Source organism: Peribacillus simplex (assembly GCF_001542915.1).
Classification (GTDB): domain Bacteria; phylum Bacillota; class Bacilli; order Bacillales; family DSM-1321; genus Peribacillus; species Peribacillus simplex_B.
In genome coordinates this window covers 348,633-406,303 of sequence record NZ_LNNH01000010.1, presented here as the reverse complement: position 1 = coordinate 406,303, position 57,671 = coordinate 348,633, and the positions used below count along the sequence as shown (strand labels likewise).

64 protein-coding genes, 2 pseudogenes and 1 riboswitch (1 of these 67 only partly in view) are annotated in these 57,671 nt (G+C 35.0%); of the genes and pseudogenes, 54 read left to right on the top strand and 12 right to left on the bottom strand.

Going from position 1 to position 57,671, the window contains the following annotated elements; all coding sequences use genetic code 11:
• A protein-coding gene (locus tag AS888_RS04620) for a DUF2254 domain-containing protein (protein WP_260320114.1) crosses the window boundary here: on the bottom strand, window positions 1-1,225 show its 5' portion. It extends 179 nt beyond the left edge of the window; the window shows 1,225 of its 1,404 coding nt (coding positions 1-1,225); its start codon is at window positions 1,223-1,225; the stop codon falls past the left edge of the window.
• A 347-nt stretch (window positions 1,226-1,572) separates the two neighbouring features.
• On the opposite strand from AS888_RS04620, the gene AS888_RS04615 reads away from it, so the two are divergent.
• A complete protein-coding gene (locus tag AS888_RS04615) occupies window positions 1,573-2,385 on the top strand; it encodes an alpha/beta fold hydrolase (protein ID WP_061140990.1) in 813 nt (270 codons plus the stop codon).
• 487 nt (window positions 2,386-2,872) lie between these two features.
• Here the strand turns inward: AS888_RS04615 and AS888_RS04605 are convergent, their stop codons facing one another.
• Window positions 2,873-3,820, bottom strand: a complete 948-nt coding sequence (locus tag AS888_RS04605) for an amidohydrolase family protein (RefSeq protein WP_061140988.1) — start codon at window positions 3,818-3,820, stop codon at window positions 2,873-2,875.
• A 20-nt stretch (window positions 3,821-3,840) separates the two neighbouring features.
• Window positions 3,841-4,674 (bottom strand): alpha/beta hydrolase, encoded by an 834-nt coding sequence (locus tag AS888_RS04600; protein ID WP_061140987.1) that lies wholly within the window; start codon window positions 4,672-4,674, stop codon window positions 3,841-3,843.
• 111 nt (window positions 4,675-4,785) lie between these two features.
• On the opposite strand from AS888_RS04600, the gene AS888_RS04595 reads away from it, so the two are divergent.
• From AS888_RS04595 to AS888_RS04525, 17 genes are all read left to right on the top strand, one after another.
• Entirely contained in the window at window positions 4,786-5,343 is a 558-nt protein-coding gene (locus AS888_RS04595) for a TetR/AcrR family transcriptional regulator (RefSeq protein WP_061140986.1), read from the top strand.
• 726 nt (window positions 5,344-6,069) lie between these two features.
• Window positions 6,070-6,663 carry a hypothetical protein gene (locus AS888_RS04590; RefSeq protein ID WP_061140985.1) on the top strand — a complete coding sequence of 198 codons (594 nt, stop codon included), beginning with the start codon at window positions 6,070-6,072 and terminating at the stop codon, window positions 6,661-6,663.
• Between the two features lie 37 nt (window positions 6,664-6,700).
• On the top strand, window positions 6,701-6,907 hold the full coding sequence (locus AS888_RS04585) for a hypothetical protein (protein WP_061140984.1): 207 nt from the start codon (window positions 6,701-6,703) through the stop codon (window positions 6,905-6,907).
• 384 nt (window positions 6,908-7,291) lie between these two features.
• Window positions 7,292-7,705, top strand: coding sequence for a DUF4362 domain-containing protein (locus AS888_RS04580; protein WP_061140983.1), 414 nt, complete (start codon window positions 7,292-7,294; stop codon window positions 7,703-7,705).
• A 221-nt stretch (window positions 7,706-7,926) separates the two neighbouring features.
• Window positions 7,927-8,922, top strand: coding sequence for a phosphotransferase family protein (locus AS888_RS04575; protein ID WP_061140982.1), 996 nt, complete (start codon window positions 7,927-7,929; stop codon window positions 8,920-8,922).
• A 120-nt stretch (window positions 8,923-9,042) separates the two neighbouring features.
• A complete protein-coding gene (locus AS888_RS04570) occupies window positions 9,043-10,056 on the top strand; it encodes a serine hydrolase domain-containing protein (RefSeq protein ID WP_260320113.1) in 1,014 nt (337 codons plus the stop codon).
• A 182-nt stretch (window positions 10,057-10,238) separates the two neighbouring features.
• The gene (locus tag AS888_RS04565; RefSeq protein WP_061140980.1) at window positions 10,239-10,724 is read left to right on the top strand and encodes a DinB family protein; all 486 of its coding nucleotides are present in this window, start codon (window positions 10,239-10,241) and stop codon (window positions 10,722-10,724) included.
• 659 nt (window positions 10,725-11,383) lie between these two features.
• Window positions 11,384-11,659 (top strand): hypothetical protein, encoded by a 276-nt coding sequence (locus tag AS888_RS04560; RefSeq protein WP_061140979.1) that lies wholly within the window; start codon window positions 11,384-11,386, stop codon window positions 11,657-11,659.
• Between the two features lie 123 nt (window positions 11,660-11,782).
• Window positions 11,783-11,965 carry a hypothetical protein gene (locus AS888_RS04555; protein WP_061140978.1) on the top strand — a complete coding sequence of 61 codons (183 nt, stop codon included), beginning with the start codon at window positions 11,783-11,785 and terminating at the stop codon, window positions 11,963-11,965.
• 429 nt (window positions 11,966-12,394) lie between these two features.
• Entirely contained in the window at window positions 12,395-12,568 is a 174-nt protein-coding gene (gene sda, locus AS888_RS24890; protein WP_081092312.1) for a sporulation histidine kinase inhibitor Sda, read from the top strand.
• A gap of 254 nt (window positions 12,569-12,822) precedes the next feature.
• The gene (locus tag AS888_RS04550) at window positions 12,823-13,740 is read left to right on the top strand and encodes a DoxX-like family protein (protein WP_061140977.1); all 918 of its coding nucleotides are present in this window, start codon (window positions 12,823-12,825) and stop codon (window positions 13,738-13,740) included.
• Window positions 13,737-14,348: a DUF4166 domain-containing protein gene (locus AS888_RS04545; RefSeq protein ID WP_061140976.1), complete on the top strand. Its 612-nt coding sequence runs from the start codon at window positions 13,737-13,739 to the stop codon at window positions 14,346-14,348. Before AS888_RS04550 ends, AS888_RS04545 begins: the two co-directional genes overlap by 4 nt.
• Entirely contained in the window at window positions 14,317-15,870 is a 1,554-nt protein-coding gene (locus tag AS888_RS04540) for a YndJ family protein (RefSeq protein ID WP_061140975.1), read from the top strand. The genes AS888_RS04545 and AS888_RS04540 overlap by 32 nt, the downstream gene beginning before the upstream one ends.
• A gap of 80 nt (window positions 15,871-15,950) precedes the next feature.
• Window positions 15,951-16,118 carry a hypothetical protein gene (locus AS888_RS26075; protein WP_185113025.1) on the top strand — a complete coding sequence of 56 codons (168 nt, stop codon included), beginning with the start codon at window positions 15,951-15,953 and terminating at the stop codon, window positions 16,116-16,118.
• 148 nt (window positions 16,119-16,266) lie between these two features.
• Window positions 16,267-17,022, top strand: a complete 756-nt coding sequence (locus AS888_RS04535; protein ID WP_061141072.1) for a class I SAM-dependent methyltransferase — start codon at window positions 16,267-16,269, stop codon at window positions 17,020-17,022.
• A 198-nt stretch (window positions 17,023-17,220) separates the two neighbouring features.
• On the top strand, window positions 17,221-17,586 hold the full coding sequence (locus AS888_RS04530; RefSeq protein ID WP_034304537.1) for a cupin domain-containing protein: 366 nt from the start codon (window positions 17,221-17,223) through the stop codon (window positions 17,584-17,586).
• 280 nt (window positions 17,587-17,866) lie between these two features.
• Window positions 17,867-18,361, top strand: a complete 495-nt coding sequence (locus AS888_RS04525) for a DinB family protein (protein WP_061140974.1) — start codon at window positions 17,867-17,869, stop codon at window positions 18,359-18,361.
• A gap of 353 nt (window positions 18,362-18,714) precedes the next feature.
• On the opposite strand, the gene AS888_RS04520 is transcribed toward AS888_RS04525, so the two are convergent.
• A complete protein-coding gene (locus tag AS888_RS04520; protein ID WP_061140973.1) occupies window positions 18,715-18,897 on the bottom strand; it encodes a hypothetical protein in 183 nt (60 codons plus the stop codon).
• Between the two features lie 865 nt (window positions 18,898-19,762).
• On the opposite strand from AS888_RS04520, the gene AS888_RS04510 reads away from it, so the two are divergent.
• A complete protein-coding gene (locus tag AS888_RS04510; protein WP_081092311.1) occupies window positions 19,763-20,707 on the top strand; it encodes a DUF1835 domain-containing protein in 945 nt (314 codons plus the stop codon).
• A 122-nt stretch (window positions 20,708-20,829) separates the two neighbouring features.
• Window positions 20,830-21,204, top strand: coding sequence for a hypothetical protein (locus tag AS888_RS04505; protein WP_061140970.1), 375 nt, complete (start codon window positions 20,830-20,832; stop codon window positions 21,202-21,204).
• Between the two features lie 242 nt (window positions 21,205-21,446).
• Here the strand turns inward: AS888_RS04505 and AS888_RS04500 are convergent, their stop codons facing one another.
• Window positions 21,447-22,844 (bottom strand): glycerophosphodiester phosphodiesterase family protein, encoded by a 1,398-nt coding sequence (locus AS888_RS04500; protein ID WP_061140969.1) that lies wholly within the window; start codon window positions 22,842-22,844, stop codon window positions 21,447-21,449.
• Between the two features lie 342 nt (window positions 22,845-23,186).
• Here AS888_RS04500 and AS888_RS04495 point away from each other — a divergent pair, with 342 nt between their 5' ends.
• Window positions 23,187-23,579, top strand: coding sequence for a hypothetical protein (locus AS888_RS04495; protein WP_061140968.1), 393 nt, complete (start codon window positions 23,187-23,189; stop codon window positions 23,577-23,579).
• Between the two features lie 112 nt (window positions 23,580-23,691).
• Entirely contained in the window at window positions 23,692-23,982 is a 291-nt protein-coding gene (locus AS888_RS04490; RefSeq protein WP_061141071.1) for an RNA polymerase alpha subunit C-terminal domain-containing protein, read from the top strand.
• A gap of 168 nt (window positions 23,983-24,150) precedes the next feature.
• Here AS888_RS04490 and AS888_RS04485 read toward each other — a convergent pair whose 3' ends face one another.
• A complete protein-coding gene (locus tag AS888_RS04485) occupies window positions 24,151-24,702 on the bottom strand; it encodes a helix-turn-helix domain-containing protein (RefSeq protein WP_061140967.1) in 552 nt (183 codons plus the stop codon).
• A 99-nt stretch (window positions 24,703-24,801) separates the two neighbouring features.
• Between AS888_RS04485 and AS888_RS04480 the strand changes: the two genes are divergently transcribed.
• The 7 genes from AS888_RS04480 (at window position 24,802) to AS888_RS04445 (ending at window position 29,270) form a co-directional block, all read left to right on the top strand.
• Window positions 24,802-25,527 carry an AzlC family ABC transporter permease gene (locus tag AS888_RS04480; protein ID WP_061140966.1) on the top strand — a complete coding sequence of 242 codons (726 nt, stop codon included), beginning with the start codon at window positions 24,802-24,804 and terminating at the stop codon, window positions 25,525-25,527.
• Window positions 25,524-25,847, top strand: coding sequence for an AzlD domain-containing protein (locus AS888_RS04475; RefSeq protein WP_061140965.1), 324 nt, complete (start codon window positions 25,524-25,526; stop codon window positions 25,845-25,847). Before AS888_RS04480 ends, AS888_RS04475 begins: the two co-directional genes overlap by 4 nt.
• A gap of 540 nt (window positions 25,848-26,387) precedes the next feature.
• On the top strand, window positions 26,388-26,732 hold the full coding sequence (locus AS888_RS04470) for a hypothetical protein (protein ID WP_061140964.1): 345 nt from the start codon (window positions 26,388-26,390) through the stop codon (window positions 26,730-26,732).
• A 277-nt stretch (window positions 26,733-27,009) separates the two neighbouring features.
• Window positions 27,010-27,297, top strand: coding sequence for a YesK family protein (locus AS888_RS04465; RefSeq protein ID WP_061140963.1), 288 nt, complete (start codon window positions 27,010-27,012; stop codon window positions 27,295-27,297).
• A 198-nt stretch (window positions 27,298-27,495) separates the two neighbouring features.
• The gene (locus AS888_RS04460; RefSeq protein WP_061140962.1) at window positions 27,496-27,960 is read left to right on the top strand and encodes a hypothetical protein; all 465 of its coding nucleotides are present in this window, start codon (window positions 27,496-27,498) and stop codon (window positions 27,958-27,960) included.
• Window positions 27,961-28,543: 583 nt separating this feature from the next.
• The gene (locus AS888_RS27110; protein WP_061140960.1) at window positions 28,544-28,843 is read left to right on the top strand and encodes a TIGR04104 family putative zinc finger protein; all 300 of its coding nucleotides are present in this window, start codon (window positions 28,544-28,546) and stop codon (window positions 28,841-28,843) included.
• 211 nt (window positions 28,844-29,054) lie between these two features.
• The gene (locus tag AS888_RS04445; RefSeq protein ID WP_061140959.1) at window positions 29,055-29,270 is read left to right on the top strand and encodes a hypothetical protein; all 216 of its coding nucleotides are present in this window, start codon (window positions 29,055-29,057) and stop codon (window positions 29,268-29,270) included.
• 272 nt (window positions 29,271-29,542) lie between these two features.
• Here the strand turns inward: AS888_RS04445 and AS888_RS04440 are convergent, their stop codons facing one another.
• A complete protein-coding gene (locus tag AS888_RS04440; protein ID WP_061140958.1) occupies window positions 29,543-30,811 on the bottom strand; it encodes a PucR family transcriptional regulator in 1,269 nt (422 codons plus the stop codon).
• A 195-nt stretch (window positions 30,812-31,006) separates the two neighbouring features.
• On the opposite strand from AS888_RS04440, the gene AS888_RS04435 reads away from it, so the two are divergent.
• From AS888_RS04435 to AS888_RS04425, 3 genes are all read left to right on the top strand, one after another.
• On the top strand, window positions 31,007-31,618 hold the full coding sequence (locus AS888_RS04435; RefSeq protein ID WP_061141070.1) for a nuclear transport factor 2 family protein: 612 nt from the start codon (window positions 31,007-31,009) through the stop codon (window positions 31,616-31,618).
• Between the two features lie 356 nt (window positions 31,619-31,974).
• A riboswitch (SAM riboswitch) is annotated at window positions 31,975-32,084 on the top strand.
• An 86-nt stretch (window positions 32,085-32,170) separates the two neighbouring features.
• Window positions 32,171-32,575: a hypothetical protein gene (locus AS888_RS04430; protein WP_061140957.1), complete on the top strand. Its 405-nt coding sequence runs from the start codon at window positions 32,171-32,173 to the stop codon at window positions 32,573-32,575.
• A gap of 953 nt (window positions 32,576-33,528) precedes the next feature.
• Complete coding sequence (locus AS888_RS04425; protein ID WP_061140956.1) at window positions 33,529-34,560, top strand: alpha/beta hydrolase; 1,032 nt, start codon at window positions 33,529-33,531, stop codon at window positions 34,558-34,560.
• 356 nt (window positions 34,561-34,916) lie between these two features.
• Here the strand turns inward: AS888_RS04425 and AS888_RS04420 are convergent, their stop codons facing one another.
• Complete coding sequence (locus AS888_RS04420) at window positions 34,917-36,089, bottom strand: MFS transporter (protein ID WP_260320119.1); 1,173 nt, start codon at window positions 36,087-36,089, stop codon at window positions 34,917-34,919.
• Between the two features lie 300 nt (window positions 36,090-36,389).
• Here AS888_RS04420 and AS888_RS04415 point away from each other — a divergent pair, with 300 nt between their 5' ends.
• The 5 genes from AS888_RS04415 (at window position 36,390) to AS888_RS04395 (ending at window position 40,591) form a co-directional block, all read left to right on the top strand.
• Entirely contained in the window at window positions 36,390-36,887 is a 498-nt protein-coding gene (locus AS888_RS04415) for an ester cyclase (RefSeq protein ID WP_081092310.1), read from the top strand.
• Between the two features lie 44 nt (window positions 36,888-36,931).
• Window positions 36,932-37,513, top strand: a complete 582-nt coding sequence (locus tag AS888_RS04410) for a TetR/AcrR family transcriptional regulator (RefSeq protein ID WP_061140954.1) — start codon at window positions 36,932-36,934, stop codon at window positions 37,511-37,513.
• A gap of 362 nt (window positions 37,514-37,875) precedes the next feature.
• Window positions 37,876-39,093 (top strand): MFS transporter, encoded by a 1,218-nt coding sequence (locus AS888_RS04405; RefSeq protein WP_061140953.1) that lies wholly within the window; start codon window positions 37,876-37,878, stop codon window positions 39,091-39,093.
• A 71-nt stretch (window positions 39,094-39,164) separates the two neighbouring features.
• The gene (locus AS888_RS04400) at window positions 39,165-39,626 is read left to right on the top strand and encodes a GNAT family N-acetyltransferase (protein WP_061140952.1); all 462 of its coding nucleotides are present in this window, start codon (window positions 39,165-39,167) and stop codon (window positions 39,624-39,626) included.
• Window positions 39,627-40,021: 395 nt separating this feature from the next.
• Entirely contained in the window at window positions 40,022-40,591 is a 570-nt protein-coding gene (locus AS888_RS04395) for a hypothetical protein (RefSeq protein WP_061140951.1), read from the top strand.
• A gap of 97 nt (window positions 40,592-40,688) precedes the next feature.
• Here AS888_RS04395 and AS888_RS04390 read toward each other — a convergent pair whose 3' ends face one another.
• The gene (locus AS888_RS04390) at window positions 40,689-41,189 is read right to left on the bottom strand and encodes a hypothetical protein (protein WP_260320112.1); all 501 of its coding nucleotides are present in this window, start codon (window positions 41,187-41,189) and stop codon (window positions 40,689-40,691) included.
• Window positions 41,190-41,487: 298 nt separating this feature from the next.
• On the opposite strand from AS888_RS04390, the gene AS888_RS04385 reads away from it, so the two are divergent.
• Together AS888_RS04385 and AS888_RS04380 are read left to right on the top strand one after the other, a co-directional pair.
• Window positions 41,488-42,846, top strand: coding sequence for a M1 family metallopeptidase (locus tag AS888_RS04385; protein WP_221408563.1), 1,359 nt, complete (start codon window positions 41,488-41,490; stop codon window positions 42,844-42,846).
• Between the two features lie 339 nt (window positions 42,847-43,185).
• Window positions 43,186-43,833 (top strand): YesK family protein, encoded by a 648-nt coding sequence (locus AS888_RS04380; RefSeq protein WP_081092309.1) that lies wholly within the window; start codon window positions 43,186-43,188, stop codon window positions 43,831-43,833.
• A gap of 324 nt (window positions 43,834-44,157) precedes the next feature.
• On the opposite strand, the gene AS888_RS04375 is transcribed toward AS888_RS04380, so the two are convergent.
• Complete coding sequence (locus AS888_RS04375; RefSeq protein ID WP_061140948.1) at window positions 44,158-45,477, bottom strand: SH3 domain-containing protein; 1,320 nt, start codon at window positions 45,475-45,477, stop codon at window positions 44,158-44,160.
• A gap of 317 nt (window positions 45,478-45,794) precedes the next feature.
• Here AS888_RS04375 and AS888_RS04370 point away from each other — a divergent pair, with 317 nt between their 5' ends.
• Window positions 45,795-46,379, top strand: a complete 585-nt coding sequence (locus tag AS888_RS04370; protein WP_061140947.1) for a hypothetical protein — start codon at window positions 45,795-45,797, stop codon at window positions 46,377-46,379.
• A 434-nt stretch (window positions 46,380-46,813) separates the two neighbouring features.
• On the opposite strand, the gene AS888_RS04360 is transcribed toward AS888_RS04370, so the two are convergent.
• On the bottom strand, window positions 46,814-47,188 hold the full coding sequence (locus tag AS888_RS04360; protein ID WP_061140945.1) for a hypothetical protein: 375 nt from the start codon (window positions 47,186-47,188) through the stop codon (window positions 46,814-46,816).
• 603 nt (window positions 47,189-47,791) lie between these two features.
• On the opposite strand from AS888_RS04360, the gene AS888_RS04355 reads away from it, so the two are divergent.
• From AS888_RS04355 to AS888_RS04325, 6 genes and pseudogenes are all read left to right on the top strand, one after another.
• Window positions 47,792-48,211, top strand: a complete 420-nt coding sequence (locus AS888_RS04355; protein ID WP_061140944.1) for a GNAT family N-acetyltransferase — start codon at window positions 47,792-47,794, stop codon at window positions 48,209-48,211.
• Between the two features lie 628 nt (window positions 48,212-48,839).
• Window positions 48,840-49,520 (top strand): annotated as a pseudogene (locus AS888_RS04345) (HAD family hydrolase).
• A gap of 297 nt (window positions 49,521-49,817) precedes the next feature.
• The gene (locus tag AS888_RS04340; RefSeq protein WP_061141067.1) at window positions 49,818-50,582 is read left to right on the top strand and encodes a PP2C family serine/threonine-protein phosphatase; all 765 of its coding nucleotides are present in this window, start codon (window positions 49,818-49,820) and stop codon (window positions 50,580-50,582) included.
• A gap of 15 nt (window positions 50,583-50,597) precedes the next feature.
• Window positions 50,598-51,161, top strand: a complete 564-nt coding sequence (locus AS888_RS04335; protein ID WP_061140942.1) for a histidine phosphatase family protein — start codon at window positions 50,598-50,600, stop codon at window positions 51,159-51,161.
• Between the two features lie 195 nt (window positions 51,162-51,356).
• Window positions 51,357-51,674, top strand: a complete 318-nt coding sequence (locus AS888_RS04330) for a hypothetical protein (RefSeq protein ID WP_061140941.1) — start codon at window positions 51,357-51,359, stop codon at window positions 51,672-51,674.
• Between the two features lie 38 nt (window positions 51,675-51,712).
• Window positions 51,713-51,979, top strand: a complete 267-nt coding sequence (locus AS888_RS04325; RefSeq protein ID WP_061140940.1) for a hypothetical protein — start codon at window positions 51,713-51,715, stop codon at window positions 51,977-51,979.
• A 140-nt stretch (window positions 51,980-52,119) separates the two neighbouring features.
• Here the strand turns inward: AS888_RS04325 and AS888_RS24880 are convergent.
• Window positions 52,120-52,470: pseudogene (locus AS888_RS24880) on the bottom strand (winged helix-turn-helix transcriptional regulator).
• Between the two features lie 109 nt (window positions 52,471-52,579).
• Here AS888_RS24880 and AS888_RS04320 point away from each other — a divergent pair.
• The 8 genes from AS888_RS04320 (at window position 52,580) to AS888_RS04290 (ending at window position 57,544) form a co-directional block, all read left to right on the top strand.
• On the top strand, window positions 52,580-53,134 hold the full coding sequence (locus tag AS888_RS04320) for an NADPH-dependent FMN reductase (protein ID WP_061140939.1): 555 nt from the start codon (window positions 52,580-52,582) through the stop codon (window positions 53,132-53,134).
• Between the two features lie 575 nt (window positions 53,135-53,709).
• A complete protein-coding gene (locus tag AS888_RS04315) occupies window positions 53,710-54,177 on the top strand; it encodes a hypothetical protein (protein WP_061140938.1) in 468 nt (155 codons plus the stop codon).
• Between the two features lie 99 nt (window positions 54,178-54,276).
• Window positions 54,277-54,453, top strand: a complete 177-nt coding sequence (locus AS888_RS24875; protein WP_081092306.1) for a DUF4083 domain-containing protein — start codon at window positions 54,277-54,279, stop codon at window positions 54,451-54,453.
• Window positions 54,454-54,595: 142 nt separating this feature from the next.
• Window positions 54,596-54,943, top strand: coding sequence for a DUF6176 family protein (locus AS888_RS04310; protein WP_061140937.1), 348 nt, complete (start codon window positions 54,596-54,598; stop codon window positions 54,941-54,943).
• Between the two features lie 193 nt (window positions 54,944-55,136).
• Window positions 55,137-55,556, top strand: a complete 420-nt coding sequence (locus AS888_RS04305) for a UPF0715 family protein (protein ID WP_061140936.1) — start codon at window positions 55,137-55,139, stop codon at window positions 55,554-55,556.
• A gap of 167 nt (window positions 55,557-55,723) precedes the next feature.
• On the top strand, window positions 55,724-55,945 hold the full coding sequence (locus tag AS888_RS26315; protein ID WP_155645379.1) for a hypothetical protein: 222 nt from the start codon (window positions 55,724-55,726) through the stop codon (window positions 55,943-55,945).
• A gap of 180 nt (window positions 55,946-56,125) precedes the next feature.
• On the top strand, window positions 56,126-56,338 hold the full coding sequence (locus tag AS888_RS27045; RefSeq protein WP_061141066.1) for a DUF3953 domain-containing protein: 213 nt from the start codon (window positions 56,126-56,128) through the stop codon (window positions 56,336-56,338).
• A 759-nt stretch (window positions 56,339-57,097) separates the two neighbouring features.
• The gene (locus tag AS888_RS04290) at window positions 57,098-57,544 is read left to right on the top strand and encodes a hypothetical protein (protein ID WP_061140934.1); all 447 of its coding nucleotides are present in this window, start codon (window positions 57,098-57,100) and stop codon (window positions 57,542-57,544) included.
• Window positions 57,545-57,671 lie beyond the last annotated feature (127 nt).

Here is a 57,671-nt window from a genome sequence, read left to right as displayed (position 1 = left end):
ACTCCCAAATGGCTTTATAGTCACGTGGATTAAGGGATTTAGCCATTAAAGCTAACACTTTTAAAATTTCAGTTGCCACAATTACATTTTCTTTAGCATAATGTCTGATATAACCAAAACCATGATAAAGATAATGGTTAAAATCCCTTTCCTGTAAAATCACGCGCAGATTATTATTTTCATCTATTAAGTAATTAGAAAAATTGGATTTGCGTGAAATGGAAGCAAGTACCTCACCAATTTGATAGATTGCATTTGTAGCTGTTTTGGGATCATAATTACCTATGGACCTAATCGCAACTTCTACTAGTTTGTTGATACTGAATTCAATATCTTGAACTTCAGATTGCCTCCTTTTGATACTAAAAAGCGAAAGATACTTTAGTTCATCTATTTCCTTCGCGTTTTTTTTCCAATAGGATAAGATAGGCGTTGATTCGAAAACATAACTTCCAATTGTATATTCCAACCGAATAACGATGCCATCTTTTTGAGCTTCATTAACCATGGTAATATAATCCACGAGTTGAATATAACCAGATTTCCTTGCAGTAATAGTAAATTCCTTACTCTCGGATATTGGGCCTTTAATGGTACTTATATCTTTTACTTTATATGGATCCATTTCATCTTCTAACGTACTTTTTACAATGCTTAACGCTTCTTTTTTCATGTCATAAGTCATTTGGTTAACCTGCAGCCAATTGACCGCATGATGAATGAAAAAGACAAACGTTCCTATAGATAATGCAGCTATTATCGTGGCTAAAACAGGTACTGCAAAATAATATTGTGCAAGATCCTTATTTAGGAATAGATAACATAATAGCATGTAGAAAAAACTTGCTGTAAAAATCCCAAGCACACGTTGGGTGGCTTTACTTGCAATGAAATTTTTCAACATGCGTGGCGAAAACTGTCCGGAAAATGTCGTGAAAACGACCAGAACCAAGTTAAATGTAAACGTAGTTAATGTCAAAGTGGCTGCTGTAAGCGTACCGACAATGGCTTGAGTTAGACTATAATCCACCGCATAAATAGTGATCATATTTTTTCCTAACTCATATTGATAGTCTGCCGTTAATGCAGCACCTACCAATAGAAAGGAGATAAATACATATATAACAGGCGTATACCATAAATTAGATTGAATAATATGAGATAATTCCCTATTTGACATCGTTCTAAATTTCTTTATCTTATCAAAAGAATTAATTTTACCCACATTCATATATCTCCTTTCAGTAAAAAATTCAAGGCATAAAGCTAATTTTCCAACAAGTTCTAAGGAACACTATCTATGTATTACCTAATCCTCCCCATCTTTAAACAGTTTATTCCAAAATGACATGGAAACGTAATCAACCTGAAAATCCGGATTCAATACATCGCTTATTTATTGAATAAAATGGATCATCGAGACGGATATTTTTGATTCCTTCTTCATGAACTATCGGGGAGGTTAGTTGAAGAAGGAATTTCAAATGTTATTCAAGAATATATAGAATTATGCCATCGAGATATAGGTAATGTTAAAGGGGAAAATAGAAAAATAGGAGAGGGGAGTTATAAATGATTGGGACTAGGAACGGGACTTTGGCAGTGTCTGGGGCGACCCTCCATTATGAAGTACGTGGCTCTGGTCCTCTACTTTTGATGATACATGGTGGAGGTGGAGACGCGGATAAATTCCAATATGTCGCAGACAATCTTGCTGACCGGTATACAGTTGTTACCTATGACCGCCGTGGACATTCCCGCAGCAGTCTCTTCAATCAAACTGAGAATTTCCGCGTGAAGACGCATAGCGACGACGCTCACCGTCTGCTAGCTACATTGACTGATGAACCGGCGTACGTATTTGGAAGCAGCTCTGGTGCAGTCATCGGACTCGAGTTATCCAAGCGCCACCCGGAGCAAATACGAATATTGATACCACACGAACCAGTCTTATTGCAATTATTAACCGGCAATGAGCTCGTACAGGCAAAGCAATTCTTGGAATCCCTTAAGAAGAATCATCAAAGTGAGGTCTTGAAGTTATTGTCCAATTCGGAAAGGGATACAAGTAATTCCGACCAATCGAAGGATGCGATACCAAAGCGTCTGTTAAGTAATTCAACGTATTTTGTTGAACATGAAATCCCGGGGATTATAAACTATTCATTAGATATCGATACATTGAAAACTGCAATAAAATCTTCGGCGATGCAGGTACTTCCAGCCGGTGGGATAGCTTCACGAGAATTTTTCACTTATGGATGCTCGGTAGCCTTAGCGGAACAACTAGGAACAAATTTTGTGGAGTTCCCCGGGCACCATGGAGGTTACAATTCAGAGCTTCATAAGGAGTTTGCTGAGAGGCTACACGAGGTACTGCGTTAATGTTCGTGAAGGATTGTAACCTGAAGGAAATAAGGCAATTGTATTTTTAGCTTAAGATCGCTGGGTAAAACCAAACGTGCAAGAATTTCTAAAATGGAACTGATATTAGCCAGTTCTTTTTTTGTGGAATGATAAACCGGTTCATAAAAAAAAGACCGTAATAGTTCGGACTTTGCCCAAAATGGCATGAATGCTTTGAACTACCAGGTGCTTACTAAGGAAGGTTGCTGCGGCAACGTTTTTTCTTACGGAACCAAAGGCGCAGGATTGTTCCATACGGACGGCTTTTCTTAATGAACATATGGGTACGTTAGCCTTCTTAAACGTATGATTCTCTTACATCTGATCGTCTTCCTTTTGTTCACAGGTGTTTAAGGGATGATGCTGGAAGTCAAAACGCATCACCTTTTTTTATTAAAAATCCTAATTCAAGGGAGAGGTAAATAGAAAAACCGTCACAAGCAAAGGTATATTCAATAGGTATAACCTACTCCAAATTCAGCAATCTATATGCATTGGTTTTGAACATTTTTTGCTTCACTGCATCTGATAATATACCCGTTTGTTCAAGTTGTTCAGCCAAACTAATCACAAATTTGGTTGGTGTGTACGGTGTGTCGGAAGCGTACAGCAGCTTATCCTGATCGACTAAGTCAAGCAAGACTGGCAGTTGTTGGGGAAGAACGATACCCGCGACGTCGAAATATTGCGAGCGCATGACAGCCATAATATCCACTTGTTCATCGGTCAAATCTGGATTCAACACTTGCGCCAGTTTCACACGACTTGCAATAATGGGGAGGACTGCGCCAGCATGTGGGATAATGAAGTTAATATGGGGATAGCGGACGAAAATCCCATTTTGCAACATGTTTAATACAGTGCGTGTCGTATCAAAGAAAAATTCCATAATTGGAGTTGGAATTTGACCCGCAATTTTTGTGTCATACTTACCAGGCTCATTGGGATGCAATGCGACAATGGCATGATGTTCATTCAATGATTCCATAATGGGGTCAAGAAGCGGGTCACCCAGGTATACCCCACGGGAGTTGGTGGGTAATGTAAAACCGGTCGCATGTTGTTCGGTTAGAGCTAGCTCGATCGTCGCTAAACTAGCTTCAATATGCGGAAGCGGTAGAGAAGCCAAAAAGCCGATCTGTTTGGGGTATTTTCGCTGCTGTTCAGCCGCATAGTTATTGACCTCTGCGGCTAACTCGATCGTACTGTTCATTTCTCCCGTATTAATGTGTGGTGACGAAATTGAAATCACCGAATAATCTATGTTTGTTTTATCCATAGTTTCCAGCGTCAAATCAATTGAATATTCTGGAGTTTTCACTCCATCCCCCATATCATTGAATTGCGTTTTTAAAAAATGCTTATACCCGGGAGAAAGATAATGAGCATGGAAGTCAATTTTTGAATAGTTCATCTATTTCATCCCTTTCTACGTTAAAAAAATACTTCTTTTACAGTTTGAGCAAATTCCTGGGGCTTTTGTGCATAGCCTAAATGGGCGCCAGCAATGGAGTGAATAGGTAAATCAAGCTTCTCGGACAAGTCTCTGACAACATCTTGAGGGAATGAACCCACTGAATCCGTACCATTAAATAAGATGATTTTTTCTTTTTGCTCTGCCATTTTGTTTAAATCAATTTTACGACTGGTGTATTGGAGAATTTCATATTTGAACCAATCGGCCATTCCTTTAACAACGGGGTTATCTATATTTTCGAGCGAAACAGCTGGTTTAGCCATCATTTTGGCATCCATAGGAGCGATATGCAGCGCTTCGCCGAATAGTTTCATGGCTGCCGCCATTCCCTCTGTCTGGAAAGTTTCAACTATTTTTTCATTCATGGCTGCCCAATCCGATGAATCAGGCAAAAATGAGTTGATTGGCGGTTCGTGGAAAGCGACTTTTTTTACAATCTCAGGATAGTCTTGCAAGGTTTCCATAGCGACAATTGCACCGGAACTGCTGCCCAAAATATATATCGGTTCATCAGTAAGGTGTTTTGCTAATGCTGCTACATCATTAGCGTCGGTTTCAAGACGGTAAGTGCTGTGTGGATTCTGGGCATCTTTCGGCAATGGGGTTGTTAATTCACTCTGTCCATAGCCGCGGCGGTCATAAGTTACAACCGTATACTGTTCTTGTAAAAGACCAGCTGTTTTGACATAAATATCTCCAGTGCCATTAGCTCCTGGAATCAAGATGATAACAGGACCTTGACCAATTTTTTCATAATATAAATTGGCACCATTAACCTGTAGAATACTCATTGCAAATCGCTCCTTTAAAAATATATTTAAAACTCCTTGCTAACTCATGTCACCAACTATATACTCATGGTATGAGTTAGTCAAGCGACAAAATTAAAGAAGGATGGAATTATGACAAAGCGAATTAGTTTATCAAGAGAAATTGTGCTAGAAGAAGGTTTGAAAATCAGTAGTGAAATGGGATTTATTAAACTGACCTACAATGGGTTAGCCCGTTCATTATCCATTCAGCCGCAGTCGATGTATCGATATGTAAGTAATCTGGAGGATTTAAAAAGTGGAGTTGTAGCCATCTACCTAAAAGGCTTGGTCGAATTGATTTACCATGAATTATTAGCGTACTCAGGTAAAGACGCGTTACGTAAATTCGCGTTCTGCGTGATTTCATATTCACAATCCAGACTCACATTTCCAGATATGGTTGGTGGACTTGCTGAATTCAGTGATACCGATGCAGTTTCACAGCAAATGGAAAAGCTGCATAACATATTAGTTGAAGTTATTAAACCCATTACAAAAGATGAATCAATGATTGAGCAAAATGTACAAATTTTTCTGAGTTACGTACTTGGACATTTGCAACTCATGAATAATGGAATTGCACCGAAAAAAGTAAATATTCAACAAAACTTTGAAGAGAACATCGAACGATTATTTTCATTATTTTAAAAGGACAAAAAGACAGGTAAATCGGCACACCCTCCCAAATCCGAGGGATGTCTACGGCTATCAGGAAATATTGATAATTCAGCCGTAAAGATGATTAATTTAGGAATCTCCCTAGAGGTTCCTTTTTTTTAGTGTGCCAGGCATGGCATCTATCTAGGTACACTGTGGGGGGACACATCGACCAACCACTAAGGAAGCGCAAGGTACTTATCGTGAGGTAAGGGCTGGAGGAAGCGTGGAATAAAATCTTGGCTCGACGAACAGGAATCTGATACTAAGGCTTTATAAAGGGATGAAACTCCTAAATAAGTTAAAGTCCAAAAGATGTGCGTAACTTTGTAGAATAAATCAGGCGAGTAAAAGAGGAAAGATAGGTGTCTTACCCTGGGAGGTCTTGCGGATGTACGGATGTACAGTCGAAAAAGGTTTATCGCAAGAAGTCAGCAGACATAGGATTATCTAAAGTTGTACAAAGAGCAATTTCAAACAAAAGACTAAAGCAGAGGGGAGTCCCCTCTGCTTTAGAACATTATCTAAAAGTACACACTGTGATATAAATTGAAACGCCGTATACGCGAACCGTATGTACGGTGTTGTGAGAGGGGCGAAAATAATACATTTATTTTCCCTCTACTCGATTGGAACTAAAGGGGGAGTTGTGATGAAGAAGGATTTTTTTTTTTTATATCGTATTTACTTAGTAATTATAAAAGGAGTGTGTAGAATATGAATCAATACCTGATAGGAATCCATGCAGGTGAGTTATCGAATCCTCAGCTAAGTGAATTAATGGAATATAACTCCAAAATATCAAAAAACTCAATAACCACGATATCAATTTCTTCCCCAGAAATTCTGACGTTAATGGTAGGGGTAGAAGAATCTCAATTATCAACTGGACTTACTGACCAATATTACTTACTAACTAATGAATTAAAAAAACGGAATCAATATCAGGATAAGTTTTATTTCGTTTATGATTATAGGAATAGAAAGATAGTAAAAAACCCTACGGTAAGATGTTTTCCTTTAATAAAATTAACGATTAGTGTTACTAAGTTACAAAGTCTAATTCAAACTGTTAAAGACATAAAACAAGAAGATGTATTTGCAGGCTTCAAAATGAACTTAGCAGAACCGGATTTACTTATCGTTGAAGTTCTTCTTTCCTCTCCAATGTTAGAAATGATGAATAAGGGTGAAAGAATACCTAATTCCTCACAATGCGATAAACATTATTTATATTTAAGCGAATTAACACAGTTACTTTCTGATCCTAGGTTATGTAACTCTGTTCAAACTAAGGCTATAACAGATTAGAGTCATTTAAAATTCAAAGTTTGTGGAGAGTGTTCATATGATTTGGTCATTATTATCTTTAGTGGGTTTACTTCTTATTGTTTTGGCTATCTTTTATTTTGTTAATGTAGCAAAAACATATAAAAATAAAACATTTAGTACCATTTCATTTGTATTTGATTTCATTTTTTCATTAGGCAGTGGCGTGATTTTGTTAGGTTTCCTTCTAATAATCATCGGAATGGCTATGGCAGCAGGCTCCTAATAATTTTTGTTTTTCGCGTCATATTTTATCATACAGTTTCTGCTGCAAGCATTATAGATCTAACGTATAACGAAAGGAATGTATCTATTGTTTTTCTTATATGCAATTTTATTTTTCATTATTGGATATAGCTTTATATTAACATTTATAAAAGCAATAAAAGACGAAGCATCCCAGCATCTTGCTGCAATCCTTTTTCTTGTATGGGCTTCACTAGCAATAATCGTTACTGTGAATGTAATGACATTGTAAAAACTGTTCTTATTCATCAATCAGGGAATTGCTTCGGCAGTTCTTTTCTTATGGAACAACAGGGGCAGGACCGTTGAAAAAGTGAAACTGAAAACGATTTTTAACGTCATATAACTAAAGGGGGAGTTTTTGGTGAGATATGTAAGTTTTTTAACTGTCAGCATAATGTTTTTGCTTATAGTTGGTTGTGCCGATATAGAGACTGATTCAAAAAAATTTGTTCCTTCTGATACGGATATCGTGAATAGGAATAATGGCGATATTGAAAATGAATCTAGGTTAAAAGAATTTATCAAAAATACAGAAACAGGAGATAAGGATAGTATTCGTGTGGTGGCTTACACGAAGGAAGGCGATCCAATCCTAACTGAATTAACATATAACGGAGAGCAGCTTGAAGTTACTGAGGATACCACTAGAGATGAATACGGCAGTGGAGAAATTAACACATTTGAATGCGAGAAAATTGTAGTTGAAGAAAATAAATACTCAATCATTGGTTGCCAAGGTGACAAAACACCTTATTACTTAGCAGAAGGAAATTAATGTGATATTCAATTGTGTAATTCTCAACGACCCTTTATCATGCCATGATTCTAAATCATCCTTAATCAACTAACCGGGCAGATTAGTTCAAGAGCGCTGTTTGATCTTTATTCGACAATTGGGCCATATTGTGGAATAAGCAGGAAATTTTAAATGGTTAAAGAAGTGATTATTATATTGAAGTTAATTTAAAAATATAGAGAGGACTTGGGGAATCTAATATGACTGCAGATATAATCTTTTCATCTAATAAATTAGGAATAATTTATAATAGTCAATTACAGTCAATGCTTGATAAATTTAATTTAGGTAAACTCATTTCATCCCAAATAACAGAAATTGGAGCTATGGGTCAAACAATGTTCGTTTCATCAACGAAAGGAGATTTTGTTTTTAAGGGAAACCCCCTTTATCCTGGTCAATTGGTAGAGGAAAAGTTCTTTGTAGAGAATCTCCATAAAAGAACAAATGTAGCTGTACCAATACCATATATCATTGATGATTCGGAACAAATTTTTGGTTGGAGTTATTCGCTGATGCCTCGCCTTCAAGGCGAACATCTAAAAGCTAATCTGAATTTAGATGAAAGTTATAAAATAGCTGAATTAATTGCTAAAACTCTATATACATTCCATACTTGGAAAGTGAACGAATTTGGTGAACTTAATACCAAAAAATTCGATATTATTCCCTTTAAGGATAACTATACTCAATGGCTTTTCAATAGAATAAAGTTTTGGTTGGAAGATGCAAAAAAATATTCAGAAATAACGGAAAAGGATTTTGAATGGGTAGAAACTTTATTGGTTGAATCCAAAGAGGCATTTGATAATTTTTCCTCTCCAACTTTTGTAATGGGTGATTTTAAGCCTGGGAACTTCTTGATATATATGGGGGACAGTGGATGGGAAATAAGTGGCGTATTTGATTTTACAAATTCTTATTTTGCAGATCCTATTTCAGATCTAATTAAGATGATTACATATTATTTAGATAACAATGACCGTAAAATTGCAAAGCATTTAGTCAATGTGTATTGTCGTGAATTAGAAGAAAAAGATGATCTGAAAAAACGTATTAAAGTACATATGCTTCATCAACGGGTTTTAGATTGGGGTTGTGCAAAAGCAATGAATAAGGTCACTTGGGATAACGAACTTCCATTTTCTAAATGGGTAGAAGTGTACACAGATTCAGTGTCAAGTCTTTTAGAATAAATAAAAAATCTTATTCAGCCACCGGTTAGTTCATTAATAAGAACCGATTTTCTTAATGAACTAACCGGTGCTTTCCTTCAGATTATAGATAGGATAAAAGAAAGTAGTGAAAGAATGATAATGAATAAAAAGATAAACACACAGTTTGATTCAGTTGTATCAAATGTTAGAAAGACATCTGAATTAGTTGATTGTTCAGGTGCATCTGTTTTTATAATTCATAACGATAATATTGTTATAGAGGAATATTGGGGTAAACATTCTAAGGGTCCTAATTCGAGGCAGATCCAAGAAGATACACAATTTCATGTTGCATCAGTTAGAAAAAGTTATATAGGCTTTGCAGTAGCCTATGCGGTTTATAAAGGATACGTAGACTCGATAGATGATTTAATAGAAAAATATCTTCCACCAAATAGTATGCCAATACCTAATTCGACTACTATAAGACACTTACTAACACATACGCATGGTATAACGAGTACTAACGGAGAGATATATCGAGAATTTCCTTCTGGTGAGAATTGGGCATATCGAGGTATTGGAATCGACATTCTGACGCAAATAGTTAAAAATACTACTGGGAAATCGGTAGCTGAGATTTTAACTAACAACGTACTTAAACCACTAAATTTAACGGAGACAGGATGGTACGGGGAAATTAATGAAAAACTTGTTGATGTAATACGAAAACCTAATGATACAAGTTGGACTACAAGTAGAAGTGTCGACGGCGATAAGGGGAATATGTATGTATCACCAAGGGATTTGGCTAAATGGGGATACTTTCATCTTAAACAGGGATATGTAAATAGGGAACAAATTGTACCAAGTAAAATTATAGATATGGCTACAACCGTTCAAAGTCCCAATTCATTAGATGTGGAACTCCCACAAAACGGTTACTTATGGTTCGTAAAAGATTTACCTGCAAGAAAATCAGAAATTGGGGAGCTTGTATCTAGAGGTTCCTATCAAATATTGGGCTATACTGGAGTAACTCTTTTGGTTATACCTCAACATAATCTTGTTGCAGTGCGTGCGTTTAATAGTTTTGGTTCTCCTAATGGATTTGATTACCTAGCTGATGTCCGAGAATTTGGTGATACTATAATGACCTGCTTAATGAACTAACGGGTGCGTTAGCTGAAGATCAGAGCTGTCTTTAAGATAGCTTTTTCTTATGCACTTATGGGGCAGGTTAGTTGAACAAGGAATTCAATCTATGTTTGTAGAAATAGTACAATTAACAATGTTTGGTATTGATCTTATATTATTTTAACAGCTATTTATTTTCTAAATGGGGAGGGGCATTTTTGCAAACTTTTTTTAGGTATATCTGGATGGTAAGAGAAGATTGGTATCGTTGGTGTGAAGAGTTAAGTGAAGAAGAACTTCTGTGGAACCGAACGGGTGGAATGCGCAGTATATTGCATACACTTTTCCATATTGTTGAAGTCGAATGGAGCTGGATACGTCTCTTACAAGGTAAAACTGAATTTCAGGAGAGTTTCGATAGTTATAAAAGCTTGAACAAAGTTCGAAAATTGGATGCCGAATTTCATTTAGAAGTGGAAAACTTTGTGAACAATTGGGATGCTAGTATGGAAAATCAATTATTTTACGATACCTTGCCAAATGGAAGAATCGTTACGGATACTTGGGGTGAAATCATTCGACATGCCATTGCTCACGAAATTCATCATATAGGGCAATTATCAATTTGGGCAAGGGAAATAGGGAAAAAAACTGTTTCTGCAAACCTTATAGGGCGGGGTCTTTCCTCACATTCAAGTAAATAATCCAAATAGAAATTAATTGAGAAATCGCCTTTTCCATGTTAAGCTGCAGGTCAGATTTGTGGAAGAATATGAGTTTGTGAAGAATTGTACTTAAACTAACGGGTGCGTTAGCTGAAGATTAGAGCTGTCTTTAAGGCAGTTTTTTGTTATTCAACTAAAGGGGCGGGTAAGTTCTAGAAGCGTAGCTTATTCGAATCTTAATTATTGACTACTTTTGTAATAACACCTAAAATTTAGTTAATTATATAATTTGGTGGTGTGAATTTGTTAACTACTATAAATATTCCAGGATTAATTCTATCTTCTCTTTTCGCAATATTAGTTTTGTTTTTACTAAGAAAACTAGTGCAATCTATTAGACGGTAAAACCGTCTTTTTTTTATCACAAAACTCAACAAGTAGGTGATTATATGAAAACTTGGATGAAAATACTTATTGGTTTAGTATCAATTCTTATAATCGCTATGATAATTGGAATTTTAAGCTTTTATTCAATTTAACGTTAGCTGAAACGGAGCAGACTTAGGGCAGCTTTTTCTTAATGAACTAAAGGGGCAGTATAGTTTAAATAAAGAAATGTAATTTTATGTTAAAATAAGCAAGGAGATTTTGAAGGAGACATATAATAAGATAAAAATCAAAATGTTGGGAGGATTAGCTTGTTTACTTCAGTTCTATTTATCTATTTTCCTATAGCTATTTTACTAATAAGTATCTGTTTGTTTTGGGTAATTAAGAACAAAAGACAGATATATATTTCTCCCTTGGTTCTAGTAAATTTAGGTATCATAACGCATCTTATTGGTTTGATGTTAATTGGGGGATTTGCAGGAATGGGAGTGAGTATGGTAGGTGCAATTATACTTGGAATAAGCCTGATAATCTTAGTTTTAATATTAATGACAGATTTAAATAAGAAAAGAAAATTGAAATGACCACTTAATTGATTAAAGTAAGGTTGCTGAGGCAGCCTTTTTCTAATGGAACTAACGGGTGAGATTTGTGAAAGAATGATTGTTAAACATTGATTCCGGAAAATTGTTATAAGAGGTGATTTTATGGATATTTATATATTTTTAGCAATTTATTGGGTTGGAATTATTATATGGTGGCTTAAAAATAAGGAAAAGGCTAAGAAGGAATTACTTCAATTAAAAAATAATTGGAAGACAGGAGTATCAATATTGCTACTTGTTTTATTTCCATTTTTAGTTATGGCTTCTATGATATTTGTATTGTAGTTAGTTTTCATTGTTAAGCTAACGTGGCAGGTTAGCATGTTTGTTAAGGTTTGTACTTAAACTAACAGGTGCGTTACTGATTAACGATTAATCAACTTTAAAGAGCCTTACTACAAAAAATGTAGCAAGGCTTTTACGTATTTGGATTAAAAATAAATAACGTTATGATCACTTTACAGGTTCTTTAGGTAAAACAAGATTTTCTACTTCCATTATGGCTCAAATAGGAATAATATATAGGTATTAATACTTGAATAATCTTAAAATTATGAAAATGATACTAATTTTAGGTCCAAAGGTTTAATTCGATACAAGAACGTGGTAAATATATTCAAGAAAAGTATCGAATAATAGTATATGAAATAACAATTTTATTGTTATCTAGTCTTTTCTAATTGAGTCTGTTCAATTTTAGGTGAGAAGGAGTGGATGATAATAAATTGCTTAAATAGGTTAGATGATGAACTATTGATTGAAACTTACCTCGCGGCTACCAAACTTAAAGATAGTAAAGACTTTGTGGAATTACTTAAAAACGAGATATGTAGGCGTGGTTTGAATGATAATAAATTATTTCAAAAAAAATTTAAACTAAAGCTGTGATGCGTTGAAGCCATTCTGTACAGGAATGGCTTTTTACGTTCTGTTAAAGGAGGTATCACCAACCTGGTGATACAGGTTGGGACAATTCAGGTAGGGACCAAGCTGTGCAGCTAGGAAAAAGTTGTTTACTTCTTAATAACTAACTGGGCAGGTTAGCTGAACTGCAATTATGGGCGATAATTCTTACAGACACTTCATAAATTTTACCATGTTGTATGGAAACTTATGTTACTTTATTAATGGAGGTGACATTTATGAAAAATAAACCAATCTATGTGGAAATTCCAATTCAGGCAACAGTAGACGAGGTATGGCGGATGACTCAAAAGCCTGAACTACATGAACAATGGGATTTGCGTTTTTCTTCTATTACCTATTTACCGAAAAAATCAGAAGATGATCCGCAATCCTTTTTATATGAAACGAAATTGGGTCGTTATGTTAAAGTCGCTGGCTGGGGTAAAAGTGTCGGTACGCATAATAAGAAGGATGGTTCAAAAACTTCTTCTCTTCACTTTGGTACCGATCAAAAAATTTCGCCAATTCGTGAAGGGAAAGGATATTGGCAATATATACCGAAAGATAACGGAATCACATTTCTGACCCAATATGATTATGATGTACGCTATGGTTTGCTTGGACGGCTTGTAGACTTCTTTTTTCGGCCAATCATGGGGTGGGCAACTGCTCTAAGCTTTGATGTGCTAAGACGCTGGATTGAAAAGGGGGAATCACCACGATCTCAATATGTCCGTTTCATTATTAACGCTATAGTTACCATGCTTTTTGCCTTTATTTGGCTTTATCATGGGCTCATCCCGAAGATGATTGCCAAGCATCCTGAGGAAGTATCGATGCTATCCAGTTTAACATCCTTGGATGGGACTGCTGCTGTGAAGGGTGTAGAAATAATAGGCGTTCTCGAGATTTTATTTGCAGTGGTTTGGCTGCTTTATCGTAAGAAAAGACACTTACTTATTGTGCAGATCATTATTTTTCCGTTACTAACCATTAGTGCCTTGATTGCTAATCCTTCATTAGCATCGCATCCGTTTACCCCTCTTACATTTAATGCTAGTCTGTGGGTCCTTTCCATCATTAGCTTCTTACTAGCAACTGATTTGCCATCGGCAGCAAGTTGCAGGCGGACGCGAAAGGGTGAATCATCATGACAATCTACCAAGACCTCTTAGGTGAGGATTTTCAAAGACTTCATCCTAAGCTTCAAGAGCGTTATGCCCTGCCAATTGGTAAACCGTTCAATGGGGTCGGAACGATGTCAAAGATTGAAACGGGGGCAGGCTGGCTAAAACCTTTTTTGAAATTAGCAGCACGCTGGAAATTTCTTTTTCCCGAAAATGGGAAGGATGTGCCGTTTTCCATCAAAAATACCTGTAGATCATTGCCGACAGGTGAGGCACAAATACATTGGGAGCGTACTTTTTATTTTGAAGAGATCACTCGGCATTTTAATGCGTTTATGACGGTCGATACGAAACGTGGAGTTGTAAAGGATTATTTAGGGGAGCCAAGCTTATTTTATTCGGATTTAACATTTGCGGTTACACCTGAAGGGCGCATTCACATTCACTCTGGTCCTCAACGTATCGTTATAGGTAACCTGGAGCTTCCAATTCCTCGGTTATTGGAAGGAGTTGTGACCGTTGAGGAAGGGTACGATGATGTCCGAGAAGTATTTACGATTCAAGTCGATATAAGAAACCGAATCGTAGGAAGGTTGATGGCTTATGCAGGCGAATTTAAGATGCAGGCTCTTTAGTCCAATCACCATTGCAGGTGTTTTCTTTTTCATAGCAAGCAGCATGTTGGCATCTGAATCGTATTTGTTAATGCTGACAGCTGCCCAGTTAATTTTCGTGCCACTTATGCTCCAGCTGCTATTAGAAACAAAGAGGAAATATATTATGTTCAATTGGATGGCCATGCTCTCCATTTTTTTACTGCAAGTCGTCCCATCAAGCACAGGACAGATGGTACTCGCCTTCATTTATATGACGTTTACCTTTTTTGTGGCGTGTAATGGCCTAAAGCGTTTTTTTCAGCGTGGTTTTACAAATTGGGCAGAAATATCCATTGATATTGGGATGATGTATTTATTTGTAGGCGGACTATGGTTCTTTGCTTATATGACGGGAATGGATACAGGTTTCAGTCCACTGATCACGTGGTTAACAGCTATTCATTTTCATTACTCTGCCTTTTTATTGCCCATATCTCTTGGGTTTTTTGGACGCTTACACGAGTCAACCTGGTATCGTGTAATTGTGCCGATTATTTTAGCAGGTCCCATACTGGTCGCCATTGGCATTTCATTATCGCCGTTACTGGAAATCATCTCTGTGTTGCTATACATATTTGCCATTTACACATTAATCGTCCTGGCATACGAAACACGTTTCCTTTCACACTTGCAGGCGATATTGATACGGCTATCGTTCAGTGCACTAGGCATCACAATCTTATTTTCATTGCTTTATGCGACATATAATTCATTTGGAATTTGGCTGGTTAGTATTGATTTCATGCTAAAATTCCATGGCTTGTTTAACTGTTTAATTTTTGGCATGTTAGGCGTACTCGGCTGGGTGCTTGTGCCTCCTAAAACGAAACAGGATGTCTGGAATTTCCCAGTGAGCCAAATTCGAGGTGCGTTAAAAGGAGCAGGCAAGCCACACCCGGGTCTAGTGGATGATCTAAGTGAGTTTGTTGATATAAAAACTTTACCAAAAACAATCGTCCATTTTTATGAGAACACAGATAAGTATCGGTTATTTGCGTCTGTAAAATGGGCAACTTGGTTTAAACCGTTTGCGGTGTGCTATAAATTGATAAGTACAAAACTACAGCAATTGAACTTGCCCATATCAAGTAACCGAACTGAAATGACCTATCAAATAAGCACTGTTGATCAAACGCTCGATGGGAGGGAAAACCCACGCGCATGGATTCGCCAGGTGAAGGGGAATACCGTATTTGTGGCCATTTATTCTCAGCACGAAACGAAGGGCAGGACGTATATGAATATTGCACTTCCGCTTCCCTATTCGTCGATGATTGGCATTTTACAGCTTGAAGCTATCGAAGGCTCTCTCATTCTTTCGAGCGAGGGAGAAAGTGACGCCGGTATTTATTTAGCAGCGGGCAAAGCGCTTCTCAAGCTTCCATTATCCGAACACTTTGTAATTAATGAAACAATGGCAGGCGTGCTCACAGCACAACATAAAATGCGAATCTTTGGCATTCCCTTCTTACATATTGATTACACCATTGATCAAAAATGATGGTGCAGGTTAGTTGAAAATCGAATAGGGTTTTTATGGTAAAATAAACTTAAATTATTTTCATAAGGGGTTTACCTGCTATGAAATTAGATGATAAAAAGAAAAAGGTACAAATGAAATACAGAGAGGAAATAAGGGAAAAGAAAGAAGTTGGAAATCACAGTAAAAAAATGCTTGTTATTGTTACTACAATTATTATTATTCTAGTAGCATATTGGGCAAATTCCGTTCTTTTTAGAACCTTTTAACTGTGTTAGTTCATTTGTATGGCCGCCAAATGGTGGCCTTTTGATTGTAAAAAAAGAACCCTTAATTAACGATAGGTGCAGGTTAGTGGAACAAGATTATAGAAGTAAAGGAAATGAATTTAAAGCAAAAGAACAGGGAGGCTTTAAAATGAAACAAAATGTTGGTACAGAAGAAGCAATTAAAAGGTGGGATAGTTTCGCGGATACATATTCAGCAAATCATACCGAACAAGGAGACCATCATAAAGAAGTTTTTTTAAATCCAACTTTATTATCACTTATGGAAACGGTTAATAATAAAAAAGTTTTAGATGCTGGGTGTGGCGAAGGGTATTTAAGTCGAATTTTAGCCAAGTCCGAAGCGAATGTAACTGCTGTGGATTATTCACCAAGGATGATAGAAATTGCCAAAGGAAGAACTCCAGATGATTTGATAATCGATTATAGGCAGGGTAATTGTGAGGACTTGAATTCTCTAGAAGATCAAAGTTTCGATTTAATTGTATCCAATATGGTTATTCAAGACCTTGCAAATTACGAGAAAGCATTTCAAGAAATGTATCGGTTATTAGTGGATGGAGGCTGTTTTATATTTTCGATTTTACATCCTTGTTTTGTTACTCCAGAAAGTGGTTGGGAGAAAACAAAAGACGGTAAAAAGTTGCATTGGAACGTAGATAAATATTTTTATGAAGGTGCGTATGAACAAGGTTTAGGAGATAAAGAAAAAATGTTATTCTTCCATAGAACATTAACAAGTTATATAAACACTTTAATCAAAACAGGTTTTATTTTAGAAAGCATCGTAGAACCGAAGCCATCAAAAGAGATGTTAAAAAAATATCCTTCATTTGAAGAAGATTTTAGATGTGCTGATTTTATAGTTTTTAAACTAAAAAAGTAAAGTTGAATATTTTGGTTTAGTAATCATCATCTAATGAACTAAAGGGGCAGTTTAGTTCAAGAGTGCTGTTTGATCTTTGTTCAGCAATTGGGCCATTTTGTGGGAAGATCAGCAGAAACTTTTGAGATCTTAATCAAAATAGTAATTAATCTATCGAAGTTGTAAAATAAAGGTAAGAATAGTTCTGGGGGGATTTATATCAATTATAACGCTATTAATCTAAGCGAGAAACTGTCCAAATTCAGTGAACACTGGTCGCCCAAAGTCATTGGTGAAATGAATGACTATCAGTTTAAGTTAGTTAAGATTCTGGGGGATTTTGTATGGCACGATCATAAAGACACCGATGAGGCATTCATCGTAATAGACGGAGAGATGTCCATCGCATTCCGCGATGGAGAGGTTAAACTTTCCAAAGGAGAAATGTATGTGATACCAAAAGGTGTGGAGCATAAGCCTTATGCTGAAAAGGAATGCCATATAATGCTGGTAGAGCCTAAAGGTGTAGTCAACACTGGTGAAACTAATTTTAAACTAACTGCTGAAAATAATATATGGATTTAAACCAATAATTCAGTTACTTTCTTTGGATCAACATATAAAAGGAAGTTACAAATTTTCCGCAATCGGGCACGATTCTTCATTAAGGGGCTGGAAACAGCTGCAACTAAAGGGGCAGTATGGTTGAACAATAATTAAGACGATAACCTAATCTTTTAGAAGGAGAAATAATGGAACAAGTAATAAAAGAAATTCCATCTAGAGGAATACTCTTTAACTGAAGCGAATCTATTGTAAGGTAACCAATAAAATCAACCTAGGATTAAATTGGAGGGAATAGAAAATGGATGTAAAGACACTTTTGTTACAACAATGGGCAAGCTGTTTGGATGAAGAAGACTGGTTTCCACCACTTGAAAAAGTGCTAGAGGACATCACTTTGGAACAGGCAATTTGGAAACCAGCTGATGGGGCAATGATGAATTCCATTTGGGAATTAGTTTGTCATTTGCTATTCTTTGAAAAGAGATATCTAATGCGATTTCTTGGTGAAACAGCGAATGAACCACAGGCAGAAAATAATGACTCTACATTTCAATTACCAACTGAGACGTTAGAAAATTGGAAGGAAACAAAACAAGAATACTTTTATGTTCATCGAGAACTTGGAAAAATACTAGCAAAATCAGAACATGAAGATTTATATAGACAGATTCCAGGCGATAATCCATTAGTGCTTGAACTGAAGAGTTTAGCCATGCATAACGCATATCATATTGGGCAAATTGTATTCCTTAGTAAAATGCAAGGTGCTTGGGCAGCGAAACGCAGCTTTTAAAAAGGCGTCATTAGCTTTACCGTTATTCCATTATAGGGATGCTTAATGGAATAAGAATAAGAACGGGAACGTCCAAATCGGACGTTCCCATATTTTATACCTGAAAACAACAATACTATTAACAAAGCCTAAGATAGAAAAAGTTGTGAAGATTCTCACTTAAACGAACGGGTGCGTTAGCTGAAGATCGGAGCCGTCTTTAAGGCAGCTCTTTTTCTTATGGAACTAAAGGGGCAGGTTAGTTCATTAGGATGTATCACGCAGTTGACACAAACTGTACGGTTTCACTTTTACAAATTCGCAAGTGGTATTTAAATAAAATAAAAAAGATCACATATTGTGATCTCATTCCTTTATCGCTTATCTCTATTAGAGTCTAGAATGGTTTTATTCATTTTAATGACAGCCCTTGCTTTATCTGAGTTGTCCTGATAATCAAACTTTTCCTTCTGTTCTGTTTTATCAGGAACTGGAGAAATTCTTTCTAACGCATCTGCAATTCTGATAAGTTGTTCTAAAATCTTTTCTGTTGACATTATAAGCCTCCTTTTCACATTTAATTATACATTAAACCAACATAACTTTATTCATTTCAATGTTTATAAAATGTGAACAAGGTTAAGACTGTTCTTCTATCTGAACATTATATTCATCACGTACGAATAAACAATGAAACAAAAAAAGGTAACTATTCCAGAACAAGAATAGTTACACAAGTCCAAATTATAAAAGAGACATTCGGAGAACGTGATGCTGCAATCTAAGTATATGTCGTTAATAACAAAAGATCCGCCAAACTTAAAGGTGCATGGTACGAATAAACCAAAATGAAAAAAAGTAACTATTCTTGAGAACAATAGTTACATGTTGAGGACTTATTATATGTCAGGTTCAGTATATGAAACGAAATAAATTATGTTCCAATAAAAAAATATAGTTCGAATAAACAGTGTGGTAAGGCACAAACTGTAAAAAGATTTAGGGGAAATATACAAAAAAAGAGCCATTAAAGGAAAAGGCTCAAAGTTTAACTGCGCTAGATATTTGATCATAAACCCTAGATAGATGATTAATTAGTTGAATTAAATCGTCTTCATTGAAATCTTGTTCTTCGAGTTTTTGAAAATAATTGTCTATTGCTTTCTTAATAAAAGCATTCTTTTTATTAGTCAAATATCTCCTTTCAACATTGAGGATATAAAATACCTCAAATATTCTATGCACCAACCGTATCATTTTTATGCCCGAGTGTATATGGTAAGTACTTCTCATAAAGAAAGTTTGAAATATTTTACCGAACGGTCCGAATAAACTACGTGGAAACAAAAGCTTAATCATTTTCATTGGCTTTTATAACTAAAGGGGCACGTTAGTGAAAGAAGGTTATGGTAAACTTAACCTATGAAAAATATAAAAAAGGTAGTTTATATGAGACGAAAAATGAAAAAATCATCGATTCAAATTTCGAGAAATGAAGAGAAAAAAGAACATCTACAAACGGTACATATTGTATTTGGTGATTCGACTGCAGGTAGCTTAAAATTCGCATTTCGTAAAACTATTTATGCAAAAACAGAAGAAATCATAGTGTTACCCGATATTTTATCGGTTGGTCCAATTGAATCACTCCAAACAAAAGAAGGGATAGAAAATCGTTTTCAATGGTTTAAGGAAAACTATCGTGATGACTTCAAAACTGTTGAAGAATATAAACAGGGTATGTTAAAAGCAATCGAGAAAATAATAGCGATACCACCTTATCAAAAGGTGATTATTTGGACATGTGAGAATGCTGCTGAGCAAACAGGTCTGCGTATTGTCCTTTATTTATTGCAAAATAAAGTCAATAATGTGTTCGAACTCAATACGTTTACAGCTTTTCACGAATTCTTTACATACCCTTTGTTAGAAGAGGAACAGTTTCCTCGTTCATCAGGAGAATTGACTCCCGAAAAATTGCTTCAATTTTATGAACAATTTGAGCTTAGACCATTGAATTTTGCAAAACGTAATGCTCTCAGCGACGAAGGACAGAATTTAATGCTGATTGGAAATCATTTGAGAACATGGGAGCATGGTGAGCTTAGGGATTCAAATATTGAACGAGGTGATGATTTTATCATTCTTTGTGCAAAGAAATTACATAAAGAACAAGGTACATATGATTATATGAAGTCGGCACGTTTGATTGGTGAAGTCGTTGGTCATATGCAGCAATACACTGGAGATGTATGGATAGAATATCGACTCCGAAATTTAATTTCAAAAGAAATATTTGAATATCGAGGGGATTTAAGTGCAATGAGACTATACGAAGTAAAATTAAAAAAAGAGTTACTTCACTAACGGGTGCTTTAGCTGAAGATCGGAGCTGACAATAAGGCAGCTCTTTTCTTATGGAACAAAAGGGGCAGGTTAGCTCAACAAGAAAATGTTAAAATAGGGAGTTGAAAGGTGGTTGATGTTGAGTGTATGTATTCCCAGAAGAAAACGACTTTCTTTCGTTATTTGAGTGCGAACCTATATTATTTGATACCTCTGCGAAAGATTTACCATTTTATTATAATAAAGCAACATATCAATTTTCTAATGGGGAGGAAGACTTTATTGTTACACTTTCTCCATCTTACGGTGAAGTGAAAATACAAGTAACCCAACCGACTTCAAGTAAATTGTTATCACTTTTGGATTTAAAACGAGTTGATAAATTTGAGATTACAGCAGACAAAAAGGAACTTTCAAGTGTACTTTTAACAGTTCTGCATGAGGATTCCCAACAAACAATAGAAGTTGATTTTAAGCCGAAATTTAAACTGATTTTTAGAGAACATGATAGGCGGTAAAAACACAGTCTTGTTAAACTAACGGGTGCATTAGCTGATTAGGGAATACAAAAATGAGCAATCTTTATTAACAATGAATAATCCAATTAGATAATAGAAGGGCATGTTTTGATCAATCTTTTATCAAAACATGCCCTTCTATTTTTCTTTTATCAAGATCAAGCCTTGTTTCAAAGCTGCACCAAACTCGAAAATCCGAAGGAATTGCGCCTTCTAAAATTTAAGGGTGTTTCTAGCTACAGTTAATCCTGCAAATTAAATTGAATATAATCAAGGTTGTAGGAACCTGGGCTTGTGACCTTGACTGTAAATAGGTGAGTACCTTTCTTTAGGTAGCGGTACTCCAAATTCTGAAGCTGGAATGCACGTTTGTGAGTTGTATTTTTCAGCTCGGTCTCCCCGCTTGTTTTGCCAGCCCAATCCAAGGTGATGGCACCAGCCGGGGTAGCGGCTGCAGAAACTCTGCCGGAGATTTTATATGTTCCTGACTTCTTAATGTTCACTTCGTATTTCGCCCACTCACCTTCCATGTTATGGCTTACAGCAATGGCTCCATCGATTTCGCAAACATCGAGTGAATCTTGGTCGGCTGTATTGCAGCGGTTGGCGTCCTGATCAAAATACCCGGTACCTTGCCCACCGCCAAGATGCTCCTCAGCCTGAACCCGAACTGTACGGTTCCCGGTATCGTACTGCCAGTGTCGCATATTGCCTCCATGCCGCCAGTAATCGATCGCTTCAATATTGTCAGTCTGTATCATATTCACTCCAAGCTTTGTTACGGCCTTCCATCCCATATTTACATCTCTTAGTGAAGCCTCATCCGTGTATTTTGCAGCAAGGCCATTCCACATTACATTTGCTAAGACCCTGCTACTTTTCTTGATTTGTTTCAGCTTTTCTGGCTGAATCTGCGGATCTGCAAGATCTGCAAAAACAATTTCATAAGCGACCGGCTGACGCCCCGGGAACGTTCCTATAGAGTTGACGTTGTTATCAAGGATAATGTGCATATATAGGATTTCTGGATCTTTCTCCATAAATTTGGCTGCTTCTTCAACATTTGGACTGCCCTTAAACAGACCGTGATCTACTGTGTCGGTTTTAACGAGAACCTTGTACATTTCATCCCGTATCTCCCAGCCCTTGTCCAGGTTTACAATTGCCCGGTCCTTTGCTACAAGCATGACCTCTTCAAGCGTTGGAATTTTGTGCTTGGTGAGCGCTGCCGTTTTACCTCCGAGACCTTCCTTGAGGCGAAGTTTCTTAATTTGAGCCAGTGTGAAGTCAGAAACCTTTCCTTTGCCATTGGTAGTACGATCAACGGTCGTATCGTGCATTAATACAGGTACACCATCAGCGGTTAGCTGGACATCTATTTCCACAATATCGGTGCCGTCTTTAATGGCCTCATTGACTGCTGCAAGCGAGTTCTCTGGATATTCACGCCATTGGCCCCGATGAGCCAGGGTCATGAGTGGCGCATTTTTACCATGATTGAGCAGCTCTGCGTGAATCTGTTCAAAGGATTTGTGCTCTTGGACAGCAATCGGTTTAGAGGCCTTTGCTCCTGCTTCCTGTACCGGCATTAAGGCAGACGCTATGAACCCTAATAAAAATAACTTTTTTAGCTTCAGCATTGTTAAGGCTCCTTTCTACTTTTAATCAATGAAAGATTGGAATAATATTGTCAACCTCCCAACATCGTTACTGAACCTTTCCGTTTTTACAGTTTCATTATACTTTCACTCTGCAATTAAATATCATGATTATACAAATTTTTACAAGCTTTTACATAGGTTTTACAAAGTTATCAATCGCTATCCTTGCTGGACAAGTCAAAGGATTTCGGAAAACCGCGAGATGCTGCAAACACTATTGAATTTCTTTCAGAAGGGGGACTTTGACTAACGGGGCAGGTTAGTTAAAGAAAAAACATATGGTATTATTTAGGGAAGATAATTGTTGCTAGGAGGACAGTAATGGGTGGTTCGCTTGTCTTGAAAATTTTATTGATACCGATTGTTGGCAGTGGTCTTTATATTACATTTAAATATATTAGACCAATGTTACCAGTGCCAGGGTTTACTGTGTACAAATCCACTGGGATAACAGTGGACTATCCGTCTGTTGATTTAGAAAATAAAGAAGTTATTGGAACAGTTTCGTTTAAAGATAAGAAAATTATGACGGTAATTGTAAATGTACAATCAAATTATGTTAACGTCGAAGGCAGTGTCGAGAATACTCGTAAGGGTGAAAGTGATAGTGACTTTATTGATATGGTTAAAAATCAGGCTGAATTTTTCATTAAAAACAAAATAAGTAACCCAAAAAAGTATTATGAACAGTTTATAGAAGCTGATCCTTCTTGAACTGACGGGGCAGGATAGTTGAATAGGGACATACATAGTTTTTGTCGGGAATGTATAACTAATATATATAATATGTAAAAATGGGATACTGAATTTGTTTGGAGGGATTATTCTGACAGTAGAAAAAAAATTAAGGGTTTGTGAAAAGGGACATAAGTTTTTCAAAAGTAGTGACTGTCCAAGTTGTCCTACATGTGATAATGAGAATAAGCCAAAAAGTGGCTTCCTCTCGAAACTCAGTTCACCTGCAAGAAATGCATTGGTTCACGAAGGGATCGACACGTTGAAAGAACTATCAAAGCACACGGAAAAAGAAATTTTAAAAATTCACGGTATTGGCCCAGCTTCCTTACCAACCTTGAGAACTTCATTAGAAGAAGAAGGGTTATCATTTAAAGAATAAAGAATTATGACGTACATTACTTGACGAACATGTGCGTTAGGTGAAGATCGGAGCTGTCTTTAAGGCAGCTTTTTTCTTATGGAACTAACGGGGCAGGTTAGTTTAATAAAAGTTGCGTATTGTTTACGCAACTTTTATTAAATTAAATCTAGAAAATAGACATAGATATTAGTCGGGATAAGAGATAATTAAATAGAATCTAACCAGTTCATCAGAAGAGTTTATATAAATGTGTTCAGTATTTGCGTTAAATTTAATAGTCTCATCAGTGTTTAATTCAAACTTCTCACCTTGAACATCGAGTGTAAGTGTACCGCGTTGTATAAGTAAATATTCCTCACCTAAATGCTTTTCGGATATATGACTAAAACCAGGTTTTAGGTCTACAGTGAAAATTTCAAACTTTTTTTCTGGATGAAATGGGAAAACGGAATATACAAGATAATTTCCATCATCATCAAGCAATGGGTTCAGTTGATTGATGTTTATTTTTTCAATTTGTGGCTTATCAGTTTCCTTTAAAAAAGCAGAAAAAGATACTTGTAACCCATTTGCAATTTTCCAGAGAGTGGTGACAGTCGGATTTGATTTTCCATTTTCAATTTGAGCTAACATTGCTTTACTAACTCCAGTCAGTTCTGCTACCTTATCTAAACTCAATCCTCGCGTTTTTCTCATTTGGGCAAGGTTATTAGCTATAACCTCTTGAATGAATTCCATAAAAAATCTCCTTGACTCTTTTTTATGTTTATTATAACATACGCATATACAATATAACAGACATACATTTAACATAACAGACTAAAAGGTGGTGCAACTATGAATGAATTAGCAAAAGAAATAAATAGCGAAGAAACTCTCCCTACATTTTCTCAAGGAGTAAAAGATTGTATTCCTACTTTAATTGGCTATATCAGCATTGGAATTGCTGCGGGGATTGTTGGAGCTTCATCAAATCTAAGTCTTTTCGAAGTAACTCTTTTATCGGCATTAGTTTATGCTGGTGCATCTCAATTTATTATTTGTGCACTGTTAGTATCAGGAAGTCCTATTTCAGTCATTTTATTTACAACTTTCATAGTGAATTTGCGGAATTTTTTATTAAGTATGACATTGGCTCCCCACTTTACAAAATATTCTTTAATGAAAAATATCGGTATTGGAGCTCTTGTAACAGATGAGTCATTTGGTGTAGCCGTTAATAAACTTGCTAAAAAAGAAATTATGAGTGCTCAATGGATGAATGGACTGAATGTAACGGCTTATATATTCTGGATTTTATCTTGTATGTTGGGCGCTATCTTTGGTAAATGGATTTCAAATCCAGAAGCATTTGGATTAGATTTCTCTTTAACAGCTATGTTTTTGGCATTACTTGTTTTGCAATTACAAAATATTGATCAAGGTAGATTGAAGTTTTATCTATCATTAATTGTTTATGTAGTTTTATTGATGCTGGTACTATGTATGCTTGTTCCATCTTATATTGCAATTATCTTATCGACAATAATCGTTGCAACGATTGGAGTGGTAAAAGACAAATGAGTATTAATATATCCGTTTTATTAGTCATTTTAGGGTGTGCTATTGTAACCTTTATTCCGAGAATTATTCCATTTATAGTTATAAGAAATATTGAGCTCCCGAAAATTGTGGTCAAATGGCTTTCATTTATCCCTATTTGTATTTTTGCTGCACTAATCGTTGATAGCTTCATCATTGAAGATGAATCATTACTATCGGTTGATTGGAGCGTTCTTGCTGGTATAATACCTACTCTTATTGTAGCCATATGGACGAAGAGTTTGTCCGTTACAGTTTTAGTGGGCATAGTGTGTATGGCTACTCTTAGGTTTTTGTTTTAAAAAAGCCAACGATTGTGAAAAAATGCACTTAAACTCCCATGAAAATTAAAAAACCTCAAAACCTAGAAAAAAACACAACAAAATAGACCCAGTAAAAACGCTTTTAAAAAAAAGGCTGAGCTTTATGAGTGATCTGATTGGTTTGGTAAATCGTTAAACAAAAAACCTCCAAATATAGAAAAATAAGTAGAGGCTAGCGCGACGACCAAAAAAGGATTAATCTCCCATGAGTGCTACCCATAAAGGGCGCGACAGTCGGTGGTACACCGTGGTCGTCGGAGTCAGACTAACGGATGGGCTCAAAGGCACCATAGTTCAACGACCTTCTTCGCCAGCCATTAAAACATTATCGACATAGAGACCAATTTTCATTCTCTGTGGTGAAGCGCTGATTTTTGCGCTTCATGGATGGCTAACGGGTTCTTTACTTCAATAAGATAGGTTGCTGAGGCAGCTCTTTTTGTTATGGAACTATCGGGGCAGGATAGTTCATTAAGACGATTGGAAAATGAAGTATAATTTAAAAAGTGAAATTAAGAAATGAGTGATGATGAAATGGATTATAATGAATTGATGCAAGGGAAAGGATTTATTTATTTGGAAGAAATATTTGAACCCAAAGAAAATTCATTACGATTGCTTATTAATAGAAGCAGGCTCAACAACGATTTACCTATGGTGCAATTAGAATTTGAATCCTATATTTCATATTCTGTTATTGATGAATGTTTTTCATATTCTATAGATAATTCTGAAATATCAAAGGGAGAGCTATTTAGGATATATACCAAGTCAAGGTACTCGGATTTAACAAAATTAGCCACGAATGAACGAGAAGATATATGTCCTTCTGAAAATACGTTCATTATCAGTTTTCCTGCTTAAATCACACGATTGATGTCATTTCTTGTGAAGAACCAAAAATAACCGTGGTATCAGGATAAACTGATTTATTTGAATCCTTTTCTTGTTGAACTACCGAGTGCGGTTGCTGCGGTAACCTTTTCTAATGGAACTAAAGGGGCAGGATAGTTCAACAAGCATAGTGTACTCGTACTGTGACAATACAAAATAATGAGAATAGAATAATTGTTATTGGTATAACCAATTGTATTTTTATGGTAAAATTAGTTATTAACCTAATTACCAAAGAGGTGATTTAATGGATTTTTTATTCTCTTCTTATTCAAGTTACGTTATTACCTTTATTCTTCTAGTTACTTTTGTAATAGCCCTTACAAAGAACAAAAAAAGATTAGCCATTGCTTGTCCACTTATTTTCATACTTTTAGGTATTATTAATCTCGTATCTGGCCTTTTAATTGTAGGAGGTTTTGAAGGAATGGCTGTTTCGATTTCTGGTTTTGTTTATTTGGGACTGGGAGCAATTACACAACTTATAAACAGTCTATTTATTTTTTATAGGACAAAAGATACTCATAAATTTTAGACGGTAAATCCGTCTTTTTTTATGTCGTAGTTTGTGTCAACTCTGCGATAAGTCTTAATGAACTAACGGGTGCGTTTGCTGAAGATCAAAGTTGTCATTATGGCAGCTTTTTCGTTATGCAACTAACGGGGCAGGTTAGTTCAACAAGGAATTTTAAAATGATGACCGAATAAAGGGGTATCAGGAGATTTTGAAGAAGTGGGTGTCGAAATGCTGCAACAGATTAAAATACAGAATTGGTTATTAGAAGTTGATATTGATAAGACCCGAGAATTTTATAAAAAAGGTATAGAGGTATGTAGTTGTCTATACTGCAACAATTTTGTGGCTGCTTGTAAGTATATAGATACTTCCGTAGCAAATATATTCAGTAGACTAGGCATTGATCCTACTAAACCAGGACACCTCTCTGATTATCCTACAAATGAATGCGGAATACGTGCATACATAGGTATTTATCATTTAGTTGGTAGAGTGTTGGAAGGAGAATTGTGTACAACGTCTACTTGGAATGATACTAATACAGTTCGTATAAAGAACTTTACAATAGGTTTTTCTTACGACCTAGAGTTTGTACCAGAATGCTTCCCGAATCCTGTCGTGCAGTTGGAATTTGGGGCTGATATCTCTTGGGTACTTGATGAAAAGCCCGATGAATGTTAAGTGAAATAACTAACAGGTGCGATAGCTGGAGAAAAGAGCTGTCTTAAAGGCAGCTCTTTCTTATGGAACGATTGGGGGCAGGATAGTAAGATAAAAATATTAAAACAATAATATAGAATCAATACTTATTGGTAGGTGAAAACAGTGTATTTTAAGGCATTTTTTAAAAAGAAAAAAATAGATTTAATTATTTTTGCATTCGCTATGATTTTAGGATGGATTTCAAGTTATATACTTATTAAAGGACCAGCATCCTGGGGAGGTCCTGTTGGTGTAATAATCGCTTATTTAATAAGGTTCTTTTGGGAATATAGGAAATTTAAAATAGATACTAAAGAATCAAATAAATTTTCACATAGTAGACGGAGTTTTTAATAATATTAAGAACTTCGTTTCTTGTTTTACCAACTTTCTCATTGTGACTAAATACACTTAAACAAACGGGTGCATTAGCTGAAGATCGGAGCTGTCATTAAGGCAGCTCTTTTCTTATGGAACTAAAGGGGCAGGATAGTTCATTAAGAAAATGTAATTTTATGTTAAAATAATGGTAGAGATATGTATAAAAAAGGAGTAGTTTAATATGCCAACCTGTCAGAATTGTGGTTATAAGTGGAGCTGGAAAGAAACTTTTGTAAAATTATTCACGTTTAAAAGTAGGTTAAAATGTTCCTTCTGTGAGGGATTCCAATACGTTTCAAAAAAATCAAAAAATCGATTAAGTCTATTTGTATTTACTCCATTTTTAATTTGGCTACCGTTAGTATCATTTGGTGTACCTCAGGGTTATATCTTAGCTTCAGAATTAGTTTCTTATGTTTTAGTGTTTGTTTGGATGCCATTTCTATATAAACTCAGTAACAAGGAGGAGCCGATGTGGTAGTATTTCTTGAACAAACGGTTGAAATATCAGGGGTTGCTGCGGCAGCCTTTTTCTTACGGAACTAAAGGGGCAGGTTAGTTGCATAAGGAATGCTATAATAGCTTCATTTCAAAACGATTTTAAGGAGTTCAAATCTTATGATTATAAAAATTGACTTTGGTAACGATTTTATTCAATACATTTCTTTTGTTCAACAAAAGTAGGTAGGAAGATGAACAGTATTCAGGAGGACTTTCTAAATTGGATTTTTGACGAGGAAAAGAATACAGAATATTGGGCTTTAGAAAATGGAGAAAGAATTCACACTAATTATGATGCAAAAGCAATTGTTGAATGGTTAAACAATGTAAGATTTAAGCGAGGAATAGCGAAAGCTAAATTAATTACGAATCCTCAATTATGTGTTATAAAGAAACTATATTTTTAGAGTGCTTTTTAAATGTTTAATGTTCAAACCATAAGATTGTGTAAAAATGTACTTAAACTAACCCGTGCGTTAGTTCTATAAAAGAAAAAGGAGAGAACATATTATGCATGGCTAATATGTTCTCTCCTTTTTTTATTAAAGTTTTTAAAATAGTCAGGAAAATGCCATCGCTAACTTGGTGGTACCCCTTCACTATCACTTTTGAAGCCTATCGATAAGGTAAAACAAATTACAAGTATAGCCTTAGATACTGCGGGTGAGAGCATTCAAATTCATGCATTAATTTCATAACCGTTAATTTCTAGAAGCCTTATTGAAAAATAGAGCTGCGATATTTCAGTTACATGATTTAAATCAATTCCAGTCATGTCCTTTATTTTATTGATTCGATAAAATAGGGTATTTCTATGGATGCACAACACTTTAGATGCTTCATTTGGTGAACTCCTATAGTAAAGATAGTGCTTAAGTGTAAGTAATAAATCTGTTTGGTTTTGCTGATCAAACTCTATAATTTTTATTACTGCCGGATGACAAAAATCCATATAATTGTACTTGCTTTTAATTAAGTCAGAAATGATATTTAGTGCAGAGTCCTTAAAAAAAGATACGATAATATTTTGTTTCTTTCCAATCTCAAGGGCCTCTATTGCTTGTAAATAATATCTTTTGCAATCAGAAATTTCAGAGAGATTCAAGCTAATTCCTGCTCTTAATTCATTTCTTTCTAATAAATTTATAAATTCTGATTTGGAGCCAATAAATAATTTTTCATAAAGTTTTTTGGGAATAAATGCTGTAATATTTGATTGAAATATAATGCAATTTTCCAGTGGAATGAATTCTTTTAAAACTTGGACCACTGCTGGAATTTTAAAGTCTAATCCTTTTCGGTCTTTGTTAGATATCACTATAATATATAGGTTCTTTTCTTGTATCCAATTTAAATAATGCAGCTTGTCTCTAACAGCATCCTGCGTCATTATTTTTCCATCCAACAAGTCTGTAAGAACATAATTTGGTATAAGACTATGGTCCATGTTAAATGCATTGCTTTTTTGAAGTTCAACAGACAAAATCTGGGTAATCTTATCGATGAGTTTAAAATCAATTTCTTTAAACTTAATTCCTGCCTCATATACAGCAAACTGTGCAATTTCAATGTCATTAATTTTAATTATAGAAAGATTTGTTCCGTTTAAAGGTTCCAACTTTTTAATGTATTCAGAAGAACCTTTTTTGCGTACCTTATCCGCAACATTATTGGAACGAATAAACTGAATCGTATCTTCATTAATATAATTATTTCCGTGCTCATCTTGTGTGAAATCTACAATCTCATGTGCATCATAAGAAGCTGTTAGCACCTTAAATCCCATATCATGAACAACCATGGGGTGGCCTAGTATTTCTCTGGCTTTATCAATGAGCTGTTGCAATCCTAAGTTCAGATAGAGTACTTCAAATAGTTCCTGAATATATAGGGCTAATTTTATTTCAGTAGTATCTGCATTCGAGTTAGCTTGTTTTGAATTATTCATATATCTATCTTCTCCATAATAAAAGTATTGTGCTGGAGTACAATATTTTACTTAATATCTACTTCAATATCAAATCCTAGTACATGGCAATATACTTAGTCGAAGAGTAAAATATCTTACATAGGGCAAGATATTTTGTGATGTAAATTGTTCTACCGTATAAAATACATTTAAAAATAGGAGTATGCATATATGATGATATTAAAAAGACCAACAGTAAATACACAACAGGATCTTATTGATAAGGCAAGTGTTAAAGAATTAATTGAATTTGAGCGTTTTTGCAGAGATAACGCTTTATGGGATGAAATGGACAAATGCTTTACATCTGATTCAAAGATAACAATCTCCTGGTTTCAAGGAACTGGACATGAATTTGTGGAAGCTTCCAAGAAGATGCCAGGTCGCGCACCACATAAAATTTATAATACTGAAATATGGCTCAATGGTGATAAGGCGGTTGCCATCATGATAGCAACCATTCAAAAACGAATAGATATTAATGGATACCCAGTTGAATTAAATTCTGATGCAAAACTAGTATTCAGTGTACAAAAAATAAATGGACAATGGTATATCGTTTCCATGGAAGGGATTTACGAAAAAGATTCTCTTGTACCTGTATATCCAAATGCCAATATAACTGTTCCTATGGAAGAGTTATCTGAATTTAGAGAAAGCTATGCTTGTCTTTCCTATGTTCTTAGCCAAGACGGCTATGATATAGCCGGTGATTTGCCTGGAATTGACAGACCTGACTTAGTAGAAGCTTTTTATAAGAAAACAGATGAATGGTTAAGCAAATAGGATTGAGTCAGTATAGTATTGAAGCTTCTGTAGCGTCCCAACCATTGCAAAATTTTCAGTATTAATACGCTATTTATGGTGCTATCTAAGCACGTAATACAGAGTCTACCGGGTGCGTTACCTGAAGATTGGAGCTGTCGTTAAGGCAGCTTTTTCTTTATGCAACTAAAGGGACAGGACAGTGTAACAAGAAATCAAAGTAATTATATACTTTGGAAGAAGAATATTAGGATGTTTTTGAACAATGAAAAGGTTTTTTAAAATTAAATCTATTTTATATTCATAAAAGCTAACTTTATTTCAATTATTAATTTACTTGCTGTTTAAATATGATAGAATTGTCTTTAAATTCATAATACTTATCAAGAGAGGTGGAGGGACTGGCCCTGCGAAACCCAGCAACCTTCAAACATATGTTTGAAAAGGTGCTAATTCCTGCAAAGTAATTTGCTTTGCAAGATAAGAAACATATTTTAGAATATGTAACCTCTCTTTTTTATAAATAGAGAGGTTTTTTGTATTTAAAATACTTTAACGCAGAGGAGAACTAACATGCATTCTAAATTAACCTTAGAAACTTATAATCAAACTACATTGTTATCATTTGAAATTACCTCTTTTATATACCAATTTTACAATGATATCTGGAATCAACATAAACTAGATAAAATTCCTCTATATTATGATGACAGGATAGTTCTATATAACAACAAAGAGCTTACAGCGAATGAAGAAATTAAAGCCGAAATTAGTAGCGCTTTAATAGATATTGGAAGTGGCCCTTTAATTATAGACACCTTAACTTGTAATCAGAGTGGAGAGTCAAATAATTGGGATGTAACGGCTGAGTGGAAGATAGTATTATCTAGTAAAGACTGTAACTGTATATTAGGTATAACACGTTTTCAAATTTGCAATGCTAAGATTAGAAGCGAAATAATAAACTTCGTTAATTGACTTAAGACCCCTACTAGGCTGAGTCGTTTAAAACTTTAAGACACTCTTAAAATTGTCACTTTGACGGATAATTTGCGTATATTTTAAGGGTTATTTTGCACATCCAACTTTAAAAACCCAGCTACCTTCACATCAGAAGATTAGCTGAGTTTCTTAATTACATCTAATAATTTGATAGAACTATTCGGATCCGCCTAGTAAAAAGCGATTGCTCATTGTTCAGCAATCGCGCCCGATTGTTTAATACACCGTTCAAGAAACGTCACCATAAAAACAGTTTACTTTACTTTAAAAAACACTGGAGCTGAATCAACATTCTTAAGCCTTATGTGCTTTTGATCATCCAAACCATCCTTCACCTATACATCACCTTTATACTCCCTATCCTTTTTGCGTAACCAAGTCAGATATGAACCAACAACTTGAGGATCTTCATCAAATTCAATATTTTTCGGGAAAGAGGTGCTGTTATTGCATTTTTCACAGGAGAAATTGCTACGGTTATAATGCTGTACTTAATTTTAATTACTCTAAATGGAATACATTCAACCATTAAAGATTTTTATGATAATTGGAAAAATAGGTATTAAAGTTGAAATACTGTTTATCTTTTCCCTTGTTAAACTAAAGGGTGCGTTAGCTGGTCATCGGAGCTGTCTTTAAGGCGGCTTTTTCTTTTGGCACGATCGGGGCAGGTTAGTTCCGTTGTGTACAGTTTATTGTACTTTACAATATCAAATATTTATGGAAATTATTTCATAATTTAGGTAAAATATCATAGGGTTCTTTGATTTGGAATTACACACTAGCTTGTTCATGATCTCCTTTAAATAGTAATTTCCACTAGCTTTTTATTTTGATGGATAAAAGCCACAAAGGGCGGGGCGTAGTGAATTTCATTCATCAACTGCTATTTTTGTTTTGATCAAGTAGAAAGGAATGAAAGCAATTAAATGATAAATATAAAGAAATTAATAAAATGTATCGGAATAATTATTATAATATTATTAATCATTTCCCTTTTTTCACCAACATGGACTTCTCATATAAAAGGTGATAACAGTATAAGTGCATTAGAACAAGTAGAGATAAATGGAAGTAGTCAGGAAATCATGATACGTGGTAAAGATAAAGATAATCCGGTTATTATTTTTGTACATGGAGGACCCGGATGTCCGGAAATACCATATGCTGATCAATACCAAGACTTATTGGAAACTAATTTTACGGTTGTTAATTATGACCAAAGAGCAAGTGGAAAATCATATCATTTTTTTGAGGACTACTCCAATCTTTCTTCAGACTTACTGGTGGAGGACTTATTGGCTATGACGGATTATATATCAGAACGTCTTGGCAAAGAAAAGATTATACTTATTGGTCATTCTTATGGTACATATATTGCCATGCAAGCTGCTTATGAAGCTCCTGAAAAATATGAAGCATATATTGGTATCGGACAGATGAGTGATACAACAGAAAGCGAGATTGACAGTTTGAACTACAGTATTAATCAGGCTCAAAAAGCTGGCAATACGGATGATGTCTTATTTTTACAAGGGTTAACAGAAAAAATCAAAAATGGCGATACGTTCACCCCGCGAAATTATGTCATGAAATATGGCGGGGCCTCAAGACTTATTGATAACCCTGATGGTGATAACATAGGTATTTTATTCAGCAGTGAGTATAACTTATTAGATGTCATCCGTTATAACTTTGGGTTATCCTTTTCTCAAAATACTTTGTTAAAGGAAGTATTAAAAAATCCCTTACCCACTATAGTAACGGATCTTAAAATACCATGCTATTTCATCATGGGTAAATACGACTATATGACATCATCTAATGCAGCAAAAAATTATTTTGATATGATCGAAGCAAATAAAAAAGAATTTATTACTTTTGAACAATCAGCTCATTATCCACAATTTGAAGAGAAGGAAAAATTTTATGAATGGATGTGCGATACATTTATAAAATAAATATAGATAAGGAAGCATTTTCCTTATCTTGAAAAAGAGAGTGTGAAGAATTGTAACTTAATCTAACGGGTTCTTTACTTCAATAAGATAGGTTGCTGAGGCAGCCTTTTCTTATGGCGCTAACTTGATCATAAGTTTGAAGTAAGCTATAAAATTTATGACGCTAAATCAAGGAGTCTTATTCTAACAAGTGAGTAGCTCCGTATACATGTTGATAACATGGGGAATTATGAACAAGCGGGTGCATTTGTTGAACAGGAAGTAAAAGGGGTGATACATCTTAATATGTATCACCCCTTTTTGTAACTTGGTATGATTTAGGTCTTGAAAAATTTCAAACAACCTAAAAATCGGTATCATTTCTCTCTAATCTGCTCCGTAAGACGGTAGGTCATTACCCAATACAAAAGGGCCAAAGCGCTGACAGAGGCACCAAATAGAGATACTCCGATCCAGCCATAGTTTGCGTATATATTGGTTGAAATAATTGAACCCATGGCACTGCCGATGGAATAAAAAATCATGTAAGCAGCAGTAAGTCGGCTTCTTGCCTCAGGACGCACTTTGAAAATCATACTCTGGTTGGTTACATGTACTGCTTGCACAGCCAGGTCAAGAAAGATAACGCCAATGACTAATGCGACCAGTGAGTGTTCGGTAAAGCTGATTGGGAACCATGATGCTAACAATAAAACTAGGGCTATGCAGGTTGTTCGCTGCCCTAGACCTCGATCAGCCAGACCTCCAGCATGAGCAGCAGCTAATGCTCCGGCAACTCCAGCAAGACCAAACGCTCCAATTGCGGTATGTGAAAGGGAGTATGGTGGAGCACTGAGAGGTAGCACCAGCGAAGTCCACAATGTGCTAAACGCGGTAAAAATCAGCAGTGCCAGTACTCCGCGGATGCGTAGGATTCGTTCTTGCCTGAACAATGTGAGCACCGAACGAAGCAGCTGCGGATAGGAAAGTGACTCTCTTTCGCTTTCATCACGCGGGAGTACTCGGAACAACACGCCGGTCATGATGAGCATCATGGCGGCAGAAACAAGATAGACCGAACGCCAACCGGCGAGATCGGTTAGTACACCAGCGAATGTTCGTGCGAGCAGAATGCCAATCACGATTCCACTTTGCACCAAGCCGACTATACGTCCACGCTCGGATGGGGCAGCCAAAGTCGATGCGAACGCTACGAGCACTTGAGTCACCACAGCAAGCAGCCCGACCGCAGCTAACCCGGTGAACAGCACGGTGATGATGGGGGCGATGCCGACGACAATCAGAGACAATACAGATAAAAGCATCTGACTGATGATTAGCCGACGTCGATTCAGTAGATCACCGAGCGGTACCAGCAGTAGCAGTCCTAGGGCGTAACAAAGCTGGGTAATGGTGATGACAATGCCGATGGATGAATGGGCGATACCGAATTCGATCGACAGGGAGTCTAGCAACGGTTGTGCATAGTATATGTTGGCGACAGCCATCCCACAGGCTGTTGCAAACAATAGTGCCATGTAGCGAGTCATGGTTGATCCGGATACTATTTGAGATTGATTCGTTTTCGTATCATGATCTTCACCTTTAATTGTTGTTTTTTCTTTCACCTTCACCATAACTTCCCTCCTTTTTGTACTTAAAAGTATAATATATCGTTCAGTATAAAATAATTCCTTATAAGGATAACCAACAAAACGTTTTGATGTCAAGTAAGTTAAGCAGTAATTAGAATGATGTCCTTGAAATGATCATCACAATTTGACATTAGGACTGTAATTAAATAAGATTATAATATACCGATTGGTAATTAAAAGGAGGGTTAATCATCCATGAATCAAATACCGGGGAATAACGAATTCACGGAAATATCTGGGGGCGGTTCACCAGCTCCAAAATTCCTGCAGACAAACGAACAGATTATAAAAAGCTTCTTTGAAGTTGTCAGGTCAGGTAGCAACCCCGAACAAGCTAAGTTTTTTATGGCGAAAGAGGTAAGAGCACATCAAGTGAATTCAGAAAGCATGGTGACAATTAAAAGGTCACCTGAGAATTATGCTGATCATATAAGAGAAATGAAAGATGCATGGGGGAATTTTAAAATAGAAATCCAAGAATTAATTTCTCAAAATCAAAAAGTTCATGTCAGATGGAAGCAGACAGGAATGCATATCGGAGAGTACGAGGGGTATCTGCCTACAAATAAAGAGGTTATTGAATTAGGAAGTGCCGTATACCTGTTAGAGGATCAAAAAATAGTGGAATACTGGATTCAGGTGGACAGATTGGGAATCATTGAGCAAATAAAAAAGAATCAAGAACAAGATTAATTATCTAGTGAAGAAATTTTGTTTTTTGAAATGAGGGATGTATTATGGTTCGACTTCGTGAATTTGATGAGGAAAAAGCGTTGGATGAAGCTATGCTGCTTTTTTGGGAGAAGGGGTACAAGGCTACTTCGCTAAGCGATTTGACTGCCAAAATGGGGATACAACGACCAAGCTTATACTTAGCTTTTGGAGATAAAGAGAAATTGTTTGAGGCTGCATTACGCAAATATACAAAGCTACATGCTTCCCATATTCGAACAAAATTTCAAAACAATCTATCTGTAAAGGAAGCATTTCAAACATTTTTTGAAGATTTGGTGGAAGAGGAATATAAAGAAAGTCCGAACAAAGGATGTTTTTGCATTAATACAATGGTGGAACTTGCCCCTCACGATGAAAAATTTGAAATCCTTACAAGGGAGCATCAAATGTATCTTTCGATCATATTTCAAGAAACGATTGTCCGAGGTATTCGCTCAGGTGAGCTCGAAAGCAGCCTTGATGCTAAAGTTTTGGCACAGACACTAGTCGTTTCATTAATCGGACTTACCGTGTTAATGAAATCTCGTCCAGAGCGTTCATTTGTAGAAAATTCTGTAGCGATGATATTATCATTATTAAAATAAATTCATCAAAATTCCAGTTTTATCAATCATGTCAGTCTCTGTGATCGATCGATTGCAGCTGTCATGCTAATGATTATTTTAACCAGTTTCGGCAAGTTTCTTTAATAAAAGAATGATTCATTAATTATAGTAAAAGCGTATCTTTTTTCAAAACACGCTTTTACTTCGAAAAGAAACTATATTTTTAGTTGTTTTTTATTGGTTAACGGGTGCTTTACTTCATTATCAGGAGCTGATCAGCAGCTCCTTTTCTCATGGAACTATCGGGGCGGGATAGTTCATTAAGGAAAACAAGTATTTAATGATATAATTGTAAAAAACAGGGATTGTATAGGTGGGTAGATTTATTAATAGGAGATATTATGAAAGGGATACCGTTTTATAGTTTCTGGTTTGCTAAGACAAGCATAGCCCTAGCTGATGTCATTTACATTATGGTAATTACCACATTTATATATCAAAAAACTGATTCTGCATTAATGGCTTCATTATTTCCTTTATTCAAGGCCTTGGCTAATTTAATTGCTGGCCTTACATCACCATTACTTTATAAAAAGTTCACTTTCTCTAAATTACTTGTGAGTCTTCAAGGTTTGAAGGCTATAATACTTACTTTCTTACTTCTGGGTTTCTTGCCTATAACTAATCATATTTATGTTCTGTTATTATTTATTTTAGTTATATCTTTTATGGAAGGATGGGGAAACCCGTTACTTAATTCTGTTACACCTAAAATTGTACCGAAAGAAAATCTTGTGAAAGCTAACAGTTCTTTATCTATTACAACACAATCTGTTCAAATAGCTGGATATAGCTTTACAGGTTTTGCTGTCATAAATTGGGGATATAATTCAACTTTGGCTTTTAATGTAGTATTGCTTTGGGTTTCTGTATTGGCTTTATATATTACATCAAAATATTTTATGGATAACGTTGAAGTTCAAATAGAAAATAAGTCTAAATGGACACTAATGAATGAAGGATGGGGTATTTTATGGCGTAATCAAACTCTTAGACTGGTTACATTAATGGATGTTATTGAGGGAATGGCAGGTTCCATTTGGATAGGAGCAATAACATTGGTGTATGTAAAAGAAGCCTTAAACCAAGGGGAACAATGGTGGGGGTTTATTAATGCAAGTTATTATATCGGTTCTATTTTTGGGGGTATAATCACCTTGTTCATAGCTAAAACCATACAGAAGCACTTAATTTTTAGTATGGCGATCGGTTCGTTATTATTTAGTATTTTCACGTTAATATATGGGCTGACGAGTAACCCTATACTGGCTCTTCTGCTTTGTGTTGCAATGGGTCCAGCCTACCAAATAAGAGATGTAGCTCAACAAACTGCATTTCAAATAAATATTCAAGCCAAACATTTACCAAAGGTGTATGCATCCCAAGGTATCCTTTTATCAACTGTTACAGGTTTATCCATTTTTCTAATGGGCTTCATTGCTGACTTTGTTGGAGTACGAGCTGTATATATATTCGGTTCAATCCTAATCTTTATTTCAGCTATATTATCTTTTACATTAGTTAAGGCTCATAATAAAATGAAAATCTTCTTTAACTAATTTACTACAATAAATTTGATTAAAAAATGTATATAAATTCATATAAAATAAGCTAACGAAGGGAAAACAATATGCCAATTATTAGCGTTAGAGATTATCCAGAGTATAAAGAAAAAGCAATTAAATATATTCAGTGCAAATGGGCAAACGAAAACAGCCTGAAAGTATATGAAGACTGCATTATGCACAGCATAACAACAAAAAGTCCGCTCCCTATTTGGTATTTGATGGAGGATTCGGATGAAATTATTGGCTGCGCAGGTCTCATTAGCAATGATTTTATTAGTCGTATGGATTTATGGCCCTGGATATGTGCCCTTTATATTGAAAATAGCTATCGTGGTAGGTCTTTAGGCAAAGAGCTACTAATGCGTGCTAAAGCTGATGCGGAAAAAGCAGGATTCAATAAAGTTTTCCTTTGTACTGACCACATTGGATACTATGAAAAATATGGATTCACTTATATAGGTAACGGATACCATCCTTGGGGAAGTAGTTCAAGAATTTATGAGAGCAATAACCAATTCATTTAGCTGTAAAAAATGGGAGTGACTCTATATTAAAAATGTTCCTTCTTTTTGGTATTCTGTTTATTGTCATTTTTGGAGTTTGGTTGAGAAAAGGATTCTTTTATTCGAAATTAAAAATAAAAGGAAATTGTCTTCTTATTGGATAACTCTTATTGTTCTAGGAGTACTATTTATTGTGATTTTTCTCTAAGCTTATTTCGTAAACGGGGAATTTGGTGATTGGACTGATCGGGTTTATTACCTAAATACCAAATAGAAAATTCTTGAACTAACAGGTTCTGTAGTTGAGATCCCGGGCTGCCATTTGGTGGCCTTTTTGCTTCATGAACTAAAGGGGCAGGTTAGTTAAAGAAGGTGATAAAATATTATTAGAACAAAATGAACAACGGGGGAAAAATATGAAGTTAGAATTGGTAACGAATGAAGAAATTAATATGCTGCATTCAAAGTTTAAAAAATTCAATACTCATCTTGTTGAAGAACCAAGTAAGTTATACAATCATATCGGTATTATGGATGTATATAATCGAGTTCTCACTGAAGAAGAGGCAAGTGAGTTATTGGGGAGAAGTCATAATGTAAAGTACGGTCCCAAATTCGTTAGTACCTTTACGAATCTTTTTCAAATAGAAGAGAATGAAGTATATGTACACATTTATAAAAAAGGTTTGGTAAAAGCAGAGTTCAGGCATATATTAAGCTGTTTACATCGAAAAGAGGCAAATTTCTTTCGAAAGTTGTTTTCCAGCAACAAGGGTATTTACAAAATAGGTGACGTTGAAGCCCTTATCTTTTTAACGAAACTTTCCGTGAATGAATCGTATTTTACTAATTTTTTCTTTCCTTCTCTTGATACAGTGATAATCGGGAATTGGGATTTGTCTTTTCCTGTTTATTCTAAGACAACAATAGGCTTTCAGAAGGTTAAGGAGATTATTGAAGAAAATGGCTTATGTATACGACAGTAAGGATAAGAGAGCACCAGGAGCACTCATTTCTTGTTGAGCTAACCGATGCGTTAGTTCAAGAAAAAGACCGATTATTTCGGTCCTTTTGTTTTTCTTTTTATTCCGCAGTGAATGTAAATGTTTCTTTTAACGGTCTGCCTTCGCTGCCTTTTTTAGTCCAAACGATTTCAACTTCTAATTCCGTAGCCTTTTCAGCCAAAAGGAAATTGCTAAATCGATAAGGATACCCATCATTCAGTTGTTTAGCTAAGGTAATCGCTTGTTCATCAGTATCTAGTTTGCTACAAGGGTGATCAGGAGGACAACCAAAAAGTGCAAACTTCGTCGTAGAATTAGGTTCATTTCTATACATGTGAATTTCCGCAGATATTACATCCTTACCAATGTTATCAACCTCTAAAGAGTAAGTATGATATTCTCCGTTTTTGGATTCTGCTAACCCCTTACCTTTTTCAGCCTGGCCTATTTGAACAGACCATTGTTTCGATGTTTGCTTGGCTGGCAATTCACCAAAGGTTAAAGCTTTTGCCCCTAGCCTTGGTGAAACTATGTTCAAAAGAAATAATGTACATATGACAAGTATCGTTTTCTTAACCATGACTACCTCCTTTTTTAGTTACAGATATTTTGCCCAAAATCGATTGGAATATGTTTTAACTAACCGGTGCTTGCTATCAATAAGGAAGTTTGCAGCGGCCTCCTTTTTTCTTACGGAACTAAAGGGGCAGGATAGTAGCAAAAGAAAAGAGAAGGATTTTACATTTTTTTGAAGAAATACTTTCTTTAAGAAGTTAACAATCGAAATGTAATGAGGTGAAGAGATTAAAAAATTAATTATTATATGCCTACTATTAATTGCAACTGGTTCCATCTGGATGATATATGGAACGGAAAAGGTGAAATTTCCAAGCACTTCAACGGTTAAACAGGATAAGGAAGGGTTTTCACCAAAAGGATTATCTCCAGGTAGTGAGTCTGAGTACGATATTAATATGGAAATGGATGTAGAAGGTAACTTTAAAATCCATTCAACTACTTCTATTAAAAATATCTCTACTGATGAATGGGAACAGTTAATATTTTACTTTATTCCAAATATGTTTACTGAAACTAATTCATCCTTAGAAAAACCCTCTACTGTTAAAGTCGAAAGCATCAATCTTGATGGAGAAACAGTAAAGTTCAATCTTGAAAAAGATACGTTAACCGTTCCTTTAAATGAAAAGTTAGAACCAAATAAAGATGTAGTTGTCGACATTAAGTATGAATTCACTCTTCCAGAGAAGGGTTTTCGATTTACCAAAAATGAAACTAATTATTTTCTAGCACAATGGTATCCTATGATTGCCACATATAGAAACCATAAGTGGAATAAGGAAGCGTATCGGTTGAAAGGTGAGACCTATCATACTGGATTTAGTGATTTCAGAATACATTACAAATTGCCAAAAGGTTTAACGATAATTTCATCTAGCGATAATGATAGGTATCCAAGTAAACGTACAGGCGTTTTAGAAGGGAAAAACTTGAAAGAATTTTATATTTCGTTACTGAGGGAACCGAATGTGACCCAAAAGAAGACAGATGACATTACAATTAGAGTATTTGGGGTTGATGAAAGAAAAGAATTACATAAAGAAATAATTGAGTTGGCTAGTGAAGCAATGAATTACTTTCAAAATACTATTGGACCTTATCCTCATAAGCAACTGGATATTATTTTAGATGAATTAGGAATGGAATATCCAGGTGTAGTAACAGCTAGTTCTATTTATAATCATTGGCTTGAAAGTCCTGAACATCTAAAACGTACAGTTGTTCACGAAATTGCTCATCAATGGTTTTATGGGGTTATAAGTAATGATTCTTATCACGATGCCTGGCTGGATGAAGGTATAACAACGCTCGCTACTTCGTTGTTTTATGCAAATCAAGGTAATGATAGTTCCTTTGATGAAGAGCTCTCTAGGGAATTTACTTTACCTGTAAACTTACCATTAGATAAATACTCTTTTAACGAACAGAGTGGTTATATTTATGGGAAATCTTCCGAAATGCTCTGGAAAGTTTTTCAGGAAAATGGTGGGGAATTAAAAGCAGAAGATTTTCTCAAAAATTATTATGATCATTATCAATATAAGGAAGTAAATACACTAGAGTTTGTACGTTTTTTAAAATACGATTTGAACTTAAAGGATGACGATTATTTTAAAGATTGGATTTTATTAGAGAATAACAATGAGCGGGTGCGTTAGTTGAAGATCGGAGCTTTCTTTTAGGCAACTTTTTCTTTATGCAACTAACGGGGCAGGGGAGTTCAACTGTGTGATAAACATTAAACCTCCTTAGGAATAGTAATGAAAAAAATGAATGTGGCATCCTATTAATTTGTAATATTATTCAAGTAGAGAGTGTGAAAGGGAATGAATGACGAACACTGGCCTAAATGTTACTCAAACGATATGTATTAAACAATAGTAAGAAGGAGTTCTTTGAATTGGGTGAAAATTTGACTGGAATTCCTTAACAACCATTTATACTAACATATCCTTTTTTAAATAATATCCAAGGGAGAGATAAGTATTTTTTTATACATGTATGAAGCAGGAATTATACTGGGAATTATTATGTGTGGACTCACCTATCTATTTTTGAGAAAGATAGAGGACAGAACTCAATTCTTACTTCTATTCTCACTAGGCATTTTGATTTTAGTGTTTTCACTTTTTGTGATTGGTGGGTTTGAGGGGATGCCGTATGGTGTATTGAGCCTTGGTGTAATGACACTGGCGATTCTATATTTTTTCTTAAATAGATATCCCTTAGGAAGGAAAATTCTCTTTATTGGGGTTCCATTAATCATGGCTCTTCATATTTTATTCATATTTATCAATCAAGTTGACTACAGGGTTGTGGATAAGGAAAGACTGACCGATGATGAAACTGGGAATTATATTGAAAAAATCGAGAAAGATACATCGATTGTCGGTTACAAAAAGTTTAAAGGAGGTGAAGGGGAGGACTTTTTATTAATATCAATGGGTGGTGAAAGAAAGGGAAATACCATTGAAGTGTTGGAAGTGAACGAAGATAGTGAAAAGACTATCATCCGCATTCGGACATCTTTTAATAAAAACCCTGAGCCAAATCCGTATATAGCTGTAGCACTTACTCGTATAAAATCAAAGGTAGTCATTTTGGATACTGATGGAACAAATTATGGAGATGGTTTATTTGATTAAACCTTTCTAATTTGTTTCATACTTTGGATGGTTCCTTTTTCTAACGGGTCAGATTAGTCCAAGAAGTATTATTTTAGTGTATAGTGATTTCAATAACACAAATGTAGACAATAAATTTTTTCCTGCTTCTCGGCATCTCGCCAGATGCAGACTATAACGATGGTTAAACGCTCATCAGGCGTCAATTTCCGACATTTAAGCCTTCGAAACTAGTATAAGGACTCGTATAATTTTTAACGGTAGATCCACCTCTGCCAGTCAACAATGATCGTATAAAAAAGCCGAATGAAAAAAGCATCCAACTGGATGCTTTTTTGTTGTGAGTTACTTGAATGGACGGATGGCAATCAGCGTCATTTGTTTGCCTCGTTTACTGTCCAATGTTAACTCCACTTCAGTGCCTTGTAATGAAAACAGCTCATTTTTCAGTGAATCGGAAGTGGCTTTTGCTGAATAAGTAACACCATCATTGGCTATGAATCGGAAAACGCCCGTTGAGTCGACTCCTGTAACCATCCCTTTAACGTTAATCGTCGTATTGGTTTGAGTAGGGGGGGACACGACTGGGATTTTTATCGTTTGTCCGATTGTTAATTTTGATGAGTCCACTTTAGGGTTTGCTTCTTGAATAACCGCTACAGGAATGCCTAAACGTTTAGAAATCTTAGTAAATGTATCTCCACTTTTAATAATGTATATAGAAGAATGGGAAGGGTTCTCTTGTTTGCTTGTTTGCGGTTTTGCAGTTAAATAGCTCTCGCTCACATATGCTTTTTTTCCGTGGTACGTGATTTGAGCCCAACCATTAGTGGTTGAAACCACCGTTACTTTACTATTTTGTTTCAAGGAACCCAATACTGCACCAGTTGCAGAGGCAGCGGCCCTAACACGTAACGAGCTTGCATGTACATACATCGTCTTAGCTTGAACAGATGTATCGGGGGTAGTATCAACAGGTTTTGTACCTTGATCCGTTGCTTTAGATTCAGAAATGTAAGCGGCACTCACAAACAGCACTCTGCCTTCGATTATTATTTCTGCCCATCCATTTTTCACATGGATAAGTTTTACTGCATCCCCTTTTTTATAGCTGCCGACAATGGAACTGCTTGTACTAGGTGAGGAACGAACATTCAAAGAAGTGGCTGTAACATACGCATCTTTAACACTTGGTAAAAGTAATTTTTGGTGATCTTTAATCGAAGTGATACCGTTTGCCTCTTTGATTTGTTGCGGTGTAACACCGTGTTTTTTAGAAATAGCTTCAATCGTATCCGTATCTTTCACCACATACGTATATTCATCTATACACGCAGAAGCGGTTTGAGCGGAAAGTGTTAATAAAATCGTGAAAATTCCCGATACGATGACTGTTTTAGCTGGACTCCTTTTCACCCAATTCCTTACATTGGCTACATGGGTTCCCCAATCCAGGGTGATGCTTCTCAAGAAAGAATTTACTTCTAAAACATTTCTGATATCCAGATTATGGGTTGCTTTATTATATTGACGGGTTTCCATTCTTGTAGTGAATACGGGCGTGATTTCTTTCGCTTTGATTTTTCCTTCTTTGTGATACCCATGTTTTTCTTTTCTGCTTACTACCAATTTTCCATCCACCACTAAAGGCATCTCTATGTTCATTTTCATTCCCCCAAATGTGGTTTACTCATTTCTATATTCTGTAAATGATAAGGTTCTGTCCTTAAACATTGCTGCTCATTTGTTGCTCCTTCTTTTGAATGGAAACCACCATTATTCCTGTTTCAATAAATTAAGATCATTCTTTTCCATTTAACGGCCCCGGTAGTGAAAAAATCCATATTAGTAAATTAGATCAATTGAATATTAATTATAATTGTGAAATATGCGAACTAACAGGGCCAAAAGATGCAGTGAATTCAGCAGAATTCCATGTAATTTTTAGGTAAATTATGGTAGTGTGAAATAGGGGTGATCACTTGAGGAAATGGTTTGTTCTTTTTATTAGCTTCTTTTTCGTTTTATTCTTTTTACCAGGTTGTTCAGCGAAGCCTTCTCTGGAGCTAGTAGATGCGGATGTTGATATTGTGAAAGATAAAAGCGTAGTTGGTGCGATTAGGATAACCGAAGGGGAAAGAAAAGGAGATGAGCTGATACCGACCGCTTTATTTTATCGATTCACCATTAAAAATAATGGCGATGATCCAGTAGGCAGCATCGAGAAAGCTGATAAAGGAATCGAACTTAAGATTGAGCCTAAAGACCAATTAAAATCGGTGTCAAAAGATGTGATAGGCTTCAATATCTACAATCCTGACGATTATAATGAGAGTGGCGTAGGGTTCGGCCAATCCCTTATATCCATTATTAATGCTGACCAAATGGAGAAGTATACATGTACCTACGATTTAGGTGTAAGCGAAGAAAATCCCGAAGTTCCGTTGCTTGTACCTTCAAAAGAAAAATTAGCCCAACTGAAAGAGAATGCATTTGATGCTTTCCTGATTGTAACGATCGAAAATCAAGAAATTGCAAGATTTGACCTGGATGAATTTAAAAACTAACGGAGCAAGTTAGTTTTACATAACAAACCTTGTAGAAAAAATCTGAATGAAGTCGGTGATGTTATGTTTAAGCAAAGCATCAGATTTCCCTTAATATATTTTGTGATATTAACCGTTTGGAAATTTATTGCTAACAAAGAGGTTGATTGGATAGATAACATAATGGCCTGTTTTATATTGTTCTTGATTATTTTGCTATATAATTGGGCGAAAGTCCCATATAAGTGGAATAAGGACAAATGAAGAGGGAAGATAATCAATACTTTTCTCTTCAGCTAACAGGGTGCGTTTGCCGAAGATCGGAGCTGTTTTAAAGGCAGCTCTTTTCTTATGGAATAAACGGGGCAGGTTAGTTCTATAAAAAGTATCCCGCAGTTGACGCAAACTGTGCATGAAAAAAAGTTACCTTTCAGCAACTTAGGAGTAGAAATCCATTATTTATATTTAGTAAGCCAGTCAATTAATTGGTCATAGTTACTTGAGAACATTGCATTGTCTTTGGTATTAGAATGTTTTAGGTGAATTAGAATATCCCCTTCTTCTAATAAAAAAGCGACTGCAATCGTGTTCTCTAATATATTATTAGAGAAAAATTTTTCTTTCCACAATTTTTGTACAGAAAAATGTTCTGGAGTATAACCTTTACGATTAACTAACAACTTATACTTTTTTCCATGTCTAATAAATGAATAGCACGTTTTCTCAAATGAATTAAACCAGGTGTTTACATCAGCAAGGCTTATGAAACCTGTCAAATTAGTGATAATTATATCTTCAGAAATGGATGTACTTAAATTTTTAACATTCAATTAGACAACAACTCCTTATCAATATTATAAACCAAATAATGTAAGGTGGGTGTAAGTTTTAATGTTGCACAGTTCGAATAAACTACGTGGAAACAAAAGCTTAATCATTTTCATTGGCATTTAGAACTCCCAAGAAAATTAAAAAAGCTCAAAATCCAGAAAAAACCACAAGAAAATAGACCCAGTAAAAACGCTTTTTAAAAAAGGCTGAGCCTTATGAGTGATCTGATTGAGTTTGGTAAATCGTTAAACAAAAACCTCCAATCATAGCAAATTAATTGGAAGCTAGCGCGACAACCAAAAAAGGATTAATCTCCCATGAGTGCTACCCATAAAGGGCGCGACAGTCGGTGGTACACCGTGGTCGTCGGAGTCAGACTAACAGACTAACGGATGGGCTCAAAGGCACCATAGTTCAACGACCTTTTCGCCAGCCATTAAAACATTATCGACATAGAGACCAATTTTCATTCTCTGTGGTGAAGCGCTGATTTTTGCGCTTCATGGATGGCTAACGGGGCAGGTTAGCTGAGGAAGAGGAGTAAATAAAACTATGACGAATATATATTTATTGGTTAATTTGAGGAATTGGAGTAAAAAATTTTGAAAAAATATAAGATTGAAAATAATATCCCCACATTGGAAGAATACAAATATTTGTGTGAATCTGTGGGATGGACTAATTATATGAATTTTGAAGTGGTGGAAACATCCCTAAGGAATTCTCTTCACTCCATCACAGTCAAGGATAATGAACAAATTGTGGGTATGGGGAGAATTGTCGGCGATGGAGCTATTTATTTCTATATCCAAGATATAGTGGTTCATCCAGAATATCAGAAAAATGGTATTGGAAATGAAATAATGAATCTTTTGGTTGAATACTTAAAAACAAATGCCCCGGATAAGGCGTTTGTTGGTTTGTTTGCATCGCAAGGTAAAGAACCGTTCTATGAGAGATATGATTTTAAAAACTTCTCACCCAATATGACAGGAATGTTTACTGTAATTTCAAAAAAATAGATTCTTATAGAACTAACGGGCAGGTTAGTTTAAGATGAACTTCTATTTCTTCAGACAACGAAAAGTTTTAGATGATATGATTAAATAAGAAGGCTCTGTTAAAGGAAAAGGTTAATAAATCGTTAATGAAATTAGAAGTATTCAAAAAAGAATATATCAAAAGCCATAGAATAGGAGTAATCATCTTTGAATTATGTTAGATTTTGTGTTTATCAATTCATCTTATTTTCAGCAATTTTTGTTATCAACATTCCCCTGGATAAATACATAGGTAAACCATTTACTTCTGTTGATTTATTAGCAATATGTATAAGTATATTTTTCATACTAATCGTTTACGGAGTAATAAATAAGATATATAGCCGATTCGAGAATATTAGGTTACGAAATAAGATATTGATTTCAATACCAATTGTTATATTATCAATTCTGTTTATAGGGATACTGGAGCAACTGTTCGTTTAGTTTTCTTATTCAACTAACGGGTGCGTTAGCTGAGGATCGGAGCTGTCTTTAAGGCAGCTTTTTCTTATGCAACTATCGGGGCAGGTTAGTTCAACAAGGAATTTGGAGTAAGTATAACGAAATAGATAAGTATTGTAATTGTTAGGGAGTGGGGGGAAAAGGGATTAAAGCAGTGATTTTTGATTTAGATGGGACTTTATTAAATAGAGATGCTTCACTACAAAAATTTATTGACGGACAATATGAAAGATTAAATAAATGGATAGGACATATACCAAAAGAGAAATACACATCAAGGTTCATAGAGTTAGATTGTCGAGGTTATGTTTGGAAAGATAAAGTATATCAACAATTGGCTGGTGAATTTGTTATTCCAGGGATAACTTAGGAAGATTTACTTCAAGATTATATAAGCCAATTTAAGAATAGTTGCGTCTCATTTCCAAATCTTATTAGCATGTTAGAAAAATTACGAAGTAACAATCTTGTTCTAGGAATGATTAGAAATGGAAAAGGACAGTTTCAGATAGATAATATAAGGGCTTTAGGTATTAAAAAGTACTTTGAAACAATTTTAGTATCTGAATGGGAAGGAATTAAAAAACCTGACCCTCAAATATTTAAGAGAGCCTTGGAGCAACTGAATGTTTCACCTAATGAAAGTATATTTGTTGGCGATCATCCAAAAAATGATGTGAACGCTGCTCAAAATGTAGGGATGAAGGGAATTTGGAAAAAAGATTTTCAATGGAACAATGTCAAAGCAGATTTTATAGTAGATGATTTGGCGGAATTACCTTTAATCATCGAAAAATTAAGACAATCCCATATTAAATCTTCTTGAACTTTAGGTGCGATACTTCAATAACGAAGTGTCGTTTTTTTCTTATAGAGCTAAAGGGGCAGGTTAGTTCATTAAGAGAGTAATTATCTGATCAAATATAATCATTTGGGATATTTCATTAGCAATAGTTAGATAAATAACAAATTTGGTTATATTTGTTTTATAATTTTATCTATATCGGAAAAGGGGATAGTTATTGTGGAAGGTTGTTATTGTAATAACCACACTGAAGATACACAAACTTCAGGGACTTATAAGGGTGAAGAATTTAGTTGGGTTGGAAGTCAGGAAGCTTTTATTGATAATCCAGATATTCAAAAGCTTAACCAAATTATTGTTGGACGTTATGGAGGAAACTCAGAAGCAGGTCAAAATAAGAACGAAGATGGTTGCTTAGTGTGGTCAAATAAAAATGAGGATTGGGAATTCGTAATTATATTAGATGCACACTATACTGCCGAGAGTGCTGAGATAGTGATTGATCTTTTTAAACAGAATAAAACGGATATGGAAAACCTATTATCCTTTCCTACTACAAATCATTATATGTTTAAAAACCTTGAAGAGAAGATATTAAACCTTTTTCAAAGTGATGAATTTCTTTCTATTTGTCGTAAAGTAAAAGGTGAAACCTCCTGTTTAATCGTTGTACGAAAACATAAGTATCTTTGGTGGTTTTCGGTAGGAGACTGTATTCTTTATTTGTTTCATCAAGATTTAGTTGTACTTGGACAATATCAACTTAATCAAAGGCAATTCTATGAATGGGTAGGAAAGGTCAACACATTTGATAACAAAGTGCCTTGTTATACCAGTGGGACAAGAGAGCTAAGAAAAGGGTTAAATCATATTTTTTTGACTACTGATGGTTTAATAGAATGTTCAAATGCCCCTTTTATTAATCCAAGTGAAATATTTAAAGTGTTTGCTAATTGTCAAACCGACGATGGTATTGAATTATTGCTGCAAGAAATTCAAGAAAACAATGTTAGGGATAGCACTACCATAGTTTCCTGGGAAGTTTATATATCAGAAGAAGCAAGTAAACCAAGCGACCAATAGAGGTGGGAGGGGCTTATGTTAAAGAAGATTTTCATTGTCAGACATTGTGAAGCACAGGGGCAACCTGCGGAATCTCCATTAACAGAAAAAGGTTTAAAACAAGCGGAATATTTAGTTGATTTCTTCAGTAATGAAAAAATTGACCGAATAATTTCAAGTCCTTTTTTGCGGGCTATTCAATCGGTAGAGCCCTTAAGTGAGAAAACAAATATTAAAATAGAGATTGATGAACGCCTCTCAGAACGAATACTAAGTACAATGGACTTGCCTGATTGGTATGAAAAACTAAAAGCAACATTTAATGATATGGAATTAAAATTTGAAGGAGGAGAGTCAAGTCAAGAAGCAATGAATCGAATTGTAAATGTTGCAGAAGAAGTCTTTAAAGGTGGGACCGAAAACACAGTAATCGTCAGTCACGGAAATATAATATCCTTTCTTTTAAAGAATTATCATAGTGACTTTGATTTTGAGTGTTGGAAAAACCTTACTAATCCTGACGTTTTTCAAATAAACTGTATCAATAATGAAGTGATCTTGGAACGTATATGGGATGAAGATAAAATAATAAAAATCTAATTAATTACATTATTTTACAGAACTAACGGGTGCGTTATCTGCAGATCGGAGCTGTCTTTAAGGTTGCTCTGTTCTTATGGAACTAAAGGGGTAGGTTAGTTCATTAAGGTTGGAACATCTTTCTAGATAAATAAGAAAGGTGTTTTGTTAAGATTGAAGAAGTAACTACAAAGTAACTTGGAGGATATAGGCAAAATGCGTTCTTTCCTAGATAAAATTAAGAATACTTTTTTTGAGAAGTTGTCACGCAGAATTAAACCCCTGATGTTTGTACAGATATTATTATCAATCATTGCAATATTTGTTTCGTTGCAAGCATTGAATGAAATTGATACCACAGTTTATTACACATATTCCACGATTATAAAAATTACAGTAGGTTTTGTGATGCTTTTAATAGGGATTGAAAATTATATAGTTAACAAAAGAAATAAAAAAGAATATATAATTTGGTTTGTCGCTGCCTTAATATTTTTTGGAATAGCTATTGACCAATTTTTCTTCTTACGCTAACGGGTGCTTTACTCCAATAACAGGGGGATAATTAAGCTATGTTAGATTTTCTTTTAGGCATTCTATCAGCAGGATTCGGTGATAATTCTTTGGATACTCGAAAAATTGATCGAAATATAGAAATGCTGAAGAATCATACTTGGTTTAAAGAAATATACGAAGATGAAAAATATCATCGATTGTTTTTTGTAGATAGAAATGTTAGGCAGTATTTACAATGTACAATGCGTGTAAAAAGAATTATAAAAAGGGAAAAATCTCAAAGAGTATTTCTTGTATTTTTAAATAAGCAGTTAAAAAAATAAAATATCCTTAATGAACTAACGGGTGCGTTTGCCGAAGATCGGAGCTGTTTTAAAGGCAGCTCTTTTCTTATGGAACTAACGGGGCAGGTTCGTTTAGCAAAGATATTAAAAATGTAAAAGCACCCAATAAAGGCCGTATTTTATTTACTCGCTCTTTCGTTCGATTTTTGTCTTTTATGCAATGTATGCTTTGTTCCCCATTCATGCATTGCGTGTAAGATGTGTTCCAAGCTCCTGCTGTATTCAGTAATCGAATATTCCACTTTAGGAGGAACCTGTGGAAAGACAACGCGCTGAATAGTATCCTCGTTTTCTAACTCACGTCATTGATTGGTGAACATTTTTTGCGTGATTCCAGGTATTCTTCGTTTTAACTCACTGAATCTTTGAGTACCGTTCGTAAATAAATGCACTAAGATAATTGGTTCCCATTTCCCGACTAATATACTTAAAGCATCTTCTACACAGCATGATTCTGGTTCTATATTCAGCCTAATAGCTCCTTAAGTATCTTTTTCTATACTATACCACTTTTAAGTGCGTACTTTTTAATATGACCATTATGCGTAATAATAACATTGAGAGAAAGGATGATATTAAATGACAAAAATCGGTATTTTAGTTGGTAGCTTACGAAAAGAATCTTTTTCTAAAAAAATCGCATCGAATGTTGCAGCTTTGTTTCCCGAAGGATATGAAACAGAATGTATCGAAATCGGAAATCTCCCATTCTATAATCAGGATGATGATAGTGAAAATAATGTCCTACCAGAATATACGGCATTTCGTAACAAAACAAAGCAATTTGATGCTTTTTTATTTGTAACACCTGAATATAACCGTTCTGTGCCAGCTGTATTAAGTAATGCACTGGATATAGGTTCACGTCCTTATGGAGCGAGTGTTTGGAATGGTATACCAGCAGCCATTATTAGTCAATCACCTGGTAATTTAGGCGGTTTTGGGGCAAACCACCATTTACGTCAATCACTTGTATGCTTAAATATGCCAGTGGTTCAACAACCGGAAGCTTATTTGAGTAACGCGGCAGCTTTATTGGATGAAAACGGCAAAGTTAAGAATGAAGGAACTGTTCAATTCTTACAATCTTTTGTCGATACGTTTGTAGGTTTGATTCAGAAATATCAAGTTTAGTTTTATTCGGCAATCGGGGCGCGATTGTAAAACATGAAGTAAAAGGGCGATACATATTAATCATGTCTAATATGTATCGGCCTTTATTTTTTATGGCTTTTTAGGTCTTGATAATATACACTTTCCGCATTTTGTTGGTTGGCCCCCATTACCATCAAGCTAAAACAGAATTTTTAGGATCTATTGTGAAAAGAAAAAATATATTTATGGTTTTAGGGGTGGCCTGTTTTCTTAGGCTGATGGCACGGTGGTGCTAACCAAAATTACAAAAATCTCCTTTAAAAAAATAATAGTTTTTTTAAACATTCCAATATATCCAGGCTAACTCTCGAATTTTGTAGACTAAGTGAACGGGTTTAATAAGCTACGAATTCATGGACCTCTTGGCTACTTAAGTCCTCTAGAATATAAAAAAATTACCCTTAAAAATGTTGTTCGATTTAGCGTTGACATACCATCCTTTTTTATGGAAATAAAGGGGCAGGTTATAAAGATTTCAGACTTTTTTTGGAAAACATTGTTATAATGAAGTGAATAACTTCGTTAGGAATTTTGCTGTTCAAGGTGGTTACAGATTGAAATCTAAAAAAACAGTAGTGATCATTGTTTTCGGTATAATATGTATAGCTATCGTTATGAATCTACTAAAGAAGGAATTATGGGATGTAAACGAAGAGCTGTTAAAAGAAGAAGTGTTATCAATTGGAAATTCCGTTGAAACAATAAATTTATTAGATGTAACACCGTTCGACTGGGATGTAGTATATTCCTTTCGGCCATATACCCCGAAAGATGATATATATGAAACGGTAGGCTATAAATGGGATACCATTAGCGAAACTGTAAATGAAGGAATGAATCAGATTGTCTTTTTGAACGATGGAAAAGTGGTCTGCTATTTATATGGGTATCCTGAGAATAATGGATATGGTATATCGTTTGAATCTGAGAATGTGAAAGATGCAAGTTATATGCTTAATAGTAAGGATGATTTAAATTTTCAAGTGGAAAGAAGCGACAGTGTCGTTTTTTTGAAAAAATAAGCAAAAATGAGGCCTTCAACTAAAGGGGCTAGTGTTATAGAATTGTGCCCTTATAAATAAGGTACACTAACACCAATACCTATAAAGGCAGGAATTAAATTGAATATTGGCGATATGTTATATCAACTAGTCTTCCTTATTTTTATATTTGGAATTTTTTCTGGTGTGTTTTTTCTTGTTCGTTCTTTAGTTACTAAACACCCAAACAAGTCAGAAAATATCGAACAAAAGCTTGATAGAATAATTGATTTACTCGAAAAGGATAAGAAAGATTAAACTTTCCTGTAATCGGTGCGGTAACTGAAGATCGAAGCTGTCTTTCAGGCAGCTTTTTCTGTATGCGAAAATCGGGGCAGTTTAGTTGAAGAAGAATTAAGAATTGCACGGAATACTGAAGTAAAAATTAAGGTGGGATATTGTGAATGTAGAATTAACAAGGTTTAGAGTAAATGAAGGTAAATCAGAAATAGTAGATGAATGGATGAAATTTTTAAACGACAATATGAAGGATGGTCTTATTACTTTAGAAGGTGAAAGGATGTATGTTGAAACCATATTTAGAGAGAAGCTTGATGGGAATGAGTATTTATATTGGTACTCAGTACAAGGAGAAGGTGGTCAAAATGTCGAAGAATCAAACCATTGGATTGATAAAAAGCATTTAAAATATTGGGAGGAATGTATAGACTCAAGTTTTAGACCTGTTGACCTAAATACGGAGGTTGTTATGATACCTGAGAAAGTTAGGGATATAATGAAACCGTAATTTATATTAAATTTACAGTAATGGTTATTAGGTGTTTTGTGAAGGGTTACACTTAAACTAACAGATGCGTTTGCTGAAGATCGGAGCTGTCTTTAAGGCAGCTTTTTCTTATGGCACTAACGGGGCAGAATAGTTGAAGAAATGATATTATTATGGAATAAATTAACATGACATACGGGAAGGTTGAGCAAAATTGGAGATTTGGAAATTAAGCGAAAAAGTATCAATAATTAGCGATGTAATACCTTATTATTTTATTAGTCTATTCTTGTCTTGTATCTCTTTTTCTGTTTTTATAATTATATTTAGTGGAGAGCCCTCTTGGTTGCAGTTAATGCCTGTTATTATATATTCTCTTTATGTTGTTATACCTTATTTACTTTTTGCAGTACCATTGCAAATTATATTTAATAAACGCCCGAGAAAATTTAATGTGTTTTATCTTTTAATTTACACGGTACTTTCTTTTGTAGCAGTATTTTTATTTAATGTGATGGTAATTAGAATCGAACCTACATATTTAGTTAAAACCCAAATATATTACGGTTTTAGTTTTACAGCAGCTGCTATTTATTGGTTTTGGGATTCTATCTTCTTACAAAAGAAAAAATGAAATACCCTAGTTCTTCAGCTGACATGGTGCGTTAGCTGAAGATCGAAGCTGTCTTTCAGGCAGCTTTTTTATGCGACTAAATGGGGCAGGTCAGTTCAATAAAAAAGGGACAAACGAGGCATACGAATTTCCTTAAAAGGAGTAACAAAACCACGTTTATGAAAATAATGGCTATTGGTATTATATTAATTGTTGTTGGAAGTAGCATTTTAGGGTGGCTAATTAAAGAAGCCTACAAAAATAATAAGGATGAAAGTAGAAAATATAAAATTCTCTATTTATTATGGGTGATATTAGACGTTTTACTAAATACAAGTGGATTAATCATTCTCTTTGGTCTTATTTTATTAGGATTTATTTTAATATTCTATTACCCACTCTTCATCTAACGAGTGCGTCTGCAGAAGATCAGAGCTAACTTTAAGACAGCTCTTTCTTAATGAATTAAAGGGGCAGGTTAGTGAAAGAAAGTATTTCCAATTACCATACAAGTGATAAGGTGTTATATGGTAGGATTATAAAAGAAATAGTGCAGAACTTAATTTTTAGGGGGAAATACATTTTTGAAAATGGTTAGAATTATCTTGGCGATAGTGATTATTGTTCTATCAGGTTATAGTCTAATAACTCAAACCTTTAAGTTAATGCCGTATTATATATTTTTCCTTGGGGCATTTATATTGGTGACAGGCTTTGTCGAACTTCAAAAAGACAGAAAAGGATTTTGGGGGTATATGAATATTGTTATCTCTATATTTATTTTACTTGTTTATTTCTTATAGAACTAACGGGTGCTTTAGTTCATTAAGGGGCTGGAAACAGCTGCAACTAAAGGGGCAGTATAGTTGAACAATAATTAATACGATAACCTAATCTTTTAGAAGGCGAAATAATGGAACAAGTAATAACTTCCTACCGTTGGTACGTCAATTAGTGCAACTTCGGTACCAGGCCGACCATACTACCGAGAATAAAAACAGCACATATATTTGTACCCGGGACAGGTATCTCATTAAGCAGAAGCTAAACGTTTTGAAGGAATAGAAGATTTGGAATAGTTTCATGGACACATTTTAGAATTCGTTCTATTACGAAGAAAAATACCGTCCTTATCCATCTAAAGATATTATTCAAACTTATTGAAGGTTGGTATAACCGAAAAAGAATTCACAGCAGCTTGGGCTATCAAACCCCACAAGCCATTGAAAATCGAATTATGAATACAGCATAAAAATTAATTTTTTCCTGTCCAAAATATTTCCTTAAATCCAGAGTTTGTTAATGATTATGTGAAAGATCATTTAGAGGATGTACTTGATAGAGAAAGGTTAAAAGAAGTATTAACAACGTAAAACAGCCAGGATTGATTAGTTTAAGAGAAGTAATTTATAGTTTAGTCTTATTATTTGTATATTCTAAGGCTTAAGACCGATATTAATTTAGATTGTATATAAATATTAATAATTATCCATAAGTGTTAAAATTTTCTTGATTTAGTAAGTGATTGTATGAACTTGATTCTTGGATGGGGGACAAAAATTATGAAAAAAGTTTGTATGATATTTATATTTAGCATATCTATACTTTTATTCGGGTGCAGCAATGAAAAAAAAGATATGAAAGAAGACTTTGGGCTTGAGAAACTCCAAAAGATAGAAGTGTCGTCAGTAGAAAATCCAGAATTGATTTTAAATGTTATCAATAATAAAAATGGTGTAAATGAATTTGTTAATGCACTTAAAGTTGATAAATGGAGTATTGCGGATATTCCTTCAAATGCAACAAAAGAGAATATTTATAAGATGTCCCAAGAGGATACAATTAAACTTGGAGAGTCTAACACAGATGAAAAGGAACTTAAACAAATAGCTACAATTACTACCTATAAAGACAGTCCTTATATCAACTTTAAAACAAAGAAACTAAACTTTAATTTTAAAGTTCCTAAAGATGTCGCAGAATACCTTTCTAATAACGATAATTTTTAAACCTTTATTCATATCAACAATTTTGATAACTACACGTTATTTCTTATTGCTGAATTAAACCAACCGATAGTTTGTGAAGAATAATACTTAAACTAACGGGTGCGTTAGTTGAACAAGGAGTTGTCTT

Excerpts from the sequence above, each read along its gene's own strand:
- AS888_RS04615 (WP_061140990.1), top strand. The coding sequence starts at position 1,573 with ATGATTGGGACTAGGAACGGGACTTTGGCAGTGTCTGGGGCGACCCTC.
- AS888_RS04605 (WP_061140988.1), bottom strand. The coding sequence starts at position 3,820 with ATGAACTATTCAAAAATTGACTTCCATGCTCATTATCTTTCTCCCGGG.
- AS888_RS04600 (WP_061140987.1), bottom strand. The coding sequence starts at position 4,674 with ATGAGTATTCTACAGGTTAATGGTGCCAATTTATATTATGAAAAAATT.
- AS888_RS04595 (WP_061140986.1), top strand. The coding sequence starts at position 4,786 with ATGACAAAGCGAATTAGTTTATCAAGAGAAATTGTGCTAGAAGAAGGT.
- AS888_RS04590 (WP_061140985.1), top strand. The coding sequence starts at position 6,070 with ATGAATCAATACCTGATAGGAATCCATGCAGGTGAGTTATCGAATCCT.
- AS888_RS04585 (WP_061140984.1), top strand. The coding sequence starts at position 6,701 with ATGATTTGGTCATTATTATCTTTAGTGGGTTTACTTCTTATTGTTTTG.
- AS888_RS04575 (WP_061140982.1), top strand. The coding sequence starts at position 7,927 with ATGACTGCAGATATAATCTTTTCATCTAATAAATTAGGAATAATTTAT.
- AS888_RS04570 (WP_260320113.1), top strand. The coding sequence starts at position 9,043 with ATGAATAAAAAGATAAACACACAGTTTGATTCAGTTGTATCAAATGTT.
- AS888_RS04555 (WP_061140978.1), top strand. The coding sequence starts at position 11,783 with ATGGATATTTATATATTTTTAGCAATTTATTGGGTTGGAATTATTATA.
- sda (WP_081092312.1), top strand. The coding sequence starts at position 12,395 with ATGATAATAAATTGCTTAAATAGGTTAGATGATGAACTATTGATTGAA.
- AS888_RS04550 (WP_061140977.1), top strand. The coding sequence starts at position 12,823 with ATGAAAAATAAACCAATCTATGTGGAAATTCCAATTCAGGCAACAGTA.
- AS888_RS04545 (WP_061140976.1), top strand. The coding sequence starts at position 13,737 with ATGACAATCTACCAAGACCTCTTAGGTGAGGATTTTCAAAGACTTCAT.
- AS888_RS04540 (WP_061140975.1), top strand. The coding sequence starts at position 14,317 with ATGCAGGCGAATTTAAGATGCAGGCTCTTTAGTCCAATCACCATTGCA.
- AS888_RS26075 (WP_185113025.1), top strand. The coding sequence starts at position 15,951 with ATGAAATTAGATGATAAAAAGAAAAAGGTACAAATGAAATACAGAGAG.
- AS888_RS04535 (WP_061141072.1), top strand. The coding sequence starts at position 16,267 with ATGAAACAAAATGTTGGTACAGAAGAAGCAATTAAAAGGTGGGATAGT.
- AS888_RS04525 (WP_061140974.1), top strand. The coding sequence starts at position 17,867 with ATGGATGTAAAGACACTTTTGTTACAACAATGGGCAAGCTGTTTGGAT.
- AS888_RS04520 (WP_061140973.1), bottom strand. The coding sequence starts at position 18,897 with ATGTCAACAGAAAAGATTTTAGAACAACTTATCAGAATTGCAGATGCG.
- AS888_RS04510 (WP_081092311.1), top strand. The coding sequence starts at position 19,763 with ATGAAAAATATAAAAAAGGTAGTTTATATGAGACGAAAAATGAAAAAA.
- AS888_RS04500 (WP_061140969.1), bottom strand. The coding sequence starts at position 22,844 with ATGCTGAAGCTAAAAAAGTTATTTTTATTAGGGTTCATAGCGTCTGCC.
- AS888_RS04495 (WP_061140968.1), top strand. The coding sequence starts at position 23,187 with ATGGGTGGTTCGCTTGTCTTGAAAATTTTATTGATACCGATTGTTGGC.
- AS888_RS04485 (WP_061140967.1), bottom strand. The coding sequence starts at position 24,702 with ATGGAATTCATTCAAGAGGTTATAGCTAATAACCTTGCCCAAATGAGA.
- AS888_RS04480 (WP_061140966.1), top strand. The coding sequence starts at position 24,802 with ATGAATGAATTAGCAAAAGAAATAAATAGCGAAGAAACTCTCCCTACA.
- AS888_RS04475 (WP_061140965.1), top strand. The coding sequence starts at position 25,524 with ATGAGTATTAATATATCCGTTTTATTAGTCATTTTAGGGTGTGCTATT.
- AS888_RS04470 (WP_061140964.1), top strand. The coding sequence starts at position 26,388 with ATGAGTGATGATGAAATGGATTATAATGAATTGATGCAAGGGAAAGGA.
- AS888_RS04465 (WP_061140963.1), top strand. The coding sequence starts at position 27,010 with ATGGATTTTTTATTCTCTTCTTATTCAAGTTACGTTATTACCTTTATT.
- AS888_RS27110 (WP_061140960.1), top strand. The coding sequence starts at position 28,544 with ATGCCAACCTGTCAGAATTGTGGTTATAAGTGGAGCTGGAAAGAAACT.
- AS888_RS04445 (WP_061140959.1), top strand. The coding sequence starts at position 29,055 with ATGAACAGTATTCAGGAGGACTTTCTAAATTGGATTTTTGACGAGGAA.
- AS888_RS04440 (WP_061140958.1), bottom strand. The coding sequence starts at position 30,811 with ATGAATAATTCAAAACAAGCTAACTCGAATGCAGATACTACTGAAATA.
- AS888_RS04435 (WP_061141070.1), top strand. The coding sequence starts at position 31,007 with ATGATATTAAAAAGACCAACAGTAAATACACAACAGGATCTTATTGAT.
- AS888_RS04430 (WP_061140957.1), top strand. The coding sequence starts at position 32,171 with ATGCATTCTAAATTAACCTTAGAAACTTATAATCAAACTACATTGTTA.
- AS888_RS04425 (WP_061140956.1), top strand. The coding sequence starts at position 33,529 with ATGATAAATATAAAGAAATTAATAAAATGTATCGGAATAATTATTATA.
- AS888_RS04420 (WP_260320119.1), bottom strand. The coding sequence starts at position 36,089 with ATGACTCGCTACATGGCACTATTGTTTGCAACAGCCTGTGGGATGGCT.
- AS888_RS04415 (WP_081092310.1), top strand. The coding sequence starts at position 36,390 with ATGAATCAAATACCGGGGAATAACGAATTCACGGAAATATCTGGGGGC.
- AS888_RS04410 (WP_061140954.1), top strand. The coding sequence starts at position 36,932 with ATGGTTCGACTTCGTGAATTTGATGAGGAAAAAGCGTTGGATGAAGCT.
- AS888_RS04405 (WP_061140953.1), top strand. The coding sequence starts at position 37,876 with ATGAAAGGGATACCGTTTTATAGTTTCTGGTTTGCTAAGACAAGCATA.
- AS888_RS04400 (WP_061140952.1), top strand. The coding sequence starts at position 39,165 with ATGCCAATTATTAGCGTTAGAGATTATCCAGAGTATAAAGAAAAAGCA.
- AS888_RS04395 (WP_061140951.1), top strand. The coding sequence starts at position 40,022 with ATGAAGTTAGAATTGGTAACGAATGAAGAAATTAATATGCTGCATTCA.
- AS888_RS04390 (WP_260320112.1), bottom strand. The coding sequence starts at position 41,189 with ATGGTTAAGAAAACGATACTTGTCATATGTACATTATTTCTTTTGAAC.
- AS888_RS04380 (WP_081092309.1), top strand. The coding sequence starts at position 43,186 with ATGTATGAAGCAGGAATTATACTGGGAATTATTATGTGTGGACTCACC.
- AS888_RS04375 (WP_061140948.1), bottom strand. The coding sequence starts at position 45,477 with ATGAACATAGAGATGCCTTTAGTGGTGGATGGAAAATTGGTAGTAAGC.
- AS888_RS04335 (WP_061140942.1), top strand. The coding sequence starts at position 50,598 with ATGTTAAAGAAGATTTTCATTGTCAGACATTGTGAAGCACAGGGGCAA.
- AS888_RS04330 (WP_061140941.1), top strand. The coding sequence starts at position 51,357 with ATGCGTTCTTTCCTAGATAAAATTAAGAATACTTTTTTTGAGAAGTTG.
- AS888_RS04325 (WP_061140940.1), top strand. The coding sequence starts at position 51,713 with ATGTTAGATTTTCTTTTAGGCATTCTATCAGCAGGATTCGGTGATAAT.
- AS888_RS04320 (WP_061140939.1), top strand. The coding sequence starts at position 52,580 with ATGACAAAAATCGGTATTTTAGTTGGTAGCTTACGAAAAGAATCTTTT.
- AS888_RS26315 (WP_155645379.1), top strand. The coding sequence starts at position 55,724 with ATGGCTATTGGTATTATATTAATTGTTGTTGGAAGTAGCATTTTAGGG.
- AS888_RS27045 (WP_061141066.1), top strand. The coding sequence starts at position 56,126 with ATGGTTAGAATTATCTTGGCGATAGTGATTATTGTTCTATCAGGTTAT.
- AS888_RS04290 (WP_061140934.1), top strand. The coding sequence starts at position 57,098 with ATGAAAAAAGTTTGTATGATATTTATATTTAGCATATCTATACTTTTA.